This window comes from Celeribacter sp. (assembly GCF_048270365.1).
Classification (GTDB): domain Bacteria; phylum Pseudomonadota; class Alphaproteobacteria; order Rhodobacterales; family Rhodobacteraceae; genus Celeribacter.
Window position 1 is genome coordinate 1 of sequence record NZ_JBLWTA010000020.1, and the last position, 49,770, is coordinate 49,770.

Here is a 49,770-nt window from a genome sequence, read left to right on the forward strand (position 1 = left end):
CCCGCACCCGACGATGTCGGAAATGATGCACGAATCCGTGCTGGCAGCTTACGGACGGGCGTTGCATATTTGAGGGGTATTCTTTTAGAAAGTAACCCCTTTGAAACATTGTTGTTTAATCGAGATTGGTCGCGCCTATGGTGCGGCTGATTTCGCGCTTCTCGAGGCGGCATTTGGCGCGACGGATATTCCGCTGTTCCTGCATGGGGCGCAGACCCACATGATCCGTTCAGAGATGGCGCTCGCTTTCGGTGGTATGCCGATCACTGTACCTGCCAGCCGGTGGAAAGAGGCCACGGCACTCTTGGCGGAGATCGCGCCGAAGCACGAATTTCGCCTCCGTTGGCCTCTGGCCGTTCCTCTTGTGGTGATCTCATTCCTGTTCGGCGTGGTGCCGGTGCATTTCAATGCGACCTTTCCACGGTTCCGTGTGGTCGATGAAAGCATGCCAATGGCGTGATATATCAATATCTGTGATGGGTGATATTATATGCGCCCCTCTTGTGCATAAATGTAGGTCATGTAATCTGACGCTTATGACTGATTGGGATTCTCTTCGTTACATTCTTGCCGTGGCGCGTGAGGGCGGGCTTTCGGGCGCGGCGCGTGTGCTTGGCGTGAACCATGCGACCGTGTCGCGGCAACTGGCCAAGGCCGAAGATGCCGCAGGGGTTCGTTTCTTCACCCGTCTGGCGTCCGGCCTTCAGCCGACCGAGGCCGGGCAGGTCGCCATTGCGCATGCCGAGGAAGTCGAGGCGCGGATGGTTGCGCTCGACATGGCCTTGGCCGCGCGAGACGAGACCGAAGAAGGCGAGTTGAAAGTGACCATTCCGCCTTTGATGGCGGAAGACAATTTTGCCGAAGATATCAAGGAATTCAAGGCGCTGCATCCGGGGATCGACGTGCATCTTCTGGGGGCGACCGAGGTGTTGAACCTGCACCGGCGCGAGGCGGATGTGGCCATTCGTGTCACTCAGGCGCCGGAAGAAAGCCTTTGGGGGCGGATGGTGACGCCGCAACGTGCGGGTTGGTTTGCCGCGCCCGCGTTTATCGAGCAGTACAAGGATGTGCTGGAGCGCCGTGATATGGAAACGGCGTTGCCCTATATCGGATTTTCTTCGTGGTTTGCCTCGACACCTGCCGGGTTGTTTACCGATCTGCCGCCGGTGCGGGTGGCGATCAAGACGGACGATATGGTCTCGGCCATGTCTCTGGCGCGACAGGGCATGGGGATGGTGCGGACCTCGCATCTTTTGGGGTCGAGCGATCCGAAGCTGGTGCGGGTGCCGGGCGTGCCGCTGTCCGATCATATCCCGATCTGGGTGCTGACCCATCCCGACCTGCGCCATGTGCCGCGGGTGACGGAATTCATGCGCTTTATCGCCAATCGAATCACGGCCCGCCGCGCGCTCTACATGGGGCCGGACGAAAGCTCCGCCAATGCGGCGACGCGGTCGGACGGGGCGAAACTCGAAGGCATCGCCAGCGAGATTGCGGAATAAGAAAGCGGCCTTTCAGGGCCGCTTTTTCTTATCCGTCACTTGATCGTTGTCTCAAACGTTGTGCAACGCGCCGCCACCCGAGACCCAATCGTGCAGCCCGCCAAGGTTTTGCACGTCTTCGTGGCCCAGAGAGTTCAATAGACGCACACCGCCCGACGACCGCGCACCCGAGGCGCAGTACAGCACCTTCGTCGTCTTGGTGTCTTTCATCTCCGGCAGGCAATTGGGCGAGGAGGGATCGCATTTCGCCTTAAGCTCTTGCAACGGAATATGCAGCGCGCCTTTCGCGGTGCCGGACATATGCAGCTCCATCCCGTCGCGCACGTCAACCAGCACCAAAGTGCCCTTTGCCATCCCGGTCTTGACGTCTTCGACGGAAATTTTCGAGCCGCCGCCAAACAATCCAAACATGTCAGTGTGCCTTTGCAGTCGTCGTTCTTGTTTGCCCATTTGTAACGCGGCAATGAGGGACGCGTCTGTGACCAAATCACCCAGATGGGGCAGGCGCGCTGTCCTATAAGTGAGATCGGTGAAAAAAGGGGCGATCTGCATGACAGTTCTTGTTATGTTCTCAATTTCCTGTTGGAACGGCGCAAGCTCTCCACTAGATATGAGGGCAGAAACCGAGTGGGGTGCCCGATGGCCGAGTTGAAATCGATCGAAGTGCGCGGTGCGCGCGAACACAATCTCAAAGGCGTGGATGTGGACATCCCGCGCGACGAGTTGGTGGTGATCACCGGGCTGTCCGGCTCGGGCAAATCCTCGCTGGCCTTTGATACGATTTATGCGGAGGGGCAGCGGCGCTATGTCGAAAGTCTCTCGGCCTATGCGCGGCAGTTTCTCGACATGATGGGCAAGCCGGATGTGGATCACATTTCCGGTCTCAGCCCGGCGATCTCCATCGAGCAAAAGACCACGTCGAAGAACCCGCGCTCGACCGTCGGCACGGTGACGGAGATTTACGACTACCTGCGTTTGCTGTTTGCCCGCGCGGGCACGCCCTATAGCCCCACGACCGGCGAGCCGATTGAAGCGCAGCAGGTGCAAGACATGGTGGACATCACCATGCGGATGGAAGAGGGCACGCGCGGATACCTCTTGGCGCCCATCGTACGTGACCGAAAAGGCGAATATCGCAAGGAATTTCTGGAGCTTAGAAAGCAGGGCTTTCAGCGCGTAAAGGTCGACGGGGAGTTCTATGACCTCGACGAGCCGCCCACGTTGGACAAGAAATTCCGCCACAATATCGACGTGGTGGTGGACCGGATCGTGGTGCGAGAGGGCTTGGAAACGCGACTGGCGGACTCTCTGAGGACCGCGCTGGATCTGGCCGACGGCATCGCCATTTTGGAAACCGCGCCGAAAGAGGGCGACCCAGAGCGTATCACGTTCTCCGAAAATTTCGCCTGTCCGGAGTCTGGGTTCACGATCCCTGAAATTGAACCGCGGCTGTTTTCCTTTAACGCGCCCTTCGGGGCCTGTCCGCATTGCGATGGGCTTGGCGTTGAGCTGTTCTTTGACGAGCGCCTCGTGGTGCCCGATGCGGCGTTGAAAGTGGCGGACGGGGCGATTGCACCCTGGCGCAAGGGCAAGACGCCCTATTTCCTGCAAACCATTGAAGCGCTTGCGAAACATTACGGGTTCAAACCCTCGACGCCGTGGAAAAACCTGCCCGCCAAGGTGCAGAACATGTTCCTCTATGGCTCCGGCGAGGAGGAGATCAAATTTCGCTATGACGACGGCGGGCGGGTCTATGAGATCGAGCGCAGCTTTGAGGGGGTGATCCCCAATATGGAGCGGCGCTATCGCGAAACCGATAGCAACTGGGTGCGCGAGGAATTCGAACGCTATCAAAACAACCGGCCTTGTGGCCATTGCGGCGGCTATCGCCTGCGCGAAGAGGCTCTGGCGGTCAAGATCGACCAGCATCACGTCGGGCAGGTGGTGGAGAAATCCATCAAGGAGGCCTTCCTCTGGATCGACGGCGTGATGGAAACGCTCAGCCCGCAGAAACAGGAAATCGCGCGGGCCATCGTCAAGGAAATCCGTGAGCGCTTGGGCTTTTTGAACAACGTCGGTCTCGAATACCTCACGATGAGCCGCAACGCCGGCACGCTGTCGGGCGGCGAGAGCCAGCGGATTCGTCTGGCGTCCCAAATCGGCTCCGGTCTTCAGGGCGTGCTTTACGTGCTGGACGAACCTTCCATCGGCCTGCACCAGCGCGACAACGATCGGTTGATCGGCACGCTCAAGAACCTGCGCGATCAGGGCAACACGGTGATCGTGGTCGAGCATGACGAGGACATGATCCGCGAGGCGGATTACGTCTTTGACATGGGGCCGGGGGCGGGGGTGCATGGCGGTCAGGTGGTCGCCAAAGGCACGCCGCAAGAGATCGAAGGGGACGCCGCCTCCCTCACAGGGCAATACCTTTCGGGCACGCGCGAGATCGCCGTGCCGACCGCGCGCCGTAAGGGCAATGGCAAGAAACTCACCGTCGTGAAAGCGACTGGCAACAACCTCAAAGAGGTCACTGCCGACTTCCCTCTGGGCAAATTCGTCTGTGTCTCCGGCGTGTCGGGCGGGGGCAAATCGACGCTCACCATTGAGACACTTTATAAGACCGCCGCGACCCGTCTGAACGGTGCGCGGGAGACGCCTGCGCCCTGCGAAACCATCAAAGGATTTGAGCATCTCGACAAGGTGATCGACATCGACCAACGCCCCATCGGCCGCACCCCGCGCTCGAACCCGGCGACCTATACGGGCGCCTTCACCCCGATCCGTGACTGGTTCGCCGGTCTGCCGGAATCGAAAGCGCGCGGGTACAAACCGGGCCGGTTTAGTTTCAACGTCAAAGGCGGGCGGTGCGAGGCCTGTCAGGGCGACGGTGTGATTAAGATCGAGATGCATTTCCTGCCTGATGTTTACGTGGAATGCGAGACCTGTAAGGGCAAGCGTTACAATCGCGAAACTCTGGAAATTCAGTTTAAAGGCAAAAGCATAGCCGACGTTCTTGATATGACGGTCGAAGATGCGCAGGAGTTCTTCAAGGCGGTGCCTTCGATCCGTGAAAAGATGGATGCGCTGATGCGCGTGGGGCTTGGCTACATCAAGGTCGGGCAACAGGCGACGACGCTTTCGGGCGGTGAGGCGCAGCGGGTGAAGCTGTCGAAAGAGCTGGCGAAACGCTCTACTGGGCGGACGCTTTATATCCTCGATGAGCCAACCACGGGGCTGCATTTCGAGGATGTGAAGAAGCTCTTGGAGGTGCTGCACGAGCTGGTCGATCAGGGCAATTCGATGATCGTGATCGAGCACAATCTCGATGTGATCAAAACCGCCGACCATATCATAGACATCGGCCCCGAGGGCGGGGACGGCGGCGGCCAGATCGTCGCCACCGGCACGCCCGAAAAGGTGGCCGAGGTCGCGGCGTCTCACACCGGGCGCTACCTCAAACCGATGCTGGAGAAAGCGGCCAGTCGGAAGGCGGCGGAATGACAGCCCCGACGATAGGAACGCCAAAGCTCGCGGTGCTTGCAGTCTGCGAACGCGATGGAAAATTCCTCATGGTCCAGCGCGGCAAAGCGCCTGCGCGCGGATCATGGGGCTTTCCCGGCGGACATGTGGAATTCGGCGAGATTTTGACCGAGGCGGCGGTGCGCGAGCTTCATGAGGAGACCGGCGTGGTGGCGACTGCGGGTGCGGTGATCGACCACGTCGAATTGATCGAGGCGGGGGCCTACCACTTTCTGCTCATGGCGGTGCGCTGCGACTACGTGTCTGGCGAACCCGTGGCCGCTGACGATGCGGCGGATGTGGATTGGATGAGCCTCGACGATCTTTTGACGACCACGCGGGAGCTGTCACAGGACGTGACACGTGTGGCGCGGAGGGCTTTGAACTCTCAGTTATGACCTTCGGTCATTTCGGGGAATATCTAGCCTCGGGTCTATAATCCATTGGCAGCCCGATGGGATATGCGCCGCGTTCGGCCTCAGCAGGGCTGCGAGTTTTTCGCGTGGTGTGTCGGAAAGAAGGCCGCTGTACAGAAAGTCACTATTTGCCGTACATGTGATGTTATTTGGCGCAAGAAATACAATCAGAGCGAGCGCGCGTGTAGAGAGCTGAGGCCTGATGTCATCACCATTTGTAAAATGGATGCGAGCGGATTGAATGCTTGATCGTGTGCCTCTTTGATACTCAAATGCTACCTCTGTTATGTTCGACATTTGGTATATGCTGCGCTGCCCGAATGCTCCGACATGTGTGATGCTTGTTATTGAAATGCGCGTTGCAGGGATAAGGCACCAGAGGGACAGCATGAGGAGAAACACGCCAAAGGATGCACTCGTGATCAGTCCTCGCCTGACCTCCGAGATTTTTGTTTTTACATATTTGGTACGTTTTTTTTTGAGAAGGGGGCCGAGGTCGCGCAGGAGCGAGACGAACCAGATGATAAAGATGGCCGCCAACAAAGTTAAGATCCAGGTCAGCGCAAAGAAATGGCCTGGCGTTGTGTAGCTGGTCGCCGTGTTAGGGTGCAAAAGTTTGAAAACGCCATATGCCAAAGAATGCATGGCGAAGAACAAGAGTAGAAGAACCGGTATGACGACCAACACGATCACAACCCCGGTGAGGCATGATTTTAATTTATTAAGAATTTCAGTGAGTGATTTGGGCATGTGGAATAAGATGACTTAAAGGAAATCGCTAAGATTTTATGCCGAAATCTTCAATTTTCAAAAGTCATTTTAAGCACATCGGTTGTTCGAGGCGTAAATTAAGTGAGGTGATGATTTCGTGTTAAGGTGTTGAAACTTAAACACAAAAGTAGGATTGCACCGAGCGCAGCCAGCCCCGCAACACCCCATTCCGAGCCCCAGTTTTTCACCACGATGGCGATCAAAGCCCAAGCCGTGCCCAGCGGGTAAAGCGGCGCGTCGGGGCGCAGGCGCGTGCCCGCATAGGCCACCGCAAGCGCGCCGATGAGGCAGATGTAGGCCCATCCGACCGCGCCGAAAACGATGCCATAGCCCGCGCCGACATAGCCCAAAGAGGCAAAGGACGCCGCCGTTAGCCAGCCCGCGAGAAGCGCATTGGGTGCGCGGGCGAGCCACGGGTCAAGCACAGGGGCGCGGCTCATGGCTTTGAGCGCAAAGGCCAGCATGGCAAAGATCATCACGGTGGCAAGGATTGGGCTGGCGACGGCGACGCTCAGCCACGGTGTGCCTATGAGGAGCGCGATGATCAAAGGTCCGCGCATCGGCGCCCAGTCGGGGGCGTCGTGGCGTTTGAGACCCACAGCGGCGGAGATGATGAGCCAAAGATAAATCACACCCCAGATCGAGAACGCATATCCCGCAGGTCCCACGGGCGCATCGCCTTGAGGGATCGGGAAATCGGCGGGGTCGTAGCCCCGGAAATCGGGCGCCAGAAGCGGTCCGGCAATGGCAAAGGCCAGAGCGGCTAAGAGGTGGATAAGGGCGATCATGCGTGTGTTGGTCATAGGGTTGATCTAGAACGAAAAACGGCGCCGTAAAGGGCGCCGTTTGTTTGAGTATTTGTCGCAGCAGAGGAGGTTCAGGCGAGTTGGCCTTCGGCCGTCAGTGTCAGCTTGCCGCGCAGGTAGGGCGACAGGGCCTCGGGCAGGGTGACGGAGCCGTCGGCGTTCTGGCCGTTTTCCAGCACGGCGATGAGTGTGCGGCCGACCGCGAGGCCCGAACCGTTCAGCGTGTGGAGGAATTCCGGTTTGCCGCCGTCTTTGGGTTTGAAACGCGCGTTCATGCGGCGCGCTTGGAAATCGCCACAGGTCGAGACCGAGGAGATCTCGCGGTACTTGTCCTGACCGGGCAGCCAGACCTCGATGTCATGGGTGCGCACGGCGCCAAAGCCGATGTCGCCGGAGCAGAGTTTTACGGTGCGGTAGGGCAGGCCGAGCGCCTCCAGGATGTTCTGCGCTTGCGTGGTCATGCGGATATGTTCCGCCTCAGACTCGTCGGGTCGGGTGATGGAGACCATCTCGACCTTTTCGAACTGGTGCTGACGCAGCATGCCGGAGGTGTCGCGGCCTGCGGATCCGGCCTCAGACCGGAAACACTGCGTGTCGGCAACATAGCGGCGCGGCAGGTAGTCCTCGTCCACCGTGACGTTGTTCACGATGTTGGTCAGCGTCACTTCGGCGGTCGGAATGAGCCACCAGCCGTCGGTGGTCTTATAGCTGTCCTCGCCGAATTTCGGCAATTGCCCTGTGCCGTAGAGCATCTCTTCGCGCACCAGCACCGGGGTCATGGTTTCGGTCAGTCCGTGGTTGTCGACATGGGTGTCGATCATGAACTGCGCCAGCGCGCGGTGGAGGCGGGCCACGGCGCCGGAGAGCAGGACAAAGCGCGCGCCGGAGAGTTTCGCCGCCGTCTCAAAGTCCATCCCGGCTTTGACGCCGTCGATTTCGTAATGCTCTTTCGGCGCGAAATCGAACGTTGCGGGCGTGCCCCAGCGGTGAATTTCGACGTTGTCGTCCTCGTCCGCGCCATCCGGCACGTCGGCGGCCATGATGTTGGGCAGGCCCATGAGGATGTCGCGCAGACGCTCGTCCTCGGCCTTGGCTTCGTCGTTCAAACGGGCAATTTCGGCCTTTTTCTCGGCCACAAGCGCGCGCAGGCGCTCGAACTCGGCCTCGTCACCTTTCGCCTTGGCGGCACCCACCTCTTTGGAGGCTTTGTTCTGTTCGGCCTTGGCCTCTTCGGCGGCGGCGATTTTGGCCCGGCGGTCGGCGTCGAGCGCGAGGACTTCGGAAGACACGCCAGACAACCCTCTGCGCGCCATGGCGGCGTCGAAAGCTTCGGGGTTTTCGCGAATGGCCTTGATGTCATGCATCGGTTGGGTCCTCGGGGGTTGGTTGGGTTTGGGCGAGGTTATGCAACAGGGGGCGAAAGGAGGGAAGGGGGATTAGTTTTTACTTTTCCATTGTTCCCACCGAGTCCGAAATCGTCTTTGGCGAGGTTGCCAATGTTCTGGATGTTTGAGGCCATTTGGGAGCTGGCAGGATTTAGTTCCGAATGTTTTTTCCAAATGCTCTTGAGTAATACCTGAGCTAACTAAGTCACACCTGTTGAACGCGCAGTGTCTACTCATATACGGGGTGGCATGGCTGAAGACTTCATTGCTAAATTGACAATTGTTGAAAAGGTTCTCTCCAAGAGATGCTGTGCTTGCAAAGTTTGGAAAGTGGCATCTATAGAATTCCGTTTTTTCCCAGCCCATTGAATCTTCATCGAATATATTTTCAGGAAGTGTGCATTGGTTGATTTCTGCCTCTGAAAGATCAATCGATGTTTCAGTGAGAGCAGATAGGTCCGAATTGTAAATTCGGGATCCTCGGAGTGACAAACCTCTCATCTTTACAGCATCTGGGAATATGACATTTGTGATGTCACATTCTTCAAACGAACAACCAGATAGATCGATATTAAATAGGGATAGATTTCCTAAGGTTCGATTGTTGAAAGTCGCTCTGACTAAAGAAGGAACGAAATTTTGCTCTGTTTCAATTTGTAGTTGCTGCGTTGTACGACGTTCGAAAATCTTAAGTGCCGTCTCAATGTCTTCTCTTAAAAAAGTTGTCGTTTCTTTGTCCCAATCGGTATGGATTGCTTCGCCTGAAACCGAATTGTTCCTGATGTAAGAGGCGATAACCTCCATGACTTGAACGTGATACCCTAAGTTTTCTCGAGCAATACGTTCAAGTGCCAGTAGCCCTAAGGAACGAACTTCAAGTGCTGGAGAAACCGTTTCGACTTGTTCTCCATTATCTCCTGTCTGCTTTAGTACCTTCTCTGCCCCAAGGTTTTCTGCAGCTTTGGTCAATACTTCTGCAATATAATTCTGCTCCGCCGTCTTTGTCTGCCGTTCCGTCGTCCAAACTCGAATAAGAGCCAGCGGTGTCCCAATAATCCCACCGAGCGCAGTGAGCAGGCCAACGAAGGACAAGACATACCAGCGTAGATTGTCTGCTTCTCCTTGCATCGTGTCGCCGGAAAGAATTTTCCAACCCACCTGAGCAAGCATGGCAAGGACGGATAAAAAGAGCAGCACGAGCACAGGGCTGAAAAACACAGTGAACCAGCCTAAGGCATTCAGCCAACCTGTTTTGGAAAAGCGCAACGGCTTGTGCCGTCCGGGCTCAATCTGGTTCATCACCCCTACGAAGAGCAAACACAGCCCGACGAACGCAGCGAAGCCGATGGTCAGTTGGTCAAAGAGGAAGTCATTCAATCGCGTCGCAAAGTCAGTCATCAAATCTCTCGGTCAAAGCCCTGTGAAAATCACTTCACGCTCCCTATATCCCCCACAACCCCGCGTTCCGCCAAGCCCAAACCACCAAGCCCAAAGGACCCACCATGCCCGCCAAAGCCATTCACTCCTGTATTCGCGTTCTCGATGAGGCGCGGTCTGTTGCGTTTTATGAGGCGGCGTTTGGGCTGACGATCGCGGAGAAACTCGACTTTCCGGACTTCGCGCTGATCTACATGTCGAACCCGCTTTCCGAGTTCGAGCTGGAGTTGACCGTCAACAAAGGCACCTCAGAGCCCTATGACCTCGGCAATGGCTACGGGCATTTCGCGGTGTCGGTCGAGGACTTGGAGGCCGAGCACGCGCGGATGGACAAGGCTGGTCTCAATCCCGGCAAGATCGTCGATTTCGCGCCGGCTGGCACTCGTGTGGCGAAGTTCTTTTTCATCACCGACCCGGACGGCTACAAGATCGAAGTGATTGAGCAGGGCGGGCGGTTTTTGTAATCCGCTAACAGGGTCGTGAAACCCTACGCCCCTTGCTGGACAAGGGGAAAGCCCCGCTATAGGGTGCGCGGCGACTTTCATGGGTGAAAAGCCCGCTCAGAGATACCTAGAGACAAAGGACCAACAGATGTTCGTGACCCCCGCTTATGCGCAGGCCGCAGGTGGCGCCGCCGCCAACCCGATCATGCAGTTCGCGCCGCTGATCCTGATCTTCGCGATCATGTATTTCCTCATGATCCGCCCGCAGCAAAAGAAGATGAAACAGCACAAAGCGATGATCGAAGCCGTGCGTCGCGGTGACGAGGTCGTGACCGCCGGTGGCATCATGGGCAAGGTCGTCAAAGTGCGCGAAGACGGTTTTGTCGAGGTCGAGATCGCCGACGGCGTCAAGGTCAAGGTCCAGAAGGCGACGCTCGCCAATGTGGTGTCGAAAACCGAACCTGCCGCTGGCGCCTAAGTCCCAGTTTTAAAACGCTTCCAAGGCCCGCGCATCAGCGGGCCTTTCCCATTCAAAGACGTCTCAGGACCTTCCCATGTTGCAAATGCCTCTCTGGAAACGGATCGTGATTTGGGGCCTCGTCGCCCTTGGCCTTCTGGCCGCGCTCCCCAACGCCTTCTACCCGCGGGTCGAAAGCCACAACGATGCGGTTGTCGCCATCGAGAGAGCGGGTGAGACGCCCGAGCGCGCCGCCGCGCGGGATGCCTGGCCGTCGGTTTTGCCGTCGAATTTGGTCAATCTGGGCCTCGATTTGCGCGGAGGCGCGCATCTTTTGGGCGAGGTCGCGGTGTCCGAGGTCTATGCCGCGCGCATGGATGCCTATTGGCCGGAGGTGCGTGACGCGCTGCGGGACGAACGCGACACGGTCGGCACGATCCGCCGTCTCGATGCCCCCGCTGGCCAGCTTCGCGTGCGGATTTCCGAATCCTCCGGTATGGAAACGGCGCTTGCGACCGTGCGCGCTCTGGGCACGCCGGTGGTCTCGCTGACCGCTGCGGGCGAACGCGACATCGCGGTTTCCGCCACGGGGGACATCATCACGGTGCAGCTCTCGGAGGCTGAAAAAGCCGCCACGGACGACCGCACCATGCAGCAATCTCTTGAGATCATTCGCCGCCGGGTCGACGAGGTCGGCACCCGCGAACCGACGATTCAGCGTCAGGGCGAGGACCGCATTCTCATTCAGGTGCCGGGCATTGGGTCCGCCGCTGAGTTGAAAGATCTGATCGGCACCACCGCAAAGCTGACCTTCAACCCGGTCGTGGGGCGTACCACGAACCCGGACGAAGCGCCGGGCGCACGCAATTTCCTCGCGCCCTCGATCAACGAACCGGGCATCTACTACATTTTGGAACAGGCCGCCGTGGTCTCGGGCGACGAGTTGACCGACAGCCAGCCGGCCTTTGACCAAAACGGGCGTCCTTCTGTGACTTTCCGATTCAACCCGACCGGCGCGCGCAAATTTGGCGATTACACCGCCGCCAATGTCGGGGCGCTGTTTGCCATTGTTCTCGACAATGAAGTGATCTCCGCGCCGCGCATCGAGGACCCGATCCGGGGCGGGTCCGGCCAGATCACCGGCTCGTTCACTGTTGAGGAATCGACCGAACTTTCGGTGCTTTTGCGCGCAGGGGCACTGCCCGCCAAGATCAACTTCCTCGAAGAGCGGACCATCGGGCCGGAGCTTGGCGCCGACAGCATCGAGGCCGGTCGTGTCGCCACCATGGTGGCCTTTGCCGCTGTGCTGATCTTTATGGGCGCGTGTTACGGGCTCTTCGGGATGTTTGCGAATATCGCGCTCATCATCAACGTCGGGCTGTTGTTCGGGCTGCTGTCCTCTATCGGGGCGACGCTGACCCTGCCGGGGATCGCCGGGATCGTGCTCACGGTCGGGATGGCGGTCGATGCCAACGTGCTGATTTTCGAGCGCATCCGCGAAGAGTTGAAGAACTCGAAATCGACGGGCCGCGCGATCGAGCTTGGCTATGAAAAGGCGCTGTCTGCCATCATCGACGCCAACATCACCACCTTCATCACCGCCGCGATCCTCTTTGTCATGGGGTCCGGCCCGGTCAAAGGCTTTGCCGTGACGCTGGCGCTGGGTCTGATCACCTCGGTCTTCACCGCGATCTACGTGACCCGCGCGATGGTCGTCGCTTGGTATGGCCGCAAGAACCGCAAGGGTTGGAAACTCTCCGGCGTCAGTCTGGTGCCTGCCGAGACCGCGATCAATTTCTTCAAACAGGCGAAGCTGACCTTTGGCTTCTCCGCCGTGATGGTCGCCGCTGCACTGGCCGCTTTCCTCGCCATCGGCCTCAATTTCGGCATCGACTTCAAAGGCGGCACGACCATTCGGACACAATCCGAATCCGCTGTTGATGTGGGGGATTACCGTGCGGCGATGACCGATCTGGGGCTTGGCGACATTTCGATCACCGAAGTCTTCGATCCGAATTTCGATGAAAACCAACACGTCGCCATGGTCCGCATTCAGGCTCAGGACGAGGTCGAAGCGATCACGCCGGAGACCATCCAACTGGTCGAAGACGCGCTCAAAACCGTCGATCCGTCGATCACCTTCCCCTCCGTCGAATCCGTCGGGCCGAAGGTCTCGGGCGAGCTGATCTGGACCGCGGTCGAGGCCGTGGCCGCCGCCATCGCCGCCGTGCTGTTCTACATCTGGCTGCGGTTCGAATGGCAATTCGCCGTGGGCGCCGTGGTGGCGCTGGTGCATGACGTGGCAATCACCATCGGCATCTTCGCGCTCTTTGGCATCCAGTTCGATCTCACGATCATTGCGGCTTTGTTGACCATCGTCGGTTATTCGCTCAACGACACTGTGGTCGTGTTCGACCGGGTGCGTGAGAACCTGCGCCGCTACAAAAAGATGGACCTCGCGGGCGTGTTGAACATGTCGATCAACGAGACCCTGTCGCGGACGGTGATGACCTCTGGCACCACTTTGATCGCCTTGATCGCATTGTTGGTGCTGGGCGGCGACGTGATCCGGGGCTTTGTCTTTGCGATGACCTTGGGCGTCGTGGTCGGCACCTGGTCGTCGGTCTTTGTCGCCTCCAACATCCTGTTGTGGCTGGGCGTCAAGCGGGATTGGGACAAGAAAGAACCGGCCAAAGGCATCCAAACCGACGGCAGCGCGGTTTGACGCGCGGGGTCGAGTATTTTAAGCACAAAGGAAAGGCTCGCGCGCGTCGCGGGCCTTTTTATCAAGGAGACAACCATGCAATTCAATGAAATGCCGTTCGAGGATGCTGTGCCGGTTGATGGCTATGGTCCGAACATGTTTCGCATCGACGGCAAGGTCTATCAGGGCGCGATGCTGGTCTGTGGCAACATGGTGGTGCCTTGGGGCGGCTATGCCGACACGGCCTCTCTCATTGAGCTGCGTGGGCGGATCGATTTCATCGTGGTGGGCACGGGGCCGGAGATGACCCATCTGCCGCAAAGTTTCCGCGAAGCACTGGACGCGGCAGAGATCGGTTTGGAGCCTATGGCGACGCCGACGGCGGCGCGCACCTATAATGTGCTGGCTTCAGAAGGGCGGCGGGTGGCCGTCGCATTGCTGCCTGTTTGATCCATGTTTTGTCTAGGGCTTGATACAAGTCAGATGAAAATTTTAGAATCGCTGTAAACAGGGCCGCATGAGTTTGATTTCCGTAAAAGATCTGACCGTCTCACGGGGCGGGATGCCGGTGCTGGAAGGCCTGAGCTTTGCCGTCTCCGCAGGCGAGGTGTTGGTGCTGCGTGGTCCGAATGGCTCTGGCAAGACCACGCTTTTGCGCACGCTCTCGGGGTTGCAGCCGCCCTATGCGGGTGAGGTGGCGGCCGAGCCCGAGAGCGTGGCCTATGCGGCCCATGCGGATGGGTTGAAAGCGACCTTGAGTGTGGCGGAGAACCTTGGCTTTTGGGCCGGGGTCTACGGCGGTCATGACATTGAGCCTGCGATCCTGCATTTCAATCTCGATGCTCTGCGCGACCGTCCGGCGGGCAATCTTTCTGCGGGGCAAAAGCGGCGGTTGGGGTTGGCGCGGCTGATGGTGACCGGGCGCCCGATCTGGGTGCTGGACGAGCCGACGGTGTCATTGGATGCGGCCTCCGTGGCGCTCTTTGCCTCTGCGGTCAAAGCCCATGTCGCGGCAGGCGGCGCGGCGGTGATCGCGACCCACATTGATCTCGGTTTCGAGGAAACCGTTTTTGATGTGACGCCCTTCAAGGCCCGCATGGATGTGGTCCGCGACGATTTCGATGAGGCCTTCCTATGATACGGCTGTTGTGGCGCGACATCACTCTGGCGTTCCGGTCTGGCGGCGGTTTCGGGCTGGGCCTTGGTTTTTTCCTAATCCTTGTGACGCTGGTGCCCTTTGGCGTGGGCCCCGATGGCGAGATGCTGAGCGCGATTGCGTCGGGCATCCTCTGGGTCGGCGCTTTGCTGGCCTGCCTTTTGTCTCTGGACCGGATTTTTGCGCTGGATTTCGAGGATGGCTCGCTCGATCTTTTGGCCACCGCGCCGATCCCATTGGAGGGCGTGGTCGCGATGAAGGCTCTGGCGCATTGGATCACCACCGGCCTGCCTCTGGTGATCGCGGCGCCTGCGCTTGGGTTCCTTTTGCATCTCGACAGCGCGGCCTATCGCTGGCTGATCGTGACGCTGCTCATTGGCACGCCTGCGCTGTCCTTCATCGGCTCTTTCGGGGCGGCGCTGACCGTGGGGCTGAAACGCGGCGGGCTGTTGATGAGCCTTCTGGTCCTGCCGCTTTACATTCCGACGCTGATTTTCGGCGCCGAAGTCGTGCGGCGTGGGGCAGGCGGCTTTTTGGTCGCCACGCCTTTGGCGATGCAGGCGGGGATCACATTGGGGGCCATCGCCTTGCTGCCCTTTGCCGCAGCGGCAGCCATTCGGGTCGCTTTAAGGTGAGTTGAGATCATCCGTGCGAGCGCATAGTCTGGTGCGGACCATTGGGGAGAGAGCGAGAATGGCCATCAATTGGAATGCCTTTTGGGAATGGGCAAACCCGCGCAAATTCATGCGCTGGACCGACCGGGCCTTACCCGTGATTTCGGTGCTGGCCGCCGTGATTTTCGTAAGTGGCCTCGTTTGGGGCTTTTTCTTCACGCCCGATGACTATCGCCAAGGCGCAACCGTCAAGATTTTCTACATCCACGTGCCAAGTGCGATGATGGCGATCAACATCTGGGCGATGATGTTGGTGGCCTCTCTCATCTGGATCGTGCGGCGGCACCATGTCTCGGCTTTGGCGGCGAAATCCGCCGCCGCGATTGGCATGACGATGACGCTGATTGCGCTGATCACCGGCGCGGTCTGGGGCAAACCGATGTGGGGGACCTATTGGGAATGGGACCCGCGGCTGACCTCGTTTCTGATCCTTTTGCTGTTCTACATCGGCTATATGGCGCTTTGGGAGGCGATCGATAACCCGGACACCGCGGCAGATCTGACCTCTGTGCTCTGCCTTGTCGGCTCCGTCTTCGCACTGCTTTCGCGTTATGCGGTTCTCTTTTGGAATCAAGGGCTTCACCAAGGTGCCTCCCTGTCGCTCGACGCCGAGGAAAACGTCGCCGACGTCTATTGGTATCCTGCGCTCGTGGCGATTGCGGGGTTCATTTTGCTGTTTGTCTCGCTGGTGCTCCTGCGCACCCGGACGGAAATCCGCGCGCGCCGGTTGCACGCGCTTGAGATGCGCGAAAGGGTGAAAGATGCCTGATCTCGGGAAATACGCGGGCGACGTTTTGTTGGCCTATGGGGCGACATTTTTGCTTTTGGCCGGGCTGATTGCGGGATCTCTGATCCGGTCGGCCAAGGTGAAACGGCTTTTGAAAGCGGCTGAGGAGCGCAAACATCATGGCTAAATTCAATCCGATGATTGCTCTGCCGCCTCTTGTGTTTGCGGGTCTTGCCGGGCTTTTCATGTTCGGCATGGGGCGCGAGGATGCGCAGCAATTGCCCAGCTCTCAGATCGGGCGCGCGGCGCCGTCGATTGAGGCCGTCACGCCCTTGGGGGAATTGGCGCCGCTTTCGGATGAGATGTTGCGCACGGGCGGCGTCAAATTGGTGAACTACTGGGCGTCCTGGTGTGCGCCCTGTCGCGCCGAGCATCCGCAACTCGAAACCTTAGCCGAGGAGGGCGTCACGATCTATGGCGTCAACTATAAGGATGAGGCGGGGAATGCTTTGAAATTCCTGGATGAACTTGGAGATCCTTTCACCGCAGTCGCTCAGGATGAACCCGGACGCACAGCACTTGAATGGGGCCTTTACGGTGTGCCTGAGACCTATGTTCTCGATGCCGAAGGTCATATCGCCTATCGGTTTGCTGGCCCCATCACGGTTGAAATCATGGAAAAATACATCAAACCCGAGATTGAGAAAGCGGCGCAATGAGGCGGGGCCTTGGTCGTGTCCTAATGGTGTTTGGCGTGATGCTGATCCCGCTTGGCAGCTATGCCAATTTCTGGCTCATCTCCATGGGATGCGCCATGAACACGACGGGTTGTTCGCATAGCTCTGCGGAGTTGTTCAGGACGATGATCTTTGGCTTTTGGCCGTTTTGGATCACCTTGCTCATCGCTTTTGGCCTTATCTGGCTGGGATGGCGGCTGTCGCGCCGATAATTTTATACGCGTCACATAGGGACGCATTATCGTTTGAGTAATTTATGAACAAACAAAAGATTTTTATCTATGGTGGCGTTCTCTCTTTTCTGTTGGCTGCCTGTGTGTTGTTTATCCCTACGCCACTCGCGCCTCCGGGCATGTTCTTGCAGAAACCGATTGCTATGTTGTGCGCTATTCCGACAGCGTTCGGCACCGTGTTATTCGCGGCCTATGCGAAGCGTGCTTATGCGCTCCACGAAAAAAATCTTTTCGTTTTCACCAAACCAATCCTACTCATGACCTTACTTTTGTGGATGTTCACCCCGGTCGTCTCTCTGTTTGGCTTACCGGTAACCTGTGGAATTGCGACAGTTTTCCTACTTCTCTCCGGTGTAACAGGATATTTTCTTCTAGGGCTTGCGACGCTGCCGGTGTTTTATTTCGGCGCGGCCGTCATTATTGGCGCTTTATCTGATTGGGATCAGCGCTTAGGAAGCGCATTATTTTTTTGCTTCTCCAGCTATTGCGGCTCCCTATACCTGTTCGGAAATGCCTATGTGACGGTCTGAAATTCAAAAAGAAAACCCGCCGAACACGGCGGGTTTTGCGTTTTTGTCGTTGCGAAGGATCAGCTCAGCGCCTGATCCAGATCGCCGATCAGGTCGTTGGCATCTTCGATCCCGATGGACAAGCGCAGGATGTTCGGGCCAGCGCCCGCCTTGACCTGTTCTTCCGGCGTCAACTGACTATGGGTCGTGGAGGCCGGGTGGATGACCAGCGAGCGGGTATCGCCAAGGTTCGCCACATGCGAGAACAGCTTGAGCTTGGCAACGGTGTCGACACAGGCGTCATAGCCGCCTTTGAGCGCCACGGTGAAGAGCGCACCGGCGCCGCGCGGGCAGATGCGGGTCATGCGATCATAGTAGCTCGACGAGGGCAGGCCGCTGTAGGTCACGGCCTCGATCCGATCATCGCCTTCGAGCCAATTCGCGATCTCGCGGGCGTTCTGAACATGTTTCTGCATCCGCAGCGACAGGGTTTCGATCCCCATCAAGGTGTAATGCGCCGCCTGCGGGTTCAGCGTCATGCCGAGATCACGCAGCCCCACGGCGATGCCGTGGAAGGTAAAGGCGAGCGGGCCGAAAGTTTCATGGAAATCAAGGCCATGATAGGCGGGTTCGGGTTCGGAGAGCGACGGGAATTTGCCGGAGGCGGACCAATCGAAGGTGCCGCTGTCAACGATGCAGCCGCCGGTCACGGTGCCATTGCCGGTCAGATATTTCGTCGTGGAATGCACCACCAGAGTGGCGCCATGGTTGATCGGGTTACACAGGTAAGGCGTCGCCGAGGTGTTGTCGACGATCAGCGGAATGCCCGCCTTGTTGGCGATCTCGCCCAACGCGTCGAGGTCCATGATCGCGCCCGTCGGGTTGGCGAGGCTTTCGCAGAAAATCGCTTGGGTGTTCTCGTCGATCGCGGCACGGACGGCGTCGAAATCGTCGAAATCCACGAATTTTGCGGACCATCCAAAGCGTTTGAAGGTCTGGGTGAATTGAGTCAGCGTGCCGCCATACAGGCGGGTCGAGGCGACAATGTTCTTGCCCGGCGCCATGAGCGGGAAAAGCGCCATGATTTGGGCCGCGTGACCAGAGGAGCAGCACACGGCACCAGCCCCACCTTCGAGGGCGGCCATGCGATTTTGCAAAGCGGCCACGGTCGGGTTCGTCAGACGCGAATAGATGTAGCCGACCTCTTCGAGGCCGAACAGCCGCGCGGCGTGGGCCGCGTCTTTGAAGACATAGGCCGTGGTCTGGTAAATCGGCACCTGACGCGCGCCGGTCGCCGGGTCCGGTTCTGTGCCCGCATGCACCTGGATCGTGTCAAAGCCTTGTTTTTTATCGGACATTTTGTCCTCCCTAATCGCAAAATCCCTGCGACATTACGCTCGGGGGGATGTCCTTTCAACAGGGAGTCTGTGCAACAAGATCATGAGCGCGATTCAACGGCTCTACCTGTCCGCAAAGTCGCCGCAATTTTGCGATCACCCGGCAAGGATCATAAGCGCGAAAAAGGGCAGAAGAAGCATCAGCTCCGTCAGGGGGAGCGGGCTTTGCGGCAACGGGATGTGGGACATGATCTGTTTCATGCTTCTAGGGATAAAGGGCAATAGTTAACCAAAACTCACCTTGAGCAACGTGAGAGGGAAATAATATGTTTCCCCTTTGTTCTCGTTGTCTGTGCGTCGCCCAAGGCGCAGGTTAGGCGCAACGAAGAGGTGCCTGAGATGACAACGATTTACCACAATCCCCGCTGTTCCAAATCGCGCGAGACGCTAAAGCTGATCGAGGCGGAAGGCATCACGCCCGAGGTCGTGCTTTATCTCGAAACGCCAGTGTCGCGCGAGAAACTGGCGGAGTTCGTGACGCGTTCCGGCCTGCCTGCGAGCGCGTTTCTGCGGGCAAAAGAAGATGAGGCCAAGGCGCTTGGCGTGACGGCAAACTCCGAGCCGGAGGCCATTCTGGATGCCATCGCGGTGCATCCGCGTTTGATGGAACGGCCGGTTGTGGAGAGCGACAAGGGCGTCGCTTTGGGCCGGCCGCCCGAAGCGGTCAGGTCTGTGTTGTAAGACCTTCTTCTGCCATGATCCGACGCCCGTCGTCGCAGGCGGGGGAGATCTGGTAGCGTGTGCGCAGCTCAGACATATAGTCGCGCAGCATCGGCACACGGCGCGGGCGGAAGGATTCGTCGCCCAAGGTGAGCGACTGGATCGATCCCACGAGAAACTGCCGAAAAGCGCCGCGCAAACGACAATGGGCGAGCAGCATCAGCTCCTGATCGAGATAGACAATAGCCAGTGGCCAGATCGTGCGGGTGCTCTCTCGGCCCTTCCGATCACAATATTCGAGGCGCAGCGCGCGTTCGTCCCAACAGGCCTGGCGAATGAGGGAAAGGTCGGCTTCGTACTGTTTTTGTGGCTGATACCGATGCACCAACCCCACGGAATGTTCGATATGTGCGCGTTTCGTCTCAGGTAGACTGGCGGTGATCTTACTCAGCGCATCGCTTGCGGCCTGTGACAGCGCCGGATCGCCGCGCAGGCGCACCTCGGAGAGGCCCAAGACCAGAGCCTCGATTTCCAACTGTGACAGGCTTTGCGGCGGCAGGGCGTAATCCTCGGTCAAGGTGTAGCCAAATCCCGCCTCTCCCTCGATCCGCGCACCGGCACAGCGCAGCGCCTCGATGTCGCGATAGAGCGTGCGTTGTGACACGCCCAGCTCCTTTGCCAAGAGCGTCGCCGTCACCGGCGGGCGCAGGCTGCGCATGAGATGCATGAGGCGAAACAGGCGATCCGACTTGGCCATGAGGCCTCCTTTTTGATCCGAATATGACAAAGCCCTACTGACGGTTTCTGACAGCAGGAGCCTGCCATGGTCCGCCTCAATTGCAAAGTCCTGAGAGGAAAGATCATGCTCACCCTTTACCACGCCCCCAAATCGCGCAGCTCGCGGATCGTCACGCTGTTGATGGCGCTCGACGCGATGTCGGAAGTGGACATCCGCCTCACCGATATTCCGCGTCAGGACGGCTCTGGCGCGCGCGATCCGAACAACCCGCATCCCGAAGGCAAAGTGCCGCTTCTGGTCACGGAAGACGGCGAGATGATCCGCGAAAGCAATGCGATCATGCTCTATCTGACCGACCGTTTCCCATCCGATCTGGCGCCCGCTGTCGGCGCGCCGGGGCGGGGCGCCTATTTGAGCTGGCTGTTCTGGTACGGCAATGTGTTGGAACCCGCCTATGTGCATCAGATCGCCGGGCTGTCGCACCCGGCGCTGACGGCCACGTTCAGGGGTATGCCGGAAGCGGTGGCCTATCTGGTGGCAGGGCTTGGTGAGGGGCGTGAGTTTCTCATGGGCGATCACTTTAGCGCCGCCGATCTGTTGATCGCCTCGCCGTTTTTGTGGTTCCCAGAGGCGACGCCGGACGTCCCCGTGATCCGCGACTGGGTGGCGCGCTGTGGGGCAGAGCCTGTGATGAAAGAAACGGCGATTTTTGATGCCAAGGCGCTTCAAGACATGGGGCGTGTCCCCGTCTGATGGACTTTCTGCCCGTCCTGTGTCTCTCTGGCGGCATCCACGCCAGAGAGACATGAGATGCAGTTCGATTTCACCACGCTTCCCGCCCGCGACCGCTATCGTTTGCTGACGAATTTCGTCGGGCCGCGCCCCATAGCGCTTGTGACGACGGTGAACCCGGACGGCAGCGCCAACGCCGCGCCGATGAGCTTTTTCAATGTGATGTCGTCCGAGCCGCCGCTGTTGGTTCTGGGCATCGCGTCGAAACCGGAGCAGGAAAAAGACACCGCCGCCAACATTCGCCGCACCGGCGAGTTCGCCATTCACATGGTCGATAAGGCGCTGTCGGACGCCATGTTGATTGCCGGTCTTGCGGTGCCGACGGGTGTCGATGAATTGGCTTTGGCGGGGGTGGAGACGGAGGCCTGTACGATGATTTCCGCGCCGCGCATCACCGGCGCGTCCTGTGTGTTTGAGTGCAAGACCGAGCGCCTGCTCGACTGGCCGAACCGGGTTTTGGTGATCGGCGAGGTGGTGCAGATGCATGTGCGGCGCGACTGTCTCGATGCCGAAGGGCGCTATGTGAACCCGGCAGTGTATCAGCCCATCGCGCGGCTGCATGGCGACAATTACGTGGGCTCCGAGGATCAATTCGTGCTGAGCGCACCGCCGATTGAGACGGTCTTCAAAGGCTAGGATTCTGGTCTCAAGGTTGCGCGGATCTGGTCCCTTCCGGTGCCGGGAAATCCGGTGCAGCATGCCGTCATGGAGCCGATTCTACAGACAAAACTGAGCTTTGCCCCCTGGGCCGATCCCCGCACCGCGCGGCTTCCTGGGGTGATCCCCTTTGAGCTGGATGACTGGCTTGAGGTGGACACGGCTTATGGGGCGCAGATGGCGTTGCGCGATCATCTCATTGCCACGACGCCGGAGGAGATTATCGCGCTGGATGACAGCGCGCGCCCGGCGGCTCTGGAATTGCTCGACATGCTTCTGGGGCTTTTGCCGGGGCTAGGGTTTGTCGTCACGCAGACAGAGATCACGCGTCCCGATGGCATCACCGTGCCGATGGATCGCGACCGGCCGATGCACACGATGGGACGGCTGTTGCAATGCGACATCTGCCTGATGCAGCCCGACCCGAGCGGCGCGACGGAGGAGAGTGTTCTGACGGGCGGCGTGCTCTGTTTTCCCTCCGGCTGGCGGCTGCCAGAGAAATTCATGAAGCCGATGCTGCGCATTCACCAACCGATCGAGGCCTACACCGCCGATCTCGCCGCGCGGGTGCAGCGGATGATGAACGGCGTGCAGGTGAGCAGGGGGCTGATGCGGGGAACGGCCTCGCGATCCGATGCGCATCTGTGCGATCCGCGGTCAGAGGGCGACTACCGCCACGGCACGCGTGAGTCGCGTTATATCCGGGTCGAACGCCAAAGCCTTGTGCGGCTGCCGGAAACCCGTGCCGTTGTGTTTACGATCCACACGCAGGTCGTGTTGCCGGAGGCGCTGACCCCGGACCAAGCCGCTGCTTTGGACGCGCGCCCGATCCGCCTTGCGGATTGATCACCACTCCTTTGAGAGCGTCAGAAACTTGGCGAGGCTGTCATCCTGGGGAAAGCGTTTTTGCGCGGCCTCAGCCGTGGCCATAGCCTCATCGATCCGACGCAGTCCAACCAGCGCAATCGCCTTTTGTGTATAAAGCCGCGCGCTGGTTTTGGCGTGAAATTCCAGACCCCGCTCCGCCACGACAAGCGCGTCTTGCGGGCGCTCCACGATGTTCAAAGCGCGGGCGTAGAAATAGGTCACATCCTCGCTTTCACTGTCGAGCTCCATCGCCGCGCCACAGTCCTCCACGGCCAATTCATCCTTGCCAAGCTCTTGGCGCACCACGCAGCGCGACAGATAACCCTGCATCGTCGGCGCCTCTTTCAGCACCCGCGTGTAAAGCCATTCCGCCGTCTTGTCATAACCCAGCTCATGCCAGGTCCAGGCCAGCATCCGCTGGGTGTTGTGCGAGGGTTCCAGATGTTTCGCACGGCGCAAGTCTCGGAGAGATTTGTCATTTTCCCCCAACTGCCGCCATGCCACCCCGCGGGCGGCCAGCGCTTCGGCCAGCTCATCGTCCGACAGCTCTGTCTCAAGTGCTGCGGTGCAGGCCTCGATGACCTCAACCGGTTGTCGATTGGCGCTTAACCCGACGCAGGTCCCATATTCCGCAAACGCCCCCTGTGCCCAGAGCATCATCCCACCTGTCAGAACCAATCCAAACCGCATGCCGTTCTCCTTTTGGGAAATGAGCCTCTTTTCGGGGCCAAGTTGCAAATGATTTTTGGCACCTTGCGATATAAGGTCTTTAAACAACGTCAAAATTTCAACGGATCAGACTATGAATTTGAATGTGGCAGCGCGGGGGGCGCTTGAAAACTAACTGGCAATGCGCGCGCCGGGATATGCGGTTTTGATTGATGCGCCATGGGGCAGCGGGAAAACGCATTTTATCGAAGACGTTTGCAAGGTGAAAACCGATCCGACTGTTCGATATGCGACGCTGAACAGCGTGGCCGATGCGGCGGGATTTCGCCGCGCCCTGTTGAAAGGCAAGCTGGGCAGTGGTGTCTTTGAAAATGGCGCGCGGCTTGGCGATACCTTCGGAAAACTAGCCAATGTGGGAAATATCGGCACGCTCGCGCGCGATATCGTCGAAGAACGCCTGATGGAGGCGCTGCCTGAGACGCTGATCTTTGACGATCTGGAGCGCACGGCCATGGAGCCGGAGCTTGTGTTTGGCCTGATCAACGATTTCGTCGAACATGAGGACAAGCGGGTGATCCTCTTGGTGAACTCCGAGAAACATCCGTGGAAAGATGCGTTTCTTGAGAAAAAGGAAAAGCTTATCGGTCGGACCCTACGGGTCGAAGCGAACCTCGCCGAGGCGCTGCCGAGTTTCATTGAACTTATTGGGGATGGAAAGGGGCAGACTTACCTTGATGCCCAGCACGATCTGATCCGAGAGGTGTTCGAACAGGCCAAGCACAACAACCTGCGCCTCTTGCGCAATGCGCTTCGGGAATGCGCGCAGGTCTTGGATCAGATCGAAGACGCGCTTTTCGAGGCGCAGGAACCTATGGCGCGCTTCACCCGCACCTACCTGGCGCTCGCCATGGCGCTGGGGAAGGGGGAGATTACGGAGGAGGATGTTCGGAACCGTGATCGGATCAATTGGGCAAAGGCAACCGCTAAGGTCGAAGGACAGGATGAACCCGAAGACACGGCATTGGAAATACTGGACAAACGACACGTTGGTGCGGATATTTTTGATTTGGGCGGTTCTGTCCTGACGCTTGAGCTTGGAGTTGCTATTCTCGTTAGGGGGCATATCGCGTCAGAAAATCTAAATGGAATTTTGAGGCAGACGGGACAGTTCACAAAGCAAGACGAAAATCCCCTATGGAAACGCCTCTTCGAGTGGCGGCATATCTCATGGCAGGCGTTGCCGACGCTGATCGAAGAGGCGCGCGTGTATCTTTTCGAAACCGATCCCATCGAACCGGGGCCCTATCTCCACATCGTTCAGACGATTTTACACATTGAGGAACGTGGTGGCCTCACCGAAAGCCGTCAGGATTTCCTGCAACGGTTGCACGCGCGGGTGGGTGCACTTAAAGCCTCAGGAGGGTTACCCTTGGCCGCGTATGGCAAGATGTTTGGTTGGGAACGTCATGGCCGCAGCTTCTATTTTGGCGGCTACGGTTTTGATCCCAAAGCGGACATGTTCGAGCTTATCAAAGCGATGGAGCAGGCTCAGGTTGCGCTTTTCGACGAGAGCCAGGCAGCCTTTGCAGAACAGCTCATGACTGAACTGAAAGAGGATCTGAAGGCTTTCGATGCGCACTTTTGGTCACGGGACGGCGCATTGTCTTATGAGCGAATTCCCGTTCTGGAGCGGTTACCGGCAGAAGAGGTTGCGAGGGTGCTTGTGGGACATATCGAAAATGGGCGTGCTCGCTCAATCGGTGATATTTTCGAATATCTCGTCAGTCGTCACCGCAGCGTGGCTGAATGGGATGCAGAGCGGGTGTGGGCCGATCAGGTCAAAGAGAAAATGCAAAGGCTTGTTCCCGCTTCTTAGCCTCTCTTGCGCGCACAAATGGCGGCCTTTTTCGACACCTACTGGAAATTCGCCCCACCGGAAATCGACTAACCCGTTTCCTTTGTTGCACAAATACTCAAAACAAAAGCCCCGCCGGTCTGGCGGGGCTTTCTCATCTCACAACAGGTGCGATCAGGCTTTCGCTTACGATTTCGCCAGGTTCCGCAGCACGTAGTGCAGCACGCCGCCGTTTTCGATGTATTCGATCTCCGGCGCCGTATCGATGCGGCATTTGACTTTGATGGTTTTCTTGGTGCCGTCCGCGAAAGTGATGTCACACTCCAATGTTTCCAAAGGCTTGACGCTGTCGAGGCCCAAGATCGTCACCGTCTCGTCGCCCGTGAGGCCCAAGGTTTTGCGCGTATCGCCGCCGGTGAATTCGAACGGAACAACGCCCATGCCCACCAAGTTCGACCGGTGGATACGCTCAAAGCTTTCCGCGATCACGGCTTTGACGCCCAAAAGCGCGGTGCCTTTCGCGGCCCAGTCACGCGACGAGCCCGCACCGTATTGTTCGCCGCCGAAGACCACCAGAGGCGTGCCTGCCGCTTGGTAGGCCATCGAGGCTTCGAACACGGAGGTCTGCGCACCATCCGGGCCTTTGGTGTAGCCGCCTTCGACGCCGTCCAGCATCTCGTTCTTGATGCGGATGTTGGCGAATGTGCCGCGCATCATCACCTCGTGGTTGCCACGACGCGACCCGTAGGAGTTGAACTCCCGCACCGGCACGCCGCGCTCGGTGAGGTATTGACCCGCAGGGGTCGATTCCTTGAACGAGCCAGCCGGAGAGATGTGGTCGGTGGTGACCATATCGCCCAGAATGAGCATGACTTTCGCGCCTTCGATGTTCTGGATCGTGCCTTTCTCGGCCCCCATGCCTTGGAAGTACGGCGGGTTCTGGATGTAGGTCGATTCCGGCGGCCAGTCGTAGGTTTCGCCACCCGAAACCTCAACGCCTTGCCATTTCTCGTCGCCTTTGAACACATCGGCATATTTCGCCTGAAACGCCGCGCGGGTCACGGTTTTCTCAACCAGTTCCGCGATTTCGGCATTCGACGGCCAGATGTCTTTCAGGAAGACGTCATTGCCGTCCTTGTCCTGCCCCAAAGGCTCAGAGGTCAGGTCGATGTTCATATCGCCCGCCAGTGCATAGGCCACCACGAGCGGCGGGGAGGCGAGGTAGTTGGCGCGCACGTCCGGCGAAATCCGGCCCTCGAAGTTGCGGTTGCCAGAGAGAACAGACGTGGCGATCAGGTCGCCCTCGGCGATGGCCTCGGACAGCTCGGGCGCGATGGGGCCGGAGTTGCCGATACAGGTCGTACAGCCATAGCCCACGAGGTTGAAGCCCACGGCGTCGAGGTCCTCTTGCAGGCCCGCGGCCTCCAAATATTCGGTCACCACCTGAGAGCCGGGCGCGAGCGAGGTTTTCACCCAAGGCTTGCGGTTGAGGCCCAAAGCGCGGGCTTTGCGGGCGACGAGGCCAGCGCCGATCATAACATAGGGGTTCGAGGTGTTGGTACAGGACGTGATCGAGGCGATCACGACGGAGCCGTCATGCAGCTCGTAATCCTGACCTTTGACGGCTTGGGATTTGTTGATGTCGACGGATTTCGTGGCCGCCGGACCCTCTTCGAGCATGTCCTTGGCAGCGTCAGAGACGTCGATGCCACGGTAATCGGCGACGACTTTCTCAAAGGCCGAGGCGGCCTGCGTCAGCGCCACATAGTCCTGCGGGCGTTTCGGGCCGGAGATCGCCGGAACGATGGTGCCCATGTCCAGTTCGAGCGTCGAGGAATAGATCGGATCATAGTCCGCCCCGCGCCAGAAGCCGTTCTCTTTCGCATAGGCTTCGACCAGCGCGATGCGGTCCTTGTCACGGCCGGTTTGCTCCAAATAGCGCAGCGTTTCGGCGTCAATCGGGAAGAAGCCGCAGGTCGCGCCATATTCCGGCGCCATGTTGGCAATCGTCGCCCGTTGTGCGAGCGGCAGGTTGTCGAGACCGTCGCCGTAGAATTCGACGAATTTGCCGACCACGCCGTGTTCACGCAGCATTTCGACGACTTTGAGCACCAAATCGGTCCCCGTGGTGCCTTCGACCATCTCGCCGGTGAGTTTAAAGCCCACGACTTCGGGGATCAGCATCGAAATCGGTTGGCCGAGCATGGCGGCTTCGGCCTCGATCCCTCCGACGCCCCAGCCCAGAACGGCGGCACCATTGACCATAGTGGTGTGGCTGTCGGTGCCAACGAGCGTGTCGGGGTAGGCGACTTCCACGCCGTCCGGGTCCGTGTCGGTCCAAACGGTCTGCGCGAGGTATTCGAGGTTCACCTGGTGACAAATCCCGGTGCCCGGCGGCACGACGCGGAAGTTTTCAAAGGCGGTCTGACCCCATTTCAGGAACTGATAGCGCTCCATATTGCGCTCATATTCGCGGTCGACGTTCATTTGGAAGGCGCGCGGGTTGCCGAATTCGTCGATCATCACCGAGTGGTCGATGACGAGATCGACGGGGACCAGCGGGTTGATTTTCTTGGCATCACCACCCAAGGCCTTGATCCCGTCACGCATGGCGGCGAGGTCCACGACGGCGGGGACGCCGGTGAAATCCTGCATCAACACGCGGGCCGGGCGATAGGCGATTTCGCGCGGGTTCTGACCGCCTTTTTCGGCCCATTCGCCGAACGCCTTGATGTCATCGGTGGAAACGGAAAAGCCGCCATCCTCGAACCGCAGCATGTTCTCCAACACCACCTTGAGTGCGGCGGGGAGTTTCGAGAAGGCCCCAAATCCGGCCTCTTCGGCGGCGGGGATGGAATAATAGGCGAGCGATTTGCCGTTCACTTCTAATGTGCGGCGGGTTTTTGCGGTGTCTTGACCGACAACAACAGTCATGGGATGCCTCCGGGTCTTACTAAAACTGCGTGGCGCAACGGTCTGTTGCACCTGACGTGGCTCTCTCAAGTCTTAGCGCATTCTGACGTCATGTCCATGACACGGCATGCAAGAGGGGCGTGCAACAGGTTTGTTTCGATGGACAGGGCCGATGGCAGGGCGCTACAAGAGATTTGATCTGTGAGCGCTCGCATATCTTGCATGTGCGGAACGCTTCGTATACTTTTGCATACAAATAATTCGAGAGTCGGGAAATGCAAGTCTGTGCGGCCCGATTTTTCGGGTTTTTGTCACCAACTCGCATCTCAACTCGCACACCAATTGTAGGGACCGTCATGAGCTTGTACACCGACTACCTAACCGAAATCGAAACGCGCAAAACCGAAGGCTTGCACCCGAAGCCCATCGACGATGGCGCGTTGGTTGCTGAGCTGATTTCCCTGATCGAAGACGAGGGCAACGAGTATCGCAAAGACGCGCTGAACTTCTTCATCTACAACACCCTGCCGGGCACCACGCCCGCCGCCGAGGTGAAAGCGAAATTCCTCAAAAAGATCGCGCTGGGCGAGGTTGCCGTGGCTGAAATCACCCCGGATTTCGCCTTTGAGCTTTTGTCCCATATGAAGGGCGGGCCGTCTGTTGAGGTGCTTTTGGACATTGCACTGGGCGATGACGCGGGTCTCGCCACCAAAGCTGCCGATGTGCTCAAGACGCAGGTCTTCCTCTATGAGGCCGACACCGACCGTTTGAAAGCCGCCTATGAGGCCGGCAATGCGGTCGCGAAAGAGATCTTGGAGAGCTACGCGAAGGCCGAGTTCTTCACCAAGCTGCCCGAGGTTGAAGAAGAGATCAAAGTCGTCACCTATATCGCCGCCGAAGGTGATATTTCCACCGACCTTCTGTCCCCGGGCAATCAGGCGCACTCGCGCTCTGACCGTGAGCTGCACGGCAAATGCATGATCACGCCCGAGGCCCAAGCAGAAATTCAAGAGCTGCAAAAAGCCAACCCCGATGCCCGCGTCATGCTGATCGCGGAAAAAGGCACCATGGGCGTGGGATCGTCGCGGATGTCCGGCGTGAACAACGTGGCACTCTGGACCGGCAAGCAAGCCTCTCCCTATGTGCCGTTTGTGAACATCGCGCCGGTCGTGGCAGGCACCAACGGCATCTCGCCGATCTTCCTGACCACCGTGGGCGTGACCGGCGGCATCGGGCTTGATCTGAAAAACTGGGTCAAGAAAGTCGATGCCGACGGCAAGCCGGTTTTGGACGAGAATGGCGACCCGATCCTTGAACAGACTTACTCTGTCGAGACCGGCAAGGTTCTGACCATCAACACCAAAGAGAAGAAACTCTTTGACGCCGAAGGCACCGAGCTGGCTGACGTCTCCTCCGCCTTCACGCCGCAAAAGGTCGAGTTCATGAAAGCCGGTGGCTCCTACGCCGTCGTCTTTGGCAAGAAGCTCCAGACCATCGCCGCCGAAACCCTCGGTGTCGAGGCGCCGCTGGTGTTTGCTCCGTCGAAAGAGATCACCAAAGAGGGGCAGGGCCTCACCGCTGTTGAGAAAATCTTCAACCGCAACGCCGTGGGCGTTCTGGCGAAAGAGCCGCTTTTGGCGGGCTCCGACGTGCGCGTAAAGGTCAACATCGTTGGTTCTCAGGACACCACGGGTCTCATGACCTCGCAAGAGCTTGAAGCCATGGCCGCGACCGTGATTTCGCCCTCCGTCGATGGCGCCTATCAGTCCGGCTGTCACACGGCCTCTGTTTGGGACAAAAAGGCACAGGCCAACATCCCGAAACTCATGTCCTTCATGAACAAATTCGGCCTGATCACCGCGCGGGACCCGAAAGATCACTACCACGCGATGACCGACGTGATTCACAAGGTGCTCAACGACATCACCGTGGATGATTGGGACATCATCGTGGGCGGCGATAGCCACACCCGGATGTCCAAAGGCGTGGCTTTTGGGGCCGACTCCGGCACCGTGGCTTTGGCGCTGGCGACCGGTGAGGCAACCATGCCGATCCCAGAGTCCGTAAAAGTGACCTTCAAAGGCGAAATGAAGGATTACATGGACTTCCGCGATGTTGTTCATGCGACCCAAGCGCAGATGCTCAAGCAATGCGGTGACAACGTCTTCCAAGGCCGCGTGATCGAAGTGCACATCGGCACGCTTCTCGCGGACCAAGCGTTCACCTTCACCGACTGGACCGCTGAGATGAAGGCGAAGGCCTCCATCTGTATCTCCAACGACGACACGCTGATCGGATCTCTGGAACTGGCGAAATCCCGCATTCAGGTGATGATCGACAAAGGCATGGAGAATGAGGCGGGCACGCTTCAGGGTCTGATCGACAAAGCCGACAAGCGCATCGCTGAGATTTCTTCGGGCGCGAAACCGGCGCTGACGCCTGATGCGGGCGCGACCTATTTCGCCGAAGTTGAAGTCGATCTCGATCTGATCGACGAGCCGATGATCGCCGACCCCGACGTGAACAACGCCGATGTGTCCAAGCGCTACACCCACGACACCATCCGCCCGGTTTCCTATTACGGTGCCGAGAAGAAGGTCGATCTGGGCTTTGTAGGTTCCTGCATGGTGCACAAGGGCGACATGAAAATCGTCGCTCAGATGCTCAAGAACCTCGAGAAAGAGACCGGCAAGGTCGAATTCAAAGCGCCGCTCGTCGTGGCTGCACCGACCTACAACATCATTGATGAGTTGAAGGAAGAGGGCGACTGGGAAGTGCTTCAGAAGTACTCTGGTTTCGAGTTCGACGATCTCTTCCCGAAAGCCAACGCGCGCACCGAGTATGAGAACACGCTCTATCTCGAACGTCCGGGCTGTAACCTCTGCATGGGCAACCAGGAAAAAGCCGCCAAAGGCGACACGGTTCTGGCGACCTCGACCCGTCTGTTCCAGGGCCGCGTTGTGGAAGACAGTGCCGAGAAGAAAGGCGAAAGCCTGTTGGCCTCGACGCCCGTCGTGGTGCTCTCCGCGATCCTCGGTCGTACGCCGACGCTCGACGAGTACAAACACGCGGTGGAAGGCATCGACCTGACCAAATTCGCACCGCCGCTCCAAGTTCCGGCAACCGCGAAATCCGCGCATTTCTGATCCGTCAGAGATGAGACTTCAAAAGGGGCGGCACCTGAGGTGTCGCCCTTTTGCGTTCAAAATGGGGCATGCGCCTGTGGCCCTCACGGCACGTTCAACGCCCTGTAACAGCATCTCGCAATTCCTTGATTGGCCTGAAACGCGCAATCGGCTTACATCTGTTGCGCAACCGACGGAGCCGACATGCGACAGATTTTTGCAGCGATGAGACCTTTTTCCCCCGCCCGCCTTCTGCGAGGCGGTGCTTTGGCCTTGGCGGTCGCGCTTCCCTTTGCCACTCCGGGCGCTGCGCAAGACGCCCAGAGGCCCGGTAGCAAACCCCTCATCGTGGTCGAATTATTCACCTCTCAGGGCTGTTCTTCCTGTCCGCCCGCTGATGCGATGATGTCCGAACTCGCGACGCGCGATGGCGTTTTGCCGCTCTCCTTGCATGTCGATTACTGGGATTACATCGGCTGGCGCGATCATTTCGCTAAGCCCGAATTTACCAAGCGCCAGAAAGCCTATGCCCATGCCGCGGGCAAACGCACGATCTACACGCCGCAGCTCATCGTGCAGGGCGCGGATCACCTCGTGGGTGCCAAACCCATGCGCTTGGCCGATCTGATCATGCGCCATCATGACCAAACGGCAGCACCTGTGGCGCTTTCCGCGGCGCAATCGGGCAAAACGCTGAGGATCACCGCCGTGCCGATGGGGCCTTTGCCGCCCAATATGCGTTTGCAAATCGTGCGTTTCGATCCGCATGAACGTGTCTCGATCACCCGTGGTGAGAACGCAGGCCGTGAGGTAGATTACACCAATATCGTCACCGAATGGCGGCCGCTGGCCGATTGGAGCGGGCAGGAGCCTCTGGCCGTCTCACTGGACCTCGAAGGGCCTGAAAGTGCCGCCGTGCTGTTGCAAACGATCAGTCCCGCTGGCCCCGGTCCGATCCTTGCCGCTGTACGCACTGATATGCCCATCGGCCAAATCGCCTCGCAGTAACGTTTTGCATTTTGGCGATATGATTTAATCCAACGTAAAGGCTTAGCCGCTAACAAGGTCCTGATGTTGCACACCGCAACCCTGCTGGAGACCAATATGCGCCTGATGCCCCGCCGTTTCTTTTCATCTGCTCTCTCTCTGTTGCGGGCCTTCTGTGCCTCATTGGGTGTGCTCGGAGCAGCGAGCCTGTCGGCTGTCGCCGCTGAGCCGGAAGGTCAGGCTTTCAGCCAGGAGGAGATCGCGCAGGTGCTTCGGACATATTACGAAGAGGAAATCGCCGAACTGGTGCAGGAGCCGGCTATTCTGGGTGCCATTCGCGCGCAAAATGAGCGCACGCAGGGGCTGACAGAGGCCGAAATCATCGATCTCGATCAACAGTGGCGCGCGCAGGTGGGCGAGACGGATCATCCCATGGTCGATGCCGTGGTCCAAGGCGCGGTGGCGGAGCGTTTGCTGCATAAAATCGCCCGCGCCGGTGGTGTGATTGCGGAAATCTTCGTCATGGATGCGCAGGGGCTGAACGTCGTTGCTGCGGCGGCGACCTCGGATTACTGGCAGGGCGATGAGGCCAAGTTCCAGAATTCCTTTGGCGTAGGAAAGGATGGCATGGAGATTGGCGAGATTGAATTCGATGCCTCGATCGGCATTTCACAGGCACAGGTCTCGGCCACCATCGTGGACCCGGCCACGGGCGAGCCGATCGGTGCTGTGACGGTGGGGGTTGTGGCGGATTTGCTGCTTTAAGAGGCGCGATCTTGTGCGGCTTCTTTGGCCAGAGCTTTCGCCAAACGCTCTGGTTTCCAGCGGCGGTGAATCCAGAACCATTGTTCCATATGCTGGCGCGTGATGGCCTCAAGGCTGTCGTTCAGCGCCTGCGCCATATCTTCCGGCGTGCCATATGGAATGGGGGATTCGACCTGCACCCGGAAATTCAGCCCGTCCTCTTCGCGCACGCCATAGATCGGCACCAGAAGCGCGTCGTATTTCAACGCCAGCTCTGCCGCTGATAGGGCGGTGCGGGCCGGTTTGCCGAAAAACGTCAACATCGCGCCTTGGTGGACATAAACATCCGAGAGAAACCCGATCATCCCGCCTGATTTCAGATGTTTCAAAAGCTGGGCATAGCCCTTGCGTCCACGCGGAAACAGGGGCTGGCCGATGGTGCCGATGGCTTTCACGTAATGCACGTTGAAGAATTTGTTCTTCATCGGATTGTAGAGCGAGCCGACGTCATACCCATGGGCGATGAGGGCGGCGCGCGGCACGTCGTAATTGCCGAAATGCCCGGTGTGCAAAATGACCGGGCGGCGCGTGTCCCGCGCTTCACGCAGAATCTCGGCGCCGGGGCCATCAAAGCGGATGTCTTTCATCCTGGCGATGAATTCCGGGCCGGAATAAATCTCGATCAGTGTGCGCCCGGCGTTGTCCGGCACGGCGTGCATCAGGCGTTTGACCTCGGCCTCGGGCAGATCGGGCATGACGTGATGCAGGTTCTCGCGCACGCGCGTTGTATATCCGGCCAAAGGGGCAAAAACGCGCGACATGAACCACCCCATGAATCGCACGCGGGTCGGGTAGGGCAGCGTCAGCGCCAGCGCCAAAAGCCCACGCGTCGCGAGATTGCCCAGGTACTGCCCCAGCGTTCCCTCGATCTCTCCGCGTTTGATTTTCATGGCTGACCCATCTCTTCGGGCACGGTGTGAACCGTGCCAGCCTTGCGTTCACGGTGCCAGACATAGAGCGCGGAGGCCACGATCACAAGGCCACCCAATACGGTCCAGCGATCCGGCAAATTTCCGAAGACGGCATAGCCCAGAGCGACGGCGACAAGGAGCCCGAAGTGCGAGATGGGGGCGATGGCGGAGGCTTCGGTGACGGAATAGGCGCGGATCATGGTCAGCTGTGCCAAGGTGCCAAGCGCGCCAATGGCCAGCATCAGACCTGCTGCAAGGGCGTCGGGGCGCACCCAGTGGAAGGGCACGATCACACTCATCACGCTCGTGCAAAAAAGGGCGGAGTAGAGCAGGGCGGTGATCGGGCTTTCCTTGAGACCGATATGGCGTGTCACCAGGGCATAGGTCGCAATGCAGCTTGCCGCGGCCAAAGGTAACAATGAGGCCGTGGTGAACACATCAGAGCCGGGACGAATGATGATGAGCGCACCGATCAGGCCAAAGGCAACGCCAAGCCCCCTGCGCAGGCCGACCTGTTCTCTTAAAAAGAGAGCCGCACCCAAGGTGATTAGCATCGGCGACAACTCGGCGATTGCGATCACTTCGGCCAACCCGAGATGTTGGAGCGCGGCAAAGAAACATGCGGTCGCGCCGAGCAGCATGACCGCGCGCAGCATCTGAAGCCAAGGGTGTTCCGTGCGCAACGCCGGTCGCAACCGGGGTGCAAAGATCAGAATCAAAACCAAAAGCTGCCCAGCGTATCGTGACCAGAGCACTTGGGGCAGGCTGACGCGCTCCCCCAACAGCTTGGCGGTCGTATCCATCACGGTAAAGGCCGTGACCGAGACAAGAAGATAAAGAATGCCGCGCGACTGGGCGGGCAGGCGGGAAAACCAGGTCATCTGTTGACGCTATGAAGAGCGTCTCCCTTTGTCCATACGAGAGGGTGCAAAGGTGCTTCGCATCGGGGGATGCATTGCAGTGACGCTTGCGCGGGTGTTTGTGGATCAATCGTCCCCGGTCAAAAGGAAAATTTCGCCGGTGGACTCGAGATCTCGGATCGCGGCGACGACGGCATTCATTGCCTCTTCGGCATCCGTCTCCTTGACCTTGCCGAGGTTCTCCATTTCTTCGCGCAAACCGTCAGCCATGCGTTTGGACATGTTCGACAGGATGAACTCGGTGGAGGCAGCCGCCTCGCCCGTGGCGCCCGCGAGCGCCTTGATCAGCAGATCCTGCTCGACACCACGCACCACCTTGGCGACATCGCGCGCATCGATGCGGGTGGCGATATTGGCATAGGTGAAGATGTTCTTGCGGACCTGTTCTGCGAAGTCCTTGTCGGTTTCATCCAAGCCCTCAAGCACCCCGTCGCGGGTGCTCGACGAGGAGAAGTTAAGGATGGCGCCGACGCGTTCGGGCGGCTCGTCGGAGAAGGCCTGAGACGGTTGTGCGTCAAGCTGGGCGGCGAGAGAGATGCCGATACGCTGCACCACCTCTGGCGAGACCGAGGAGGTCAGCGAAATCGCATAGGCCACACGCCGGGCGCGTTCGCCGGGGAGCATGGACATGAGCTGCGCGGCTTTCGAGACCTTGAGTTTGGACAAAAGCACGGCGCCCACTTCGACGCTTTCCTCCTGCAAAATGGGCAGGAGGCGGGCGATTTCGACATCCGAGATGCGTTGCCACGGGTCGCCGGTGAGCGAAAACCCAGCGTTCGAGCGCAGTTTCGAGGCGGTGGTGGCCGAGATCGTGCCATCGAGCACATGAAGCGCGCCCTCTAGACCGCCGGGGAAACTGAGCCCGATGGCTTCGAGCTCTTCGAGGAATTCCTCGACGACCGAGGTCAGCGTGGTTTTGTCGATATAGCGCAGATCGGTGAGCTGGTGCGCCAGCTCAACCTGCATCTCCTCGGGGAAGGTTGCGAGCGGCAGTTTGACCTCTTGTGAAGCAAGAAGTTTGACGATGATCGCGGCCTTGGCCTTTTTCGACAGGCGGGCGGGCATGCGCGACACGGGCGGTGGCAGGTCAAAGCCCCCACCAAAGTCCCCCATGTTTCCCATGCCTCCCAAATCGGGCAGGGACCCCATATCGTCAGAGATTTGCGGCAATCCGTCCACGCGCGCCTCACAGCCATTTTAGCGATTCACTTTTGTTGGGATCACCATGGAGGATGAGCCTTAACGCAAAGTGACCAGCGGCGCGAAATTTACCGAAAAATGCGTTTATCCAACAACCTGTTCGACGCAGGTGCCGGTTTCCTTGTCCCATGTGTAGCCGTCCGCGCAGGAGGCGAGTTTTTGTTCATGGGGGCAGGTGTAGTCCTGTGCGAAGAGGGCGGAGGGGGCGAGCAGGACAGTGACGAGAAGTGTGCGTTTCAACATGAAAATCTCCCGAAAACGAAATGCGCTTTCGGGAGATCATATCACAGAATCGGTGATTTTCGCAGAGGTTTGCGAAAGGCGTTACTCGCCAAACACCCGCTTAAAGATCGTGTCGACATGTTTGGTGTGATACTCCATGTCGAATTTCGCGTTGATGCCGTCGACGCCCAAGGCTTTGACCACATCTTCGTCGGCCAAGAGCTGTTCGCGGAAATCGACGCGATCTTCCCAGACTTTCAAGGCGTTGCGCTGCACCATGGAATAAGCGTCTTCGCGGGACACACCGGCTTGGGTCAGTGCCAGCAGCACGCGCTGGGACATCACGAGGCCCGGGAATTTGTTCATGTTGGCCAACATGTTTTCCGGGTAGATGATCATTTTGTCGACCACACCGGCGAGACGGTTGAGCGCAAAATCAAGCGTCACAGTGGCGTCCGGGCCGATGCCGCGCTCGACGGAAGAGTGCGAAATATCGCGCTCGTGCCACAGCGCCACGTTCTCCATCGCGGGCACCACGGTCATGCGCACGAGACGCGCGAGACCGGTGAGGTTTTCGGTCAGAACCGGGTTCTTCTTGTGCGGCATCGCCGAGGAGCCTTTTTGGCCCATGGAGAAAAACTCAGCGCCTTCAAGCACTTCGGTGCGCTGCATGTGACGGATTTCAATCGCGATGTTCTCGATCGAGGAGGCAATCACACCCAGCGTGGCAAAGAACATGGCGTGACGGTCGCGCGGGATGACCTGGGTCGAGATCGGCTCTGCGCGCAGGCCCATCTGTTCGCAAACATGCTCTTCAACGGCCGGGTCGATGTTGGCAAAGGTGCCGACCGCGCCGGAAATCGCGCCGGTGGCGATCTCCCATTTGGCTTTTTCGAGACGGTTCTTGTTGCGGTCCATCTCGGCGTAGAAACGCGCAAAGGTGAGACCCATGGTGGTGGGTTCCGCGTGGATTCCGTGGGAGCGGCCAACGCGGACGGTCATCTTATGCTCAAGCGCGCGTTTTTTCAGCGCGGCCAACACTTTGTCGACACCTTCCAAAAGGATGTCGGAGGCGCGCACCAGCTGGACGTTGAGGCAGGTGTCGAGAACGTCGGAGGAGGTCATGCCCTGATGGACGAAACGGGCCTCTTCGGAACCAACGTGCTCGGCCAAGTGGGTTAGAAAGGCGATGACGTCATGTTTGGTGACGGCTTCGATCTCGTCGATGCGGGCGACGTCGAACTCTACGTCCTTGGCTTTCCACACCGCATCCGCGTTTTCCTGCGGGATCACGCCGAGTTTGGCCTGAGCGTCACAGGCGTGGGCCTCGATCTCATACCAGATTTTGAACTTGGTGGCGGGTTCCCAGATGTCGACCATCTCTTTGCGGGCATAACGGGGGATCATCGGCAGGCCTTTCAGGTTATACAAACGCGTCGCGGCTCTCTTACGGGGATGGGGCGCGGCGTGCAAGTCTGACGCATGCGGTGCGGTTCAAAAGCCAGTGTCAAAAGGCTTTGGCGCAATGGCGCCGCATGGTAAAGCCGGTTTGACGACAGCATTTTGCGGTGGGAAGGCTATTGTTTGAGTATGGGGATCCGAAGCTGACGACTTTGGCGTTTCAGCTTCATGACATGATCAGGCCCTCGGGGGTCGTTTTCTATCGTGCGCGACAGGACGGCGGCAAGACGCTTCTCGAAGTGCTGGCCAACACCAGCACGCCGGTGAACCAGCCGCTGGAGCGGATTCTCATGCCGGACAATACCATCGGGCATCTGGTGGTCGAGATGGGGCAGGAGATCGTGATCGACGACACGCTGACGCATCCTTTGGTGCAAGACAGCGGGGCGGTGCAGACCATGGGGATCATGGCCTATCTCGGGGTGCCCTGTCGGTTGGGCGGTGAGGTGATTGGCGGCATCTCGGCGGTGCATCAACATCGCAGACATTGGTCGGCTTCCGACATTGATGCGGCGCGTTGGGCGGCGCGTGCCTATGAGGTGATCGCTGAGGGGCGGTTGGCTCGGCAGGCGAAAAAGGGCTGGCCTGAGCGCGATGATCCTGAGACAAACGGTTCCGAATAAGGACCCGGAGAGGGGCGTCGAGAGGGGCATGATGATCCGATTGCAAGACTTTGCCGGGCGCTGGTCCATGGCGCGCGAGATCGAGGATTTTCGTGCCGATGCGCGGTCAGAGCTGACGGGCACCTGCGACTTTGTACCCGACGGAGAGGGCGGGTTTCGGCAGGAAGAGCGCGGATTTTTGCACCTGCCTGGTCGAGACAAGCCGTTGCAGGCGGAGCGGCGTTACCTTTGGCGCGCGGTGGCACAAGAGATTACGGTGTTCTTCGACGACGGGCGGTTTTTTCATAGCTTCGACCCGAATGTTTCCGCGCCCGAGGCCGATCACGCCTGCGATCCCGATAGCTATCAGGTGCGCTATGAATTTGCCGATTGGCCCAATTGGATAGCGAATTGGCGCGTCACCGGCCCGCGCAAGGATTACCGGTTTCAGACCCGCTATTGGCGTTAAAGCGTTTCTCAAAAAAAATTGAGGCACTCAATTTTTGAGAAACGCAGCACTATCAACTCAGTGTGGCAGTGTTTTTCGCTCAATCTGATTCAGATTAAACGAAAAACGCTTTAAGGCCCCATCAGGTTGACGATGCCATCCCGCAGCAGACCGAAGACGGCGTGGCGCAGGTCGTCCTGAACCACAAGCAGGCCGAGAAAGATGAAGAACCCGCTGAAGCGAAACCAGAAACCCATGCTGTAGACGCCATCGATGAAACGGGCAAAGCGGCTGGGGCTCGGGTGATCCTTCATGGTTTGGTGATCAGCGAGGTGCTGCCGATCCTTAGCCCGTCGAGCAACGCCTCTATCGCCGGGACAATGCCACCCTCCCTGATGATCATCGGAATGAGAACCGCGCCGATCGCCAGCACATGCCAGATCGTCCAGCGGTCCCGCTGTTTGCGCCCGCGCACCGACCATTGCCCGCGCAGCATCGCATAGGCGCGGATCGGGGCACCAAACATCAAACGCAGGGGCAGGGGCACGCTTTTGAGCGTGTCTTTTTCGACCTGATCCCGGTCCAGCGCGTAGAGCCGGGCCTCGAGGCTTGTGACCTCGCGTTCTTGGCTCTGTGTGAGATGCGGTTTGGCGCGCAACTCTGCCAGACGGCTGCGGGCGGTGTCGGCCTTGGGCGGCAAGAAAAAATGCCGTGTCGCATGGCCTTTTTCCGCCGTGCGAAAGCCCTCGCGCCGCGCTTTGAGGGCGCGGTCGATTTTGCGGTTGTCCGGATGGCGGCTGTCGAGCGGGTGCAGCTCTCGCGACAGGCCAAATATGGGGCCAAATATGGGGCCAAATATGGGGCCAAACATGGGGGCCTCGTCTTTTTGATCTCTTGAGACTCACCTTAGTGAGGCGCCATGGCAGGATTTGGGCAAGAACTGGGAAAAGGCGCGCTTAGCCCTTTGTCATATCAAAGATCATGGTCAATTCGCAGTCGGCCATACCCATGTTCTGAAACACGGCCAGCGTCTCCGGGTCGCCCTGCAACATCATCGCGAGGTTCAGGACAGAGGAGGTTTTGATCAGGGTCGGTGTTTTGACCTCAAAGCCGACATCGGCGGAAATATCCATATTCTCGCCCGCATTGGCCAGAACTTCGCCCTCATAGCTGTTCGGGCCGGTCTGGGTCCAACTCAGGCTCTGCCCCTGCGGATTGAGGAAATTGAGCGCGTCAGGGTGGTTCGAGCCGTGCCACGCGATCTCATGGCTTTGCGGCGGTTGCTCTGCCATGCCTTGCAGCATGTTCATCATCATCGCGCTGCAATTTTTCTGGCTCATCTCGCGAAAGGTGACGGTCCAAAGCCCGTCTTCGGGGACAATCTCGCCATCCGCGCCCGCGTCCCCTTCAAAGACCTCGATGTCGGCCTGTTCTGCGCCGTCCTGCATCACCGGGATGACATGGGGGATCTCAAGCACGCCGCCGTTGTCTTCGTGCAATTGCTGCGGATCGGCGGCAATGATCGTTCCGCCCATCCCGTCGGGGGCACGCAAGATCACATGGCTGTCCTGCGCCACAGTGGTCGGATCGATGCCATAGACGATGGCGGCGTCTTCGATCGAGATTGTGGCCTCTTCCAAGGTACAGCCATGGCCGGCTTCGCAACTGACAATGCGGGCATTTTCCGCGACGCCAGCCTGCGCCAACACAACCAACAGACCGGCCGACCCGGCCAAACCAACACTCTTTACACGGCTCATATGAGGCTCCCCCTGACGTGATTGGGTTTTATAGGGCAAGAGTGCGTCGGCCCGCCCGTTCTGTCAGGGGGAAAATGTCGAGGGAGGAGGCAGGGGATTGCCTTAAGGGCAAACCGCCTTGACGATATAGCGCGCCTCCGGCACGCCGCCGACAAAGGACAAGACATCGCCGCTTGAGGCCATGGCCGGTTCTGTCACCTGACATAGGCTCATGCCGCGCACGACATCTGCGGCGATTCCGGGCTGTTGGACGGGCGCGATCGCCGTCGGGCGACCGGATTTGCCCATGAACATGACCACATAGGTGACATTGCCCGAGGTGGATTTGCCCGCGCGGCGCACTTCGACCGTCTCGCCATTGACGCGGGCGGTGCCACCCATGCGGTTGGTTTCGTAGGTCATTTTGAACGCGACCCTGCTGCCTGTCATGGCCGGTGTGCGCGATGCTGCTCCCGATGATGCGACCGGTGCCGGGGCCGCGACGGGCGTGGCAGAGACATAGGGCGTAGCAGAGACATAGGGCGTGGCACTTGCGGCGACGGGAGCCGGGGCCGGCGTGGCCTGTCGTGTGCTGGAGCCATAGGGGTTGGCGGTTTTGTAGCTCTCGTAATCCGGGGTGACATCGCCGCCACAGGCAGTGAGCGCGAAAAGGGCAGAGGCGGCGAGGGGAAGGCGGAAGCAGGTCATTGGAAATTCCATTAGTCTATTGGTTTGGAAGCAGAATAGGTCCGACGATCTTTGGGATCAAGCGACCGAGAGCCTGAACCGCACATCGGGATAGCCGCCCCTGGCCACAGTCGTGCACAGGCTTTCCCAATCGCAGCCCGGACAGGCGCTTCGGATGTCGCCTGTGGCAAAGGCGGTGCGCAAAGTGGCGGTGATCTCTGGCGTCAGGGTCAGACGTGCTCCGGGGGCGATGTCCGTGCTGAGCAGGCGGCCCACATCTTGCGCGGCGCGGGTGTCCCGCGAGATCACCGAGGTGCCGTGGCAATGTTCCTTGAGATCGCAGGCAATCGGCGCGCAGATGTCATCCGGGCCTGCCGTCATCTCGATCTCTTCGCCCGCATTCAAACGCGCGACGATCCGGTCATAGCCCGCGACGAAGGCGGGGGAATAGCCTTTGCCGACATAGGTCAGGAGGCACAAAAGGTGATGCGGGCGCAGTGAAATGGTCATGGCGAAGGCTTACCGCAGCGCCGCGCAGATGAAAACAGATGGGAACAGGGGCGACCGCTGCGGCGTTGAGCCGGATGGGAGTGAACTCTCGAAGGACGGGGCGGAACATGTCGCAGAAAACATCAACACATCAATCCGAAGCGCATCAGGAAGAGGTGCTCGAAGAGGCGTCGAGCATGGCCGCGCCTCTGGTCTTTGAGGTGATCCGCCGCGAAGGCGCCGAGGAATTGCAACGGCCCAATTCGTCGCTGGCGATGTCCGCGATGATCGCGGGGCTGGCGCTTGGGTTCTCCGTGCTGGGGAAGGCTTTGTTTCATGCACATCTGCCGGATGCGCAGTGGCGTCCTCTGGTGGAAAACCTAGGCTATGCCATCGGCTTTGTCATTGTGATCATGGGGAAAATGCAGCTTTTCACCGAGAACACCATCACCGCCGTCGTGCCGTTTCTGACCCGTCCGGCGCATCATGTGTTTGTGCGGATCATGCAGCTTTGGGGCATCGTTTTGGTGTTCAACCTCGCCGGATCGGCACTCTTTGCCGCGGCGGTCTATCACATCCGTTTCACGGAGCCGGAGGTGTTTGACGCGCTGGTGACGATTTCTGAACATGCGGTCGAGGGCGGTGTCTGGCAGACGCTGTTTCTGGGCGTTGGGGCCGGGTGGCTCATCGCCTGTCTGGTCTGGATGATGCCCAACGCCGGGTCGTCCAAGCTGTTTCTGATCATCCTGATCACCTGGCTGATCTCCCTGGCGGGGTTCTCTCATGTGATCGCCGGGACTTGTGAGGCGGTTTTGCTGATGCTGACCGATCATCTTACGGTGGGGCAGGGCCTCTTTGGTTTCATCCTGCCTGCACTGGTTGGCAATATCCTCGGCGGGACGGTGATTTTCACCGGGCTGATCTGGGCCCAAATCCGGGCGGAACGTTGCGAAGTGGACCCGGCGTTCGTCGTTCAGAAATTGCGCAGAAGACGTTGAGCCATAAAGAAAAGGGCCCCCGAGAGGGAGCCCTTTCCAAATCTGTACGTTTCGTCCCGCTTAGCAGGAGTAGTACATTTCGTACTCGACCGGGTGCGGGGTGTGCTCGTAGGAGTACACTTCTTCCCATTTGAGGTCGATGTAACCTTCGATCTGGCTCTTGGTGAACACGTCGCCTGCGGTGAGGAAGTCCATGTCTTTTTCGAGCTCTTCGAGCGCTTCACGGAGCGAGCCGCAAACCGTCGGGATCTCGGCCAGTTCTTCCGGCGGCAGATCGTAGAGGTCTTTGTCGGAGGCAGGGCCCGGATCGATCTTGTTCTTGATGCCGTCGAGGCCAGCCATCAGAAGCGCTGCAAAGCAGAGATACGGGTTTGCAGCCGGATCGGGGAAGCGGGCTTCCACACGTTTCGCCTTCGGGGATTCCGACCACGGAATACGCACACAACCGGAACGGTTGCGAGCGGAATACGCACGCAGAACCGGAGCTTCAAAGCCCGGGATCAGACGCTTGTAGGAGTTGGTGGACGGGTTGGTGAAGGCGTTCAGCGCTTTGGCGTGCTTCAGGATGCCGCCGATGAACCACAGAGCCTCGTCGGAGAGGTCAGCATATTTGTCGCCAGCAAAGAGCGGCTTGCCGTCTTTCCAGATGGACATGTTCACGTGCATACCGGAGCCGTTGTCGCCTTTGATCGGCTTCGGCATGAAGGTTGCGGAACGGCCATACGCGAGAGCCACGTTGTGGATCACGTATTTGTATTTCTGCAGGTTGTCAGCTTGCTCGGTCAGCGACCCGAAGATCATGCCAAGCTCGTGCTGGGAGGTGGCAACTTCGTGGTGGTGCTTGTCCACTTTCATGCCCATGTTGGCCATGGTGGTGAGCATCTCGCCGCGAATGTCCTGACCATCGTCGGACGGGTTCACCGGGAAGTAGCCGCCTTTGTAACCCGGACGGTGGCCGAGGTTGCCCATTTCGAACTCAGCGTCGGTGTTCCAAGCGGCGCCATCGGCGTCGATCTCGTAGCCCACTTTGTTCGGGGCGACAGAGAAACGCACGTCGTCGAAGAGGAAGAATTCAGCTTCCGGGCCGAAGTAGGACTTGTCGCCGATACCCGAGGAGATCAGGTAGGCTTCCGCGCGCTGAGCACAGCCGCGCGGGTCGCGGTCGTAGGATTCGCCGGTGTCCGGCTCAACCACGGTGCAGTGCACGCAGAGCGTTTTTTCGGCGTAGAACGGATCGATGTAAACCGAGTCTGGATCCGGGATCAGTTTCATGTCGGATTCTTCGATGGATTTCCAGCCAGCGATGGAGGAACCGTCGAACATGAAGCCTTCTTCAAAGAAGTCTTCGTCCACTTCCGTGTGGCGCAGCGTCACGTGCTGAAGCTTGCCGCGCGGATCAGTGAAGCGCACGTCTACATATTGGACGTCTTCGTCCTTCATGGTCTTGAGAACGTCTTGGATGCTCATTTTTGACCTTGTCCTTTGGTTGAGTATTGCGTTTTGGCGAAAGGCGCGACCCCGGATTGCCCCACGGCTCCGCGCCATGCGCCTCCCTTAAAGCGCGTCTTCGCCAGACTCGCCTGTTCTGATGCGGATGGCCTGTTCGACGGGCGAGACAAAGATTTTGCCGTCGCCGATCTTGTCCGTCTTGGCCGCAGCCACGATCGCCTCGATCGCGCCGTCCACCTGATCGTCCGACAGAACGACCTCGATTTTCACTTTCGGAAGGAAGTCCACAACATATTCAGCGCCGCGGTAAAGTTCCGTGTGCCCCTTTTGACGCCCGAACCCCTTCACCTCGACCACGGAAAGACCCTGTACGCCGATGTCTTGCAGCGCTTCTTTCACTTCATCGAGCTTGAAGGGCTTGATGATCGCTTCGATCTTTTTCATGGACCTTCGACTCCCTAAATTTCATTTGGTGACTGTGAGACCATTTCTCTTATCCGGCCACAATCGACTAACCTGACGCCAGCGAAAACGCCCACAGGATTCGCGACCTTGTGCATATTATTTGTGCGAAGTGGATTCAAAAAGGGCAATTTGAAAACTTATGAGGTTTTTTATGGCAGAATTGCTGACCGGTGCACAAATGCGCGCCATTGATTTTGCGACTTTGGGCACTGTTGTAGCGACGGGACAGGGAGGCCGGCCATGACCGAGATTCTCACCGCGGCGCAAATGCGTGCCATCGAGCAAGCCGCCATCGACAGTGGAGAGGTCACCGGCCTCGACTTGATGGAGCGCGCCGGTGCGGGTGTGGTGGAGGCCGTCATGGCGGAATGGCCGGAATTGGCGCTCTCCTCCTACAAAGCCGTCGTCCTCTGTGGCCCCGGCAACAATGGCGGTGACGGCTTCGTCATCGCGCGGTTGCTGAAACAGCGCGGCTGGGCGGTGGAGGTGTTTCTCTACGGCGATCCCGACAAGCTGCCGCCCGATGCGAAGGTGAATTATGAGCGATGGGGGGAGATGGGGGAGGTCTCCGATCTCGGTTTTCCTACTGTCGTGGCCGAAAGGTTTGAAACTCTTTGGGTTTCTGTGAAGGGACATGGTTTTGGGGAATGTAAAGCCCCTCCTGAACTTGTCGTGGATGCCCTGTTTGGAACGGGATTGGGACGGCCTGCACACGGTTTGTCGCCGCTATTTGATCTGAGGTCAGATTGTATGGGCGGCAGGACACGCTGGGTTTCAATCGATATTCCCACCGGGCTTTGCAGTGATAGCGGTCGAACGTATTGCGCAAAAGATCCCGGCAGTCGCATTCCACAGGTTCTGGCAGCCGATCTCACAGTTTCATTCCAATATCCGAAAATGGGTCACTTTTTGGATCAGGGGGCGTCCTCATCTGGGAAGTTGATCGTCAAAGAAATTGGGCTTCCTCGTTGGGATGAGGAGGACCTTGATGACCTGTTCATTAAAAATGGACTGTTAGAAAGTACCTATTCGTGTGGTTTTAGCGGGTTTGCTCTCGAAAAAACTCAGGGCTCACACAAATACACCCATGGCCACGCCCTGATCCTCAGCGGCCTTTCCGGCAAAACCGGCGCCGCCCGTCTCGCCGCCCGGGCGGCTCTGCGTGTCGGCGCAGGCCTCGTCACCCTCGGCACCCCACATGAGGCCGTCACCGAAGTCGCGGCCCAGATCACCGCCCTCATGCTCACCGAGATCGACACGCCGGAAATCCTGTCCCGTGTGCTGACCGACAAACGCCTCAATGCGCTCTGCATCGGTCCCGGTTTCGGTGTCGAACGCGCTGTCGAATTCCTGCCCCATGCACTGGCCGCCAAACGCGCCACCGTGCTCGACGCCGACGCACTCACGGCGCTGTCGGAAAGCGAAACCGGCTTTGCCAATCTGCATGAAAATTGCGTCCTCACGCCCCACGCGGGCGAGTTCAAGCGCCTCTTTCCCGACCTTGCCGCCAAGCTCGCCGAACTGCCCATCAAGGGCCCGGCCTATAGCAAGGTCGACGCCACGGTTGAGGCCGCCAAACGCGCCGGCTGCACAGTGCTTTTCAAAGGCCCGGGCACGGTCATCGCATCTCCAAACGGGCGCTGTTCGATCAATGCCGCCGTCTATGAGCGCGCCGCGCCTTGGCTCGCCACCGCAGGTTCCGGTGATGTGCTCGCGGGGCTGATCACTGGCCTCATGGCGCGTGGCTTCACCCCGCATCAGGCGTGTGAAAGCGCCGCCTGGTTGCATGTCGAGGCCGCCCGCAGCTTTGGTCCCGGATTGATTGCGGAAGACCTGCCGGACGAACTGCCAAAGGTCTTACGTGCGCTCAAAATATAAAAGCGCATCGGGTTTCCTTTGCTGCACCAAATACTCAAAACAAAAGCCACCTCAAAAGGGGTGGCTTTTCTCGTTCCGGAACGCGTAAAAATCAGGCGGCGAAGGGCATGCCCGTTTCGCTCATCACCATGAGCCCGTCGGCATAGATCACTTCCTCGCGCTCAAAACTCAGTTTGAATCGTTTCGGGGCAGGGGTGTCGATGCCCAAAAGCGTCCGCATGCCTGCCCGCGTGATCACTCGGTCGCCGGGCTCGAGAAATTCGACAGGAAGGGTGCCGTCGGCGGTCATCACCTTGGTGCCAAGGGGCAAGCCCTTGTCATGATGGGGTAAAATGTCACGCACGCAGAGCGATTCCGACGGATTTCTCCCGTCGTTGTGCTCATGCTCGTGCCCGCTGCCTTTATAGGTCATGTCAGGGCCTCTATATGTCTCTGCCTCATATGCTCCATAGAATATGTTAATTTTGTGTTACCGAACAGGATTTTCTTGGGCAGAGACGATGGCTCTCTATGAGTTGGCGTAGAATTGTCTCTTCCCCTCCCGAATGCCTTTTGCTATCAGACGCGCCACGCGGGTGTGGCGAAATTGGTAGACGCACCAGATTTAGGTTCTGGCGCCGCAAGGCGTGGGGGTTCAAGTCCCTCCACCCGCACCATTTGAAATCATTGAACATTTTTTGACTTCTCCTCTGTCTGATCCTGCGATCCGGGCAAAGTTTCGCAATTTGTTTCGCACTTTCCCGGTTTGTCGCTGTTTTGTTCCCGCTTCTGTTGCGCCCGTTTCGACGCCTTTTTCTGGTCCGCTCCCGAGGCATATTTCTGAGCCATCTCAAGGGTTTTGTGTCCAGTGACCGCCTGAATATCGCGGATATCGACACCGGCATCGGCCATCTCCTTGGCCGCCGTGTAGCGCCATCCGTGGGGCACCAGCCTGTCATCCCCCTCCTTGACGCCAATCGCTTCGCGCACGTCCTCCACCGCCTTCTGCACCTGCCGCTTGCCAAGCGGCTCGGTCTCGGTCTTGGCAAGGATGTGCTTTCCGCGCCGGGGAAGCCCAGCAAGATAGGCCTGCAACCGCGCCGGGCAGTAAACGTCGATCTTAGCACCCGTCTTTTGCTGAACGACCGACATATATTCACCGTCAAAATCATCCCACTTCATCGCCACGCAATCCCCGAGCCGCTGGCCCGTGCCGATCGCAAGCTCTTAGATTGTCCGAGCGACCGACAGACCATGATCTTCACAGTGCTGCTCATAGGCTTCCAACGTGGCTGCAGGCCACGCTTTATAAGAGCCCCCCTTGAGCTTGCGGATGTTTGCCACTGGATTGCGGTCAACCCAGTCAAGATCCATTGCCCGCTGCAGGAGGATCGACAGCACAGCGATCCGCTCGTTAGCCTTTGACCAAGTGTCTTTAAGCTCATCTCGCACACGCAGCGCATCGGCTCGCTTGAAGTGCCGCACATCCTTTGAACCATTTTTCTCACGGATATCTTCGCAATGACGGCGATAGTTCTTCTTTGTGTCATCGCCCAATTCCTTAAACTCGGCACTGGAATAGTAACTGACGATCAGCGCTTCCCACGTAGTTTTGACGATCCGCTTGCTCTTCCCGTTACGAATAGCCCAGTATTTCAGGGCAAATTCCTCGGTGTCAGGGTCGTCAGGCAACCGCTCCCCAAACCTGCCTTTACGAAAGTAGATGTAGGTTCTGCCCTTGACGGTCTTGAATTCGAGATAAGGAAGATTGGGGCGCTTCATACCACAAACGCCTCCGGCTCGATCATGCTGCCCGTCAGGACCGCCTCGATCTCGGCCACCACCCAGAGGGGGGGCTTTCCTAGCTGGATCGGCGGTGGAAGTGCGCCTTGTTCGACGAGAAACAGGAATTCCCTAACGGTCATCGACAACATCCGCGCCGCGCCTTTAGCCTCTACGGCGAGCCTGTCGAGTTTGACCATAGCTGACCTCACTCGGTTTTGGCAGCGGACTTGTCGAGGACAGGCTTTCGTTGCTGCGGCTCAACCATGCGGGCGTTCAGGGCGCAGCACGCCGACGATCTGGCTCCCGCCCATCTTGGTGAAGAATTCACCGTGCCGCGCCTGATGGCGCATGTGCAGGGTGAGCTGGTCTTTGGCGACACCGATATCCTGATGGAATATCACGACTGGTCACTGACCGATCATCCGGCTCGGCTGACCAAGACCGAGTTCGATATCGTCGAGACGACCGACACCTTCGAGATCGACCTTGATGGCAATCGCCTGTCGATCTCGGCGGCGGACAGTTCCGAGCAGCTTTCGCTGGATATCGACGTTGACGACTGGACGCCGAATTCGCTCGTGCGCTGGCTTGACGGGAAGGTGCGCGATCAATGGATCGGCCAGGCGGAGCTTCTGGCCTGGCTGAGTGATGTCGTCACCTATCTAAACCGCGAACGCGATATCCCCCTATCGCAGCTGATGCGCTGCAAGTTCATCCTGGCGCGCAAGTTGAACGAGAAGATCAGGGGGTTCCGCCAGATGGAGCGCGACAAGGTTTACCAGATGAACCTGTTCGGCCCCGAAGCGCGCATCGAAGTTTCCTTCGATGACGGCATCCGTTTCTTCGACGAGATGTATTTCGACGTGCAGAAGTATCGCGGCATGTACAAGTTCAAGCACCATTTCATGGGGCCGGACGAGGTGCCGACCTTCGACAGCAAGGATGGCGGCGAAGAGGTCAAATGCGCCCTGGCGCTCGATGCCTTGCCGGGCCTGAAATACTGGACCCGCAACGTCAGCAGGCATCCAAACTCGTTCTCGCTGCCGACCTCAACCGACAAGTTCTACCCGGATTTCGTGGCCGTCATGGAGGATGGCCGTCTCTTGGTGGTCGAATACAAGGGCAAGCAGTTGTCTCCGGAAGAAAGCCGCGACAGCCGCGAGAAGGAACTGATCGGCCAGCAGTGGGCCAAAGCGTCAGAGGGCAAGGCAGTTTTCGTCATGGCGACGATGGAACGCGGCGATCCGAAAGAAGTGCGAGAGCAGGCGATGGCGGCTTTGGGGAGATAGGGCGGATTTCGGACTTTCGCTGCACGCCGCACGAATGTCCCGTTTGTGACTTGTTTAAGATCGGCACATGCATTTCGCCCCTGCTCATGACGTAGAGGGCCCCATTTTCCCCTTGAGTTTAGTCTTCGAGAAATTAGGATCACCCTAATTCATTTATTTCATTCCGGTATTTCCACATGTCTTTCTTTTCGCAAACCTCCCGCATGGGTCGCCTGACCACCGCACTTGGCGAGGACGTTTTGGTCCTGATGCGGTTCGAGGGCGAGGAGCGAATCAACGGGGTTTTTAGCTACCACGTCGACTG

The 49,770-nt window shown here is 58.7% G+C and carries 53 protein-coding genes, 1 tRNA gene and 1 pseudogene; 29 read left to right on the plus strand and 26 right to left on the minus strand.

Annotated features, from left to right (window positions below):
* Positions 1-100 precede the first annotated feature (100 nt).
* Both ACN0X0_RS18840 and ACN0X0_RS18845 read left to right on the plus strand, forming a co-directional pair.
* Entirely contained in the window at positions 101-460 is a 360-nt protein-coding gene (locus ACN0X0_RS18840; RefSeq protein WP_226550357.1) for a hypothetical protein, read from the plus strand.
* 76 nt (positions 461-536) lie between these two features.
* Positions 537-1,502 carry a LysR family transcriptional regulator gene (locus ACN0X0_RS18845; protein WP_417264246.1) on the plus strand — a complete coding sequence of 322 codons (966 nt, stop codon included), beginning with the start codon at positions 537-539 and terminating at the stop codon, positions 1,500-1,502.
* Between the two features lie 51 nt (positions 1,503-1,553).
* Here the strand turns inward: ACN0X0_RS18845 and ACN0X0_RS18850 are convergent, their stop codons facing one another.
* The gene (locus tag ACN0X0_RS18850) at positions 1,554-1,913 is read right to left on the minus strand and encodes a rhodanese-like domain-containing protein (RefSeq protein ID WP_417280436.1); all 360 of its coding nucleotides are present in this window, start codon (positions 1,911-1,913) and stop codon (positions 1,554-1,556) included.
* 228 nt (positions 1,914-2,141) lie between these two features.
* Here ACN0X0_RS18850 and uvrA point away from each other — a divergent pair, with 228 nt between their 5' ends.
* Together uvrA and ACN0X0_RS18860 are read left to right on the plus strand one after the other, a co-directional pair.
* On the plus strand, positions 2,142-5,006 hold the full coding sequence (uvrA, locus tag ACN0X0_RS18855) for an excinuclease ABC subunit UvrA (protein ID WP_417280437.1): 2,865 nt from the start codon (positions 2,142-2,144) through the stop codon (positions 5,004-5,006).
* Positions 5,003-5,422 carry an NUDIX hydrolase gene (locus tag ACN0X0_RS18860; RefSeq protein WP_417280438.1) on the plus strand — a complete coding sequence of 140 codons (420 nt, stop codon included), beginning with the start codon at positions 5,003-5,005 and terminating at the stop codon, positions 5,420-5,422. The genes uvrA and ACN0X0_RS18860 overlap by 4 nt, the downstream gene beginning before the upstream one ends.
* On the opposite strand, the gene ACN0X0_RS18865 is transcribed toward ACN0X0_RS18860, so the two are convergent.
* From ACN0X0_RS18865 to ACN0X0_RS18880, 4 genes are all read right to left on the minus strand, one after another.
* Positions 5,417-6,190, minus strand: coding sequence for a hypothetical protein (locus ACN0X0_RS18865; RefSeq protein WP_417280439.1), 774 nt, complete (start codon positions 6,188-6,190; stop codon positions 5,417-5,419). The genes ACN0X0_RS18860 and ACN0X0_RS18865 overlap by 6 nt on opposite strands.
* A gap of 98 nt (positions 6,191-6,288) precedes the next feature.
* Positions 6,289-7,014: a hypothetical protein gene (locus tag ACN0X0_RS18870; protein ID WP_417280440.1), complete on the minus strand. Its 726-nt coding sequence runs from the start codon at positions 7,012-7,014 to the stop codon at positions 6,289-6,291.
* 74 nt (positions 7,015-7,088) lie between these two features.
* Entirely contained in the window at positions 7,089-8,381 is a 1,293-nt protein-coding gene (gene serS, locus ACN0X0_RS18875) for a serine--tRNA ligase (protein WP_417280441.1), read from the minus strand.
* A 72-nt stretch (positions 8,382-8,453) separates the two neighbouring features.
* Positions 8,454-9,800, minus strand: a complete 1,347-nt coding sequence (locus ACN0X0_RS18880; RefSeq protein WP_417280442.1) for a pentapeptide repeat-containing protein — start codon at positions 9,798-9,800, stop codon at positions 8,454-8,456.
* 104 nt (positions 9,801-9,904) lie between these two features.
* On the opposite strand from ACN0X0_RS18880, the gene ACN0X0_RS18885 reads away from it, so the two are divergent.
* From ACN0X0_RS18885 to ACN0X0_RS18925, 9 genes are all read left to right on the plus strand, one after another.
* Entirely contained in the window at positions 9,905-10,303 is a 399-nt protein-coding gene (locus tag ACN0X0_RS18885) for a VOC family protein (RefSeq protein ID WP_417280443.1), read from the plus strand.
* 127 nt (positions 10,304-10,430) lie between these two features.
* Positions 10,431-10,760, plus strand: coding sequence for a preprotein translocase subunit YajC (yajC, locus tag ACN0X0_RS18890; RefSeq protein WP_167600797.1), 330 nt, complete (start codon positions 10,431-10,433; stop codon positions 10,758-10,760).
* 76 nt (positions 10,761-10,836) lie between these two features.
* Positions 10,837-13,464: a protein translocase subunit SecD gene (gene secD / locus ACN0X0_RS18895; RefSeq protein ID WP_417280444.1), complete on the plus strand. Its 2,628-nt coding sequence runs from the start codon at positions 10,837-10,839 to the stop codon at positions 13,462-13,464.
* Positions 13,465-13,539: 75 nt separating this feature from the next.
* The gene (locus tag ACN0X0_RS18900) at positions 13,540-13,893 is read left to right on the plus strand and encodes an Mth938-like domain-containing protein (protein ID WP_417280445.1); all 354 of its coding nucleotides are present in this window, start codon (positions 13,540-13,542) and stop codon (positions 13,891-13,893) included.
* 67 nt (positions 13,894-13,960) lie between these two features.
* Entirely contained in the window at positions 13,961-14,581 is a 621-nt protein-coding gene (gene ccmA / locus ACN0X0_RS18905) for a heme ABC exporter ATP-binding protein CcmA (RefSeq protein ID WP_417280446.1), read from the plus strand.
* Positions 14,578-15,234 (plus strand): heme exporter protein CcmB, encoded by a 657-nt coding sequence (ccmB, locus tag ACN0X0_RS18910; RefSeq protein WP_417280447.1) that lies wholly within the window; start codon positions 14,578-14,580, stop codon positions 15,232-15,234. Before ccmA ends, ccmB begins: the two co-directional genes overlap by 4 nt.
* 58 nt (positions 15,235-15,292) lie before the next feature.
* A complete protein-coding gene (locus ACN0X0_RS18915) occupies positions 15,293-16,042 on the plus strand; it encodes a heme ABC transporter permease (protein ID WP_417280448.1) in 750 nt (249 codons plus the stop codon).
* On the plus strand, positions 16,035-16,187 hold the full coding sequence (ccmD, locus tag ACN0X0_RS18920; RefSeq protein ID WP_417280449.1) for a heme exporter protein CcmD: 153 nt from the start codon (positions 16,035-16,037) through the stop codon (positions 16,185-16,187). The genes ACN0X0_RS18915 and ccmD overlap by 8 nt, the downstream gene beginning before the upstream one ends.
* Positions 16,180-16,719 carry a DsbE family thiol:disulfide interchange protein gene (locus ACN0X0_RS18925; protein WP_417280450.1) on the plus strand — a complete coding sequence of 180 codons (540 nt, stop codon included), beginning with the start codon at positions 16,180-16,182 and terminating at the stop codon, positions 16,717-16,719. Before ccmD ends, ACN0X0_RS18925 begins: the two co-directional genes overlap by 8 nt.
* A gap of 58 nt (positions 16,720-16,777) precedes the next feature.
* Here ACN0X0_RS18925 and ACN0X0_RS18930 read toward each other — a convergent pair whose 3' ends face one another.
* Positions 16,778-16,903: a hypothetical protein gene (locus ACN0X0_RS18930; RefSeq protein WP_417264261.1), complete on the minus strand. Its 126-nt coding sequence runs from the start codon at positions 16,901-16,903 to the stop codon at positions 16,778-16,780.
* 90 nt (positions 16,904-16,993) lie between these two features.
* Between ACN0X0_RS18930 and ACN0X0_RS18935 the strand changes: the two genes are divergently transcribed.
* Positions 16,994-17,500, plus strand: a complete 507-nt coding sequence (locus ACN0X0_RS18935; RefSeq protein WP_417280451.1) for a hypothetical protein — start codon at positions 16,994-16,996, stop codon at positions 17,498-17,500.
* A gap of 59 nt (positions 17,501-17,559) precedes the next feature.
* Here the strand turns inward: ACN0X0_RS18935 and ACN0X0_RS18940 are convergent, their stop codons facing one another.
* On the minus strand, positions 17,560-18,837 hold the full coding sequence (locus tag ACN0X0_RS18940) for an O-acetylhomoserine aminocarboxypropyltransferase/cysteine synthase family protein (RefSeq protein WP_417280452.1): 1,278 nt from the start codon (positions 18,835-18,837) through the stop codon (positions 17,560-17,562).
* Positions 18,838-19,215: 378 nt separating this feature from the next.
* Between ACN0X0_RS18940 and arsC the strand changes: the two genes are divergently transcribed.
* Positions 19,216-19,557, plus strand: coding sequence for an arsenate reductase (glutaredoxin) (gene arsC, locus ACN0X0_RS18945; RefSeq protein ID WP_417280453.1), 342 nt, complete (start codon positions 19,216-19,218; stop codon positions 19,555-19,557).
* Here arsC and ACN0X0_RS18950 read toward each other — a convergent pair.
* Positions 19,541-20,293 (minus strand): helix-turn-helix transcriptional regulator, encoded by a 753-nt coding sequence (locus tag ACN0X0_RS18950; protein WP_417280454.1) that lies wholly within the window; start codon positions 20,291-20,293, stop codon positions 19,541-19,543. The two genes, arsC and ACN0X0_RS18950, sit on opposite strands and share 17 nt — an antisense overlap.
* A 105-nt stretch (positions 20,294-20,398) precedes the next feature.
* Between ACN0X0_RS18950 and ACN0X0_RS18955 the strand changes: the two genes are divergently transcribed.
* The 3 genes from ACN0X0_RS18955 (at position 20,399) to ACN0X0_RS18965 (ending at position 22,570) form a co-directional block, all read left to right on the plus strand.
* Positions 20,399-21,028, plus strand: coding sequence for a glutathione S-transferase family protein (locus ACN0X0_RS18955; RefSeq protein ID WP_417280455.1), 630 nt, complete (start codon positions 20,399-20,401; stop codon positions 21,026-21,028).
* Positions 21,029-21,085: 57 nt separating this feature from the next.
* Positions 21,086-21,703 carry a flavin reductase family protein gene (locus ACN0X0_RS18960; RefSeq protein ID WP_417280456.1) on the plus strand — a complete coding sequence of 206 codons (618 nt, stop codon included), beginning with the start codon at positions 21,086-21,088 and terminating at the stop codon, positions 21,701-21,703.
* Positions 21,704-21,772: 69 nt separating this feature from the next.
* Positions 21,773-22,570, plus strand: a complete 798-nt coding sequence (locus ACN0X0_RS18965; RefSeq protein WP_417280457.1) for a heme-dependent oxidative N-demethylase subunit alpha family protein — start codon at positions 21,773-21,775, stop codon at positions 22,568-22,570.
* On the opposite strand, the gene ACN0X0_RS18970 is transcribed toward ACN0X0_RS18965, so the two are convergent.
* Positions 22,571-23,281, minus strand: a complete 711-nt coding sequence (locus tag ACN0X0_RS18970) for a tetratricopeptide repeat protein (protein ID WP_417280458.1) — start codon at positions 23,279-23,281, stop codon at positions 22,571-22,573.
* 160 nt (positions 23,282-23,441) lie between these two features.
* Here ACN0X0_RS18970 and ACN0X0_RS18975 point away from each other — a divergent pair.
* Positions 23,442-23,507, plus strand: a pseudogene (locus ACN0X0_RS18975) (P-loop NTPase fold protein); the annotation flags it as partial.
* Between the two features lie 15 nt (positions 23,508-23,522).
* A complete protein-coding gene (locus tag ACN0X0_RS18980) occupies positions 23,523-25,136 on the plus strand; it encodes a hypothetical protein (protein WP_417280480.1) in 1,614 nt (537 codons plus the stop codon).
* Between the two features lie 165 nt (positions 25,137-25,301).
* On the opposite strand, the gene acnA is transcribed toward ACN0X0_RS18980, so the two are convergent.
* The gene (gene acnA / locus ACN0X0_RS18985; RefSeq protein WP_417280459.1) at positions 25,302-28,049 is read right to left on the minus strand and encodes an aconitate hydratase AcnA; all 2,748 of its coding nucleotides are present in this window, start codon (positions 28,047-28,049) and stop codon (positions 25,302-25,304) included.
* A 335-nt stretch (positions 28,050-28,384) separates the two neighbouring features.
* Here acnA and ACN0X0_RS18990 point away from each other — a divergent pair, with 335 nt between their 5' ends.
* The 3 genes from ACN0X0_RS18990 to ACN0X0_RS19000 all read left to right on the plus strand — a co-directional run bounded on the left by ACN0X0_RS18990 (position 28,385) and on the right by ACN0X0_RS19000 (position 32,905).
* On the plus strand, positions 28,385-31,174 hold the full coding sequence (locus ACN0X0_RS18990) for a bifunctional aconitate hydratase 2/2-methylisocitrate dehydratase (RefSeq protein ID WP_417280460.1): 2,790 nt from the start codon (positions 28,385-28,387) through the stop codon (positions 31,172-31,174).
* Between the two features lie 204 nt (positions 31,175-31,378).
* A complete protein-coding gene (locus tag ACN0X0_RS18995; RefSeq protein ID WP_417280477.1) occupies positions 31,379-32,161 on the plus strand; it encodes a DUF1223 domain-containing protein in 783 nt (260 codons plus the stop codon).
* Positions 32,162-32,224: 63 nt separating this feature from the next.
* Positions 32,225-32,905: a hypothetical protein gene (locus ACN0X0_RS19000; RefSeq protein ID WP_417280461.1), complete on the plus strand. Its 681-nt coding sequence runs from the start codon at positions 32,225-32,227 to the stop codon at positions 32,903-32,905.
* On the opposite strand, the gene ACN0X0_RS19005 is transcribed toward ACN0X0_RS19000, so the two are convergent.
* The 5 genes from ACN0X0_RS19005 to purB all read right to left on the minus strand — a co-directional run bounded on the left by ACN0X0_RS19005 (position 32,902) and on the right by purB (position 37,604).
* Positions 32,902-33,834, minus strand: a complete 933-nt coding sequence (locus tag ACN0X0_RS19005) for a lysophospholipid acyltransferase family protein (protein ID WP_417280462.1) — start codon at positions 33,832-33,834, stop codon at positions 32,902-32,904. The two genes, ACN0X0_RS19000 and ACN0X0_RS19005, sit on opposite strands and share 4 nt — an antisense overlap.
* Positions 33,831-34,736: a DMT family transporter gene (locus ACN0X0_RS19010; RefSeq protein ID WP_417280463.1), complete on the minus strand. Its 906-nt coding sequence runs from the start codon at positions 34,734-34,736 to the stop codon at positions 33,831-33,833. The genes ACN0X0_RS19005 and ACN0X0_RS19010 overlap by 4 nt, the downstream gene beginning before the upstream one ends.
* Positions 34,737-34,841: 105 nt before the next feature.
* Positions 34,842-35,954 carry a flagellar motor switch protein FliG gene (locus ACN0X0_RS19015; RefSeq protein ID WP_417280464.1) on the minus strand — a complete coding sequence of 371 codons (1,113 nt, stop codon included), beginning with the start codon at positions 35,952-35,954 and terminating at the stop codon, positions 34,842-34,844.
* Positions 35,955-36,059: 105 nt separating this feature from the next.
* Positions 36,060-36,218: a hypothetical protein gene (locus tag ACN0X0_RS19020; RefSeq protein WP_226550394.1), complete on the minus strand. Its 159-nt coding sequence runs from the start codon at positions 36,216-36,218 to the stop codon at positions 36,060-36,062.
* An 81-nt stretch (positions 36,219-36,299) separates the two neighbouring features.
* Positions 36,300-37,604 carry an adenylosuccinate lyase gene (purB, locus tag ACN0X0_RS19025; RefSeq protein WP_417280478.1) on the minus strand — a complete coding sequence of 435 codons (1,305 nt, stop codon included), beginning with the start codon at positions 37,602-37,604 and terminating at the stop codon, positions 36,300-36,302.
* A gap of 173 nt (positions 37,605-37,777) precedes the next feature.
* Between purB and ACN0X0_RS19030 the strand changes: the two genes are divergently transcribed.
* Complete coding sequence (locus ACN0X0_RS19030) at positions 37,778-38,281, plus strand: GAF domain-containing protein (protein WP_417264214.1); 504 nt, start codon at positions 37,778-37,780, stop codon at positions 38,279-38,281.
* Positions 38,282-38,312: 31 nt separating this feature from the next.
* Positions 38,313-38,729, plus strand: a complete 417-nt coding sequence (locus ACN0X0_RS19035) for a DUF6314 family protein (protein ID WP_417280465.1) — start codon at positions 38,313-38,315, stop codon at positions 38,727-38,729.
* A 110-nt stretch (positions 38,730-38,839) separates the two neighbouring features.
* On the opposite strand, the gene ACN0X0_RS19040 is transcribed toward ACN0X0_RS19035, so the two are convergent.
* From ACN0X0_RS19040 to ACN0X0_RS19060, 5 genes are all read right to left on the minus strand, one after another.
* Entirely contained in the window at positions 38,840-39,022 is a 183-nt protein-coding gene (locus tag ACN0X0_RS19040; protein WP_417280466.1) for a hypothetical protein, read from the minus strand.
* Positions 39,019-39,579, minus strand: a complete 561-nt coding sequence (locus tag ACN0X0_RS19045; protein WP_417280467.1) for a hypothetical protein — start codon at positions 39,577-39,579, stop codon at positions 39,019-39,021. The genes ACN0X0_RS19040 and ACN0X0_RS19045 overlap by 4 nt, the downstream gene beginning before the upstream one ends.
* Positions 39,580-39,664: 85 nt before the next feature.
* Positions 39,665-40,468: a hypothetical protein gene (locus ACN0X0_RS19050; RefSeq protein ID WP_417280468.1), complete on the minus strand. Its 804-nt coding sequence runs from the start codon at positions 40,466-40,468 to the stop codon at positions 39,665-39,667.
* 102 nt (positions 40,469-40,570) lie between these two features.
* Positions 40,571-41,155 carry a hypothetical protein gene (locus ACN0X0_RS19055; protein ID WP_417280469.1) on the minus strand — a complete coding sequence of 195 codons (585 nt, stop codon included), beginning with the start codon at positions 41,153-41,155 and terminating at the stop codon, positions 40,571-40,573.
* A gap of 57 nt (positions 41,156-41,212) precedes the next feature.
* On the minus strand, positions 41,213-41,644 hold the full coding sequence (locus tag ACN0X0_RS19060) for a DUF1284 domain-containing protein (protein ID WP_417280470.1): 432 nt from the start codon (positions 41,642-41,644) through the stop codon (positions 41,213-41,215).
* A gap of 107 nt (positions 41,645-41,751) precedes the next feature.
* On the opposite strand from ACN0X0_RS19060, the gene ACN0X0_RS19065 reads away from it, so the two are divergent.
* A complete protein-coding gene (locus tag ACN0X0_RS19065) occupies positions 41,752-42,621 on the plus strand; it encodes a formate/nitrite transporter family protein (protein ID WP_417280471.1) in 870 nt (289 codons plus the stop codon).
* Positions 42,622-42,681: 60 nt separating this feature from the next.
* On the opposite strand, the gene glnA is transcribed toward ACN0X0_RS19065, so the two are convergent.
* The gene (gene glnA, locus ACN0X0_RS19070) at positions 42,682-44,088 is read right to left on the minus strand and encodes a type I glutamate--ammonia ligase (RefSeq protein WP_417264222.1); all 1,407 of its coding nucleotides are present in this window, start codon (positions 44,086-44,088) and stop codon (positions 42,682-42,684) included.
* 87 nt (positions 44,089-44,175) lie between these two features.
* The gene (locus ACN0X0_RS19075; RefSeq protein WP_226550408.1) at positions 44,176-44,514 is read right to left on the minus strand and encodes a P-II family nitrogen regulator; all 339 of its coding nucleotides are present in this window, start codon (positions 44,512-44,514) and stop codon (positions 44,176-44,178) included.
* A gap of 261 nt (positions 44,515-44,775) precedes the next feature.
* Here ACN0X0_RS19075 and ACN0X0_RS19080 point away from each other — a divergent pair, with 261 nt between their 5' ends.
* Complete coding sequence (locus tag ACN0X0_RS19080) at positions 44,776-46,413, plus strand: NAD(P)H-hydrate dehydratase (RefSeq protein WP_417280472.1); 1,638 nt, start codon at positions 44,776-44,778, stop codon at positions 46,411-46,413.
* A 91-nt stretch (positions 46,414-46,504) separates the two neighbouring features.
* On the opposite strand, the gene ACN0X0_RS19085 is transcribed toward ACN0X0_RS19080, so the two are convergent.
* On the minus strand, positions 46,505-46,825 hold the full coding sequence (locus ACN0X0_RS19085; RefSeq protein WP_417280473.1) for a hypothetical protein: 321 nt from the start codon (positions 46,823-46,825) through the stop codon (positions 46,505-46,507).
* A gap of 159 nt (positions 46,826-46,984) precedes the next feature.
* Between ACN0X0_RS19085 and ACN0X0_RS19090 the strand changes: the two genes are divergently transcribed.
* Positions 46,985-47,069: transfer RNA gene (locus ACN0X0_RS19090), tRNA-Leu, on the plus strand.
* Positions 47,070-47,076: 7 nt separating this feature from the next.
* Here the strand turns inward: ACN0X0_RS19090 and ACN0X0_RS19095 are convergent.
* From ACN0X0_RS19095 to ACN0X0_RS19105, 3 genes are read right to left on the minus strand one after another with little or no spacing between them, the layout of a single operon-like run.
* The gene (locus tag ACN0X0_RS19095) at positions 47,077-47,610 is read right to left on the minus strand and encodes a tyrosine-type recombinase/integrase (protein ID WP_417280479.1); all 534 of its coding nucleotides are present in this window, start codon (positions 47,608-47,610) and stop codon (positions 47,077-47,079) included.
* Positions 47,611-47,619: 9 nt separating this feature from the next.
* On the minus strand, positions 47,620-48,174 hold the full coding sequence (locus ACN0X0_RS19100; RefSeq protein WP_417280474.1) for a hypothetical protein: 555 nt from the start codon (positions 48,172-48,174) through the stop codon (positions 47,620-47,622).
* Positions 48,171-48,374: a hypothetical protein gene (locus ACN0X0_RS19105; RefSeq protein ID WP_417280475.1), complete on the minus strand. Its 204-nt coding sequence runs from the start codon at positions 48,372-48,374 to the stop codon at positions 48,171-48,173. Before ACN0X0_RS19105 ends, ACN0X0_RS19100 begins: the two co-directional genes overlap by 4 nt.
* Before the next feature lie 66 nt (positions 48,375-48,440).
* Here ACN0X0_RS19105 and ACN0X0_RS19110 point away from each other — a divergent pair, with 66 nt between their 5' ends.
* Positions 48,441-49,466 carry a hypothetical protein gene (locus tag ACN0X0_RS19110; protein WP_417280476.1) on the plus strand — a complete coding sequence of 342 codons (1,026 nt, stop codon included), beginning with the start codon at positions 48,441-48,443 and terminating at the stop codon, positions 49,464-49,466.
* Positions 49,467-49,770: the final 304 nt, after the last annotated feature.

Coding starts and splice junctions, on each gene's coding strand:
- ACN0X0_RS18845 (WP_417264246.1), top strand. CDS start 537: ATGACTGATTGGGATTCTCTTCGTTACATTCTTGCCGTGGCGCGTGAG.
- ACN0X0_RS18850 (WP_417280436.1), bottom strand. CDS start 1,913: ATGTTTGGATTGTTTGGCGGCGGCTCGAAAATTTCCGTCGAAGACGTC.
- uvrA (WP_417280437.1), top strand. CDS start 2,142: ATGGCCGAGTTGAAATCGATCGAAGTGCGCGGTGCGCGCGAACACAAT.
- ACN0X0_RS18860 (WP_417280438.1), top strand. CDS start 5,003: ATGACAGCCCCGACGATAGGAACGCCAAAGCTCGCGGTGCTTGCAGTC.
- ACN0X0_RS18865 (WP_417280439.1), bottom strand. CDS start 6,190: ATGCCCAAATCACTCACTGAAATTCTTAATAAATTAAAATCATGCCTC.
- ACN0X0_RS18870 (WP_417280440.1), bottom strand. CDS start 7,014: ATGACCAACACACGCATGATCGCCCTTATCCACCTCTTAGCCGCTCTG.
- serS (WP_417280441.1), bottom strand. CDS start 8,381: ATGCATGACATCAAGGCCATTCGCGAAAACCCCGAAGCTTTCGACGCC.
- ACN0X0_RS18880 (WP_417280442.1), bottom strand. CDS start 9,800: ATGACTGACTTTGCGACGCGATTGAATGACTTCCTCTTTGACCAACTG.
- ACN0X0_RS18885 (WP_417280443.1), top strand. CDS start 9,905: ATGCCCGCCAAAGCCATTCACTCCTGTATTCGCGTTCTCGATGAGGCG.
- yajC (WP_167600797.1), top strand. CDS start 10,431: ATGTTCGTGACCCCCGCTTATGCGCAGGCCGCAGGTGGCGCCGCCGCC.
- secD (WP_417280444.1), top strand. CDS start 10,837: ATGTTGCAAATGCCTCTCTGGAAACGGATCGTGATTTGGGGCCTCGTC.
- ACN0X0_RS18900 (WP_417280445.1), top strand. CDS start 13,540: ATGCAATTCAATGAAATGCCGTTCGAGGATGCTGTGCCGGTTGATGGC.
- ccmA (WP_417280446.1), top strand. CDS start 13,961: ATGAGTTTGATTTCCGTAAAAGATCTGACCGTCTCACGGGGCGGGATG.
- ccmB (WP_417280447.1), top strand. CDS start 14,578: ATGATACGGCTGTTGTGGCGCGACATCACTCTGGCGTTCCGGTCTGGC.
- ACN0X0_RS18915 (WP_417280448.1), top strand. CDS start 15,293: ATGGCCATCAATTGGAATGCCTTTTGGGAATGGGCAAACCCGCGCAAA.
- ccmD (WP_417280449.1), top strand. CDS start 16,035: ATGCCTGATCTCGGGAAATACGCGGGCGACGTTTTGTTGGCCTATGGG.
- ACN0X0_RS18925 (WP_417280450.1), top strand. CDS start 16,180: ATGGCTAAATTCAATCCGATGATTGCTCTGCCGCCTCTTGTGTTTGCG.
- ACN0X0_RS18930 (WP_417264261.1), bottom strand. CDS start 16,903: ATGAGCAAGGTGATCCAAAACGGCCAAAAGCCAAAGATCATCGTCCTG.
- ACN0X0_RS18935 (WP_417280451.1), top strand. CDS start 16,994: ATGAACAAACAAAAGATTTTTATCTATGGTGGCGTTCTCTCTTTTCTG.
- ACN0X0_RS18940 (WP_417280452.1), bottom strand. CDS start 18,837: ATGTCCGATAAAAAACAAGGCTTTGACACGATCCAGGTGCATGCGGGC.
- arsC (WP_417280453.1), top strand. CDS start 19,216: ATGACAACGATTTACCACAATCCCCGCTGTTCCAAATCGCGCGAGACG.
- ACN0X0_RS18950 (WP_417280454.1), bottom strand. CDS start 20,293: ATGGCCAAGTCGGATCGCCTGTTTCGCCTCATGCATCTCATGCGCAGC.
- ACN0X0_RS18955 (WP_417280455.1), top strand. CDS start 20,399: ATGCTCACCCTTTACCACGCCCCCAAATCGCGCAGCTCGCGGATCGTC.
- ACN0X0_RS18960 (WP_417280456.1), top strand. CDS start 21,086: ATGCAGTTCGATTTCACCACGCTTCCCGCCCGCGACCGCTATCGTTTG.
- ACN0X0_RS18965 (WP_417280457.1), top strand. CDS start 21,773: ATGGAGCCGATTCTACAGACAAAACTGAGCTTTGCCCCCTGGGCCGAT.
- ACN0X0_RS18970 (WP_417280458.1), bottom strand. CDS start 23,281: ATGCGGTTTGGATTGGTTCTGACAGGTGGGATGATGCTCTGGGCACAG.
- acnA (WP_417280459.1), bottom strand. CDS start 28,049: ATGACTGTTGTTGTCGGTCAAGACACCGCAAAAACCCGCCGCACATTA.
- ACN0X0_RS18990 (WP_417280460.1), top strand. CDS start 28,385: ATGAGCTTGTACACCGACTACCTAACCGAAATCGAAACGCGCAAAACC.
- ACN0X0_RS18995 (WP_417280477.1), top strand. CDS start 31,379: ATGAGACCTTTTTCCCCCGCCCGCCTTCTGCGAGGCGGTGCTTTGGCC.
- ACN0X0_RS19000 (WP_417280461.1), top strand. CDS start 32,225: ATGTTGCACACCGCAACCCTGCTGGAGACCAATATGCGCCTGATGCCC.
- ACN0X0_RS19005 (WP_417280462.1), bottom strand. CDS start 33,834: ATGAAAATCAAACGCGGAGAGATCGAGGGAACGCTGGGGCAGTACCTG.
- ACN0X0_RS19010 (WP_417280463.1), bottom strand. CDS start 34,736: ATGACCTGGTTTTCCCGCCTGCCCGCCCAGTCGCGCGGCATTCTTTAT.
- ACN0X0_RS19020 (WP_226550394.1), bottom strand. CDS start 36,218: ATGTTGAAACGCACACTTCTCGTCACTGTCCTGCTCGCCCCCTCCGCC.
- purB (WP_417280478.1), bottom strand. CDS start 37,604: ATGATCCCCCGTTATGCCCGCAAAGAGATGGTCGACATCTGGGAACCC.
- ACN0X0_RS19035 (WP_417280465.1), top strand. CDS start 38,313: ATGATCCGATTGCAAGACTTTGCCGGGCGCTGGTCCATGGCGCGCGAG.
- ACN0X0_RS19040 (WP_417280466.1), bottom strand. CDS start 39,022: ATGAAGGATCACCCGAGCCCCAGCCGCTTTGCCCGTTTCATCGATGGC.
- ACN0X0_RS19045 (WP_417280467.1), bottom strand. CDS start 39,579: ATGTTTGGCCCCATATTTGGCCCCATATTTGGCCCCATATTTGGCCTG.
- ACN0X0_RS19050 (WP_417280468.1), bottom strand. CDS start 40,468: ATGAGCCGTGTAAAGAGTGTTGGTTTGGCCGGGTCGGCCGGTCTGTTG.
- ACN0X0_RS19055 (WP_417280469.1), bottom strand. CDS start 41,155: ATGACCTGCTTCCGCCTTCCCCTCGCCGCCTCTGCCCTTTTCGCGCTC.
- ACN0X0_RS19060 (WP_417280470.1), bottom strand. CDS start 41,644: ATGACCATTTCACTGCGCCCGCATCACCTTTTGTGCCTCCTGACCTAT.
- ACN0X0_RS19065 (WP_417280471.1), top strand. CDS start 41,752: ATGTCGCAGAAAACATCAACACATCAATCCGAAGCGCATCAGGAAGAG.
- glnA (WP_417264222.1), bottom strand. CDS start 44,088: ATGAGCATCCAAGACGTTCTCAAGACCATGAAGGACGAAGACGTCCAA.
- ACN0X0_RS19075 (WP_226550408.1), bottom strand. CDS start 44,514: ATGAAAAAGATCGAAGCGATCATCAAGCCCTTCAAGCTCGATGAAGTG.
- ACN0X0_RS19080 (WP_417280472.1), top strand. CDS start 44,776: ATGACCGAGATTCTCACCGCGGCGCAAATGCGTGCCATCGAGCAAGCC.
- ACN0X0_RS19085 (WP_417280473.1), bottom strand. CDS start 46,825: ATGACCTATAAAGGCAGCGGGCACGAGCATGAGCACAACGACGGGAGA.
- ACN0X0_RS19100 (WP_417280474.1), bottom strand. CDS start 48,174: ATGAAGCGCCCCAATCTTCCTTATCTCGAATTCAAGACCGTCAAGGGC.
- ACN0X0_RS19105 (WP_417280475.1), bottom strand. CDS start 48,374: ATGGTCAAACTCGACAGGCTCGCCGTAGAGGCTAAAGGCGCGGCGCGG.
- ACN0X0_RS19110 (WP_417280476.1), top strand. CDS start 48,441: ATGCGGGCGTTCAGGGCGCAGCACGCCGACGATCTGGCTCCCGCCCAT.